General features: G+C 67.8%; 45 protein-coding genes, 2 tRNA genes and 3 pseudogenes. 15 read left to right on the top strand and 35 right to left on the bottom strand.

Annotation, left to right across the window (positions count from 1 at the left end; translation table 11 throughout):
* Positions 1-208 (bottom strand): annotated as a pseudogene (locus D1604_RS11620) (very short patch repair endonuclease); the annotation flags it as partial.
* 54 nt (positions 209-262) lie between these two features.
* A complete protein-coding gene (locus D1604_RS11615) occupies positions 263-751 on the bottom strand; it encodes a peroxiredoxin (protein ID WP_119413407.1) in 489 nt (162 codons plus the stop codon).
* 133 nt (positions 752-884) lie between these two features.
* On the opposite strand from D1604_RS11615, the gene D1604_RS11610 reads away from it, so the two are divergent.
* Complete coding sequence (locus D1604_RS11610; protein ID WP_024354617.1) at positions 885-1,466, top strand: YqgE/AlgH family protein; 582 nt, start codon at positions 885-887, stop codon at positions 1,464-1,466.
* A 31-nt stretch (positions 1,467-1,497) separates the two neighbouring features.
* Here the strand turns inward: D1604_RS11610 and D1604_RS11605 are convergent, their stop codons facing one another.
* From D1604_RS11605 to coxB, 11 genes are all read right to left on the bottom strand, one after another.
* On the bottom strand, positions 1,498-3,165 hold the full coding sequence (locus D1604_RS11605; protein WP_024354616.1) for a putative bifunctional diguanylate cyclase/phosphodiesterase: 1,668 nt from the start codon (positions 3,163-3,165) through the stop codon (positions 1,498-1,500).
* A 10-nt stretch (positions 3,166-3,175) separates the two neighbouring features.
* A complete protein-coding gene (locus D1604_RS11600) occupies positions 3,176-3,778 on the bottom strand; it encodes a GNAT family N-acetyltransferase (protein WP_024354615.1) in 603 nt (200 codons plus the stop codon).
* 56 nt (positions 3,779-3,834) lie between these two features.
* On the bottom strand, positions 3,835-5,055 hold the full coding sequence (locus D1604_RS11595) for a M16 family metallopeptidase (RefSeq protein WP_119413406.1): 1,221 nt from the start codon (positions 5,053-5,055) through the stop codon (positions 3,835-3,837).
* A gap of 65 nt (positions 5,056-5,120) precedes the next feature.
* Complete coding sequence (locus tag D1604_RS11590) at positions 5,121-5,831, bottom strand: SURF1 family protein (RefSeq protein WP_119413405.1); 711 nt, start codon at positions 5,829-5,831, stop codon at positions 5,121-5,123.
* The gene (locus D1604_RS11585; protein ID WP_035302999.1) at positions 5,828-6,160 is read right to left on the bottom strand and encodes a DUF983 domain-containing protein; all 333 of its coding nucleotides are present in this window, start codon (positions 6,158-6,160) and stop codon (positions 5,828-5,830) included. Before D1604_RS11585 ends, D1604_RS11590 begins: the two co-directional genes overlap by 4 nt.
* Before the next feature lie 92 nt (positions 6,161-6,252).
* Positions 6,253-7,131: a cytochrome c oxidase subunit 3 gene (locus tag D1604_RS11580; protein ID WP_024354611.1), complete on the bottom strand. Its 879-nt coding sequence runs from the start codon at positions 7,129-7,131 to the stop codon at positions 6,253-6,255.
* Between the two features lie 54 nt (positions 7,132-7,185).
* Positions 7,186-7,749 (bottom strand): cytochrome c oxidase assembly protein, encoded by a 564-nt coding sequence (locus tag D1604_RS11575; protein ID WP_119413403.1) that lies wholly within the window; start codon positions 7,747-7,749, stop codon positions 7,186-7,188.
* Positions 7,746-8,012, bottom strand: coding sequence for a hypothetical protein (locus tag D1604_RS11570; protein WP_119413402.1), 267 nt, complete (start codon positions 8,010-8,012; stop codon positions 7,746-7,748). Before D1604_RS11570 ends, D1604_RS11575 begins: the two co-directional genes overlap by 4 nt.
* Before the next feature lie 6 nt (positions 8,013-8,018).
* On the bottom strand, positions 8,019-8,996 hold the full coding sequence (gene cyoE, locus D1604_RS11565; protein WP_119413401.1) for a heme o synthase: 978 nt from the start codon (positions 8,994-8,996) through the stop codon (positions 8,019-8,021).
* Positions 8,997-9,059: 63 nt separating this feature from the next.
* Positions 9,060-10,706 carry a cytochrome c oxidase subunit I gene (ctaD, locus tag D1604_RS11560; protein WP_024354607.1) on the bottom strand — a complete coding sequence of 549 codons (1,647 nt, stop codon included), beginning with the start codon at positions 10,704-10,706 and terminating at the stop codon, positions 9,060-9,062.
* 23 nt (positions 10,707-10,729) lie between these two features.
* On the bottom strand, positions 10,730-11,689 hold the full coding sequence (gene coxB, locus D1604_RS11555; RefSeq protein ID WP_119413400.1) for a cytochrome c oxidase subunit II: 960 nt from the start codon (positions 11,687-11,689) through the stop codon (positions 10,730-10,732).
* A gap of 275 nt (positions 11,690-11,964) precedes the next feature.
* Here coxB and D1604_RS11550 point away from each other — a divergent pair.
* From D1604_RS11550 to tldD, 4 genes and pseudogenes are all read left to right on the top strand, one after another.
* Positions 11,965-12,288: pseudogene (locus tag D1604_RS11550) on the top strand (PadR family transcriptional regulator); the annotation flags it as partial.
* A gap of 104 nt (positions 12,289-12,392) precedes the next feature.
* The gene (locus D1604_RS11545) at positions 12,393-12,959 is read left to right on the top strand and encodes a DUF1700 domain-containing protein (RefSeq protein WP_024354604.1); all 567 of its coding nucleotides are present in this window, start codon (positions 12,393-12,395) and stop codon (positions 12,957-12,959) included.
* A 26-nt stretch (positions 12,960-12,985) separates the two neighbouring features.
* A complete protein-coding gene (locus D1604_RS11540; RefSeq protein ID WP_119413398.1) occupies positions 12,986-13,765 on the top strand; it encodes a GIN domain-containing protein in 780 nt (259 codons plus the stop codon).
* Positions 13,766-13,871: 106 nt separating this feature from the next.
* Positions 13,872-15,302 carry a metalloprotease TldD gene (tldD, locus tag D1604_RS11535; protein ID WP_119413397.1) on the top strand — a complete coding sequence of 477 codons (1,431 nt, stop codon included), beginning with the start codon at positions 13,872-13,874 and terminating at the stop codon, positions 15,300-15,302.
* Between the two features lie 13 nt (positions 15,303-15,315).
* Here the strand turns inward: tldD and D1604_RS11530 are convergent, their stop codons facing one another.
* Positions 15,316-16,287: a TraB/GumN family protein gene (locus D1604_RS11530; RefSeq protein ID WP_119413396.1), complete on the bottom strand. Its 972-nt coding sequence runs from the start codon at positions 16,285-16,287 to the stop codon at positions 15,316-15,318.
* A 142-nt stretch (positions 16,288-16,429) separates the two neighbouring features.
* Between D1604_RS11530 and D1604_RS11525 the strand changes: the two genes are divergently transcribed.
* Complete coding sequence (locus tag D1604_RS11525) at positions 16,430-18,481, top strand: TonB-dependent receptor plug domain-containing protein (protein WP_119413395.1); 2,052 nt, start codon at positions 16,430-16,432, stop codon at positions 18,479-18,481.
* A gap of 148 nt (positions 18,482-18,629) precedes the next feature.
* On the opposite strand, the gene D1604_RS11520 is transcribed toward D1604_RS11525, so the two are convergent.
* Positions 18,630-20,480, bottom strand: coding sequence for a peptide MFS transporter (locus D1604_RS11520; protein ID WP_024354599.1), 1,851 nt, complete (start codon positions 20,478-20,480; stop codon positions 18,630-18,632).
* 350 nt (positions 20,481-20,830) lie between these two features.
* Between D1604_RS11520 and D1604_RS11515 the strand changes: the two genes are divergently transcribed.
* Complete coding sequence (locus D1604_RS11515) at positions 20,831-21,997, top strand: hypothetical protein (protein WP_024354598.1); 1,167 nt, start codon at positions 20,831-20,833, stop codon at positions 21,995-21,997.
* 43 nt (positions 21,998-22,040) lie between these two features.
* Here the strand turns inward: D1604_RS11515 and mscL are convergent, their stop codons facing one another.
* From mscL to aroA, 5 genes are all read right to left on the bottom strand, one after another.
* Complete coding sequence (gene mscL / locus D1604_RS11510; RefSeq protein ID WP_024354597.1) at positions 22,041-22,454, bottom strand: large-conductance mechanosensitive channel protein MscL; 414 nt, start codon at positions 22,452-22,454, stop codon at positions 22,041-22,043.
* 25 nt (positions 22,455-22,479) lie between these two features.
* Positions 22,480-22,770 (bottom strand): integration host factor subunit beta, encoded by a 291-nt coding sequence (locus D1604_RS11505; RefSeq protein WP_003169157.1) that lies wholly within the window; start codon positions 22,768-22,770, stop codon positions 22,480-22,482.
* Positions 22,771-23,003: 233 nt separating this feature from the next.
* Positions 23,004-24,701, bottom strand: a complete 1,698-nt coding sequence (rpsA, locus tag D1604_RS11500; protein ID WP_024354596.1) for a 30S ribosomal protein S1 — start codon at positions 24,699-24,701, stop codon at positions 23,004-23,006.
* 186 nt (positions 24,702-24,887) lie between these two features.
* A complete protein-coding gene (cmk, locus tag D1604_RS11495) occupies positions 24,888-25,532 on the bottom strand; it encodes a (d)CMP kinase (RefSeq protein WP_119413394.1) in 645 nt (214 codons plus the stop codon).
* Complete coding sequence (gene aroA, locus D1604_RS11490; RefSeq protein ID WP_255413961.1) at positions 25,529-26,869, bottom strand: 3-phosphoshikimate 1-carboxyvinyltransferase; 1,341 nt, start codon at positions 26,867-26,869, stop codon at positions 25,529-25,531. Before aroA ends, cmk begins: the two co-directional genes overlap by 4 nt.
* Positions 26,870-27,004: 135 nt before the next feature.
* Here aroA and D1604_RS11485 point away from each other — a divergent pair, with 135 nt between their 5' ends.
* The 3 genes from D1604_RS11485 (at position 27,005) to D1604_RS11475 (ending at position 27,842) form a co-directional block, all read left to right on the top strand.
* The gene (locus D1604_RS11485) at positions 27,005-27,469 is read left to right on the top strand and encodes a TIGR02300 family protein (RefSeq protein ID WP_119413392.1); all 465 of its coding nucleotides are present in this window, start codon (positions 27,005-27,007) and stop codon (positions 27,467-27,469) included.
* A 130-nt stretch (positions 27,470-27,599) separates the two neighbouring features.
* Positions 27,600-27,675, top strand: a tRNA-Ala gene (locus tag D1604_RS11480).
* 91 nt (positions 27,676-27,766) lie between these two features.
* Positions 27,767-27,842: transfer RNA gene (locus D1604_RS11475), tRNA-Ala, on the top strand.
* A 63-nt stretch (positions 27,843-27,905) separates the two neighbouring features.
* On the opposite strand, the gene D1604_RS11470 is transcribed toward D1604_RS11475, so the two are convergent.
* A complete protein-coding gene (locus tag D1604_RS11470; protein ID WP_119413391.1) occupies positions 27,906-29,522 on the bottom strand; it encodes an acyl-CoA dehydrogenase family protein in 1,617 nt (538 codons plus the stop codon).
* Positions 29,523-29,809: 287 nt separating this feature from the next.
* Positions 29,810-30,763 (bottom strand): annotated as a pseudogene (trhO, locus tag D1604_RS11465) (oxygen-dependent tRNA uridine(34) hydroxylase TrhO); the annotation flags it as partial.
* A gap of 179 nt (positions 30,764-30,942) precedes the next feature.
* Here trhO and D1604_RS11460 point away from each other — a divergent pair.
* Positions 30,943-32,646, top strand: a complete 1,704-nt coding sequence (locus D1604_RS11460) for an MFS transporter (RefSeq protein WP_199683766.1) — start codon at positions 30,943-30,945, stop codon at positions 32,644-32,646.
* A 154-nt stretch (positions 32,647-32,800) separates the two neighbouring features.
* A complete protein-coding gene (locus D1604_RS11455; protein WP_373561213.1) occupies positions 32,801-34,084 on the top strand; it encodes a D-amino acid dehydrogenase in 1,284 nt (427 codons plus the stop codon).
* Between the two features lie 27 nt (positions 34,085-34,111).
* Here the strand turns inward: D1604_RS11455 and D1604_RS11450 are convergent, their stop codons facing one another.
* Genes D1604_RS11450 through D1604_RS11390 form a run of 13 tightly spaced genes read right to left on the bottom strand, consistent with a single transcriptional unit; the run spans position 34,112 to position 44,613 of the window.
* Entirely contained in the window at positions 34,112-34,564 is a 453-nt protein-coding gene (locus D1604_RS11450) for a chemotaxis protein CheE (protein ID WP_119413389.1), read from the bottom strand.
* Positions 34,561-35,148, bottom strand: a complete 588-nt coding sequence (locus D1604_RS11445) for a response regulator (protein ID WP_119413388.1) — start codon at positions 35,146-35,148, stop codon at positions 34,561-34,563. The genes D1604_RS11450 and D1604_RS11445 overlap by 4 nt, the downstream gene beginning before the upstream one ends.
* Before the next feature lie 3 nt (positions 35,149-35,151).
* Entirely contained in the window at positions 35,152-35,526 is a 375-nt protein-coding gene (locus D1604_RS11440; RefSeq protein WP_119413387.1) for a hypothetical protein, read from the bottom strand.
* A complete protein-coding gene (locus D1604_RS11435) occupies positions 35,526-36,071 on the bottom strand; it encodes a chemotaxis protein CheD (RefSeq protein ID WP_119413386.1) in 546 nt (181 codons plus the stop codon). Before D1604_RS11435 ends, D1604_RS11440 begins: the two co-directional genes overlap by 1 nt.
* On the bottom strand, positions 36,068-36,457 hold the full coding sequence (locus D1604_RS11430) for a response regulator (RefSeq protein ID WP_003169183.1): 390 nt from the start codon (positions 36,455-36,457) through the stop codon (positions 36,068-36,070). Before D1604_RS11430 ends, D1604_RS11435 begins: the two co-directional genes overlap by 4 nt.
* A gap of 8 nt (positions 36,458-36,465) precedes the next feature.
* The gene (locus tag D1604_RS11425; protein ID WP_119413385.1) at positions 36,466-37,503 is read right to left on the bottom strand and encodes a protein-glutamate methylesterase/protein-glutamine glutaminase; all 1,038 of its coding nucleotides are present in this window, start codon (positions 37,501-37,503) and stop codon (positions 36,466-36,468) included.
* Positions 37,500-38,366, bottom strand: coding sequence for a CheR family methyltransferase (locus D1604_RS11420; RefSeq protein WP_119413384.1), 867 nt, complete (start codon positions 38,364-38,366; stop codon positions 37,500-37,502). The genes D1604_RS11425 and D1604_RS11420 overlap by 4 nt, the downstream gene beginning before the upstream one ends.
* Positions 38,363-38,845 carry a chemotaxis protein CheW gene (locus D1604_RS11415; protein ID WP_119413383.1) on the bottom strand — a complete coding sequence of 161 codons (483 nt, stop codon included), beginning with the start codon at positions 38,843-38,845 and terminating at the stop codon, positions 38,363-38,365. Before D1604_RS11415 ends, D1604_RS11420 begins: the two co-directional genes overlap by 4 nt.
* 3 nt (positions 38,846-38,848) lie before the next feature.
* Positions 38,849-41,194 (bottom strand): chemotaxis protein CheA, encoded by a 2,346-nt coding sequence (locus tag D1604_RS11410; RefSeq protein ID WP_119413382.1) that lies wholly within the window; start codon positions 41,192-41,194, stop codon positions 38,849-38,851.
* Positions 41,195-41,214: 20 nt separating this feature from the next.
* Positions 41,215-41,580: a response regulator gene (locus D1604_RS11405; protein WP_003169188.1), complete on the bottom strand. Its 366-nt coding sequence runs from the start codon at positions 41,578-41,580 to the stop codon at positions 41,215-41,217.
* The gene (locus D1604_RS11400; protein WP_119413381.1) at positions 41,577-41,858 is read right to left on the bottom strand and encodes an STAS domain-containing protein; all 282 of its coding nucleotides are present in this window, start codon (positions 41,856-41,858) and stop codon (positions 41,577-41,579) included. Before D1604_RS11400 ends, D1604_RS11405 begins: the two co-directional genes overlap by 4 nt.
* Complete coding sequence (locus tag D1604_RS11395) at positions 41,858-43,843, bottom strand: methyl-accepting chemotaxis protein (protein ID WP_119413380.1); 1,986 nt, start codon at positions 43,841-43,843, stop codon at positions 41,858-41,860. The genes D1604_RS11400 and D1604_RS11395 overlap by 1 nt, the downstream gene beginning before the upstream one ends.
* Before the next feature lie 50 nt (positions 43,844-43,893).
* Positions 43,894-44,613, bottom strand: a complete 720-nt coding sequence (locus tag D1604_RS11390) for a TorF family putative porin (RefSeq protein WP_119413379.1) — start codon at positions 44,611-44,613, stop codon at positions 43,894-43,896.
* 296 nt (positions 44,614-44,909) lie between these two features.
* On the opposite strand from D1604_RS11390, the gene D1604_RS11385 reads away from it, so the two are divergent.
* From D1604_RS11385 to D1604_RS11375, 3 genes are all read left to right on the top strand, one after another.
* Positions 44,910-46,301, top strand: coding sequence for a two-component system sensor histidine kinase NtrB (locus tag D1604_RS11385; RefSeq protein WP_233552061.1), 1,392 nt, complete (start codon positions 44,910-44,912; stop codon positions 46,299-46,301).
* Positions 46,298-46,900: a response regulator transcription factor gene (locus D1604_RS11380; RefSeq protein ID WP_119413378.1), complete on the top strand. Its 603-nt coding sequence runs from the start codon at positions 46,298-46,300 to the stop codon at positions 46,898-46,900. Before D1604_RS11385 ends, D1604_RS11380 begins: the two co-directional genes overlap by 4 nt.
* 93 nt (positions 46,901-46,993) lie before the next feature.
* Positions 46,994-48,439 carry an NAD-dependent succinate-semialdehyde dehydrogenase gene (locus D1604_RS11375; protein ID WP_119413377.1) on the top strand — a complete coding sequence of 482 codons (1,446 nt, stop codon included), beginning with the start codon at positions 46,994-46,996 and terminating at the stop codon, positions 48,437-48,439.
* Positions 48,440-48,461: the final 22 nt, after the last annotated feature.

The raw sequence follows: 48,461 nt of genomic DNA, 5'->3' as shown, positions 1-48,461 counted from the left end.
GCCAGAAGCAGCCGTGGACGAAGACGACGGCCCTGCGCCCCTTCAGCACCACATCCGGCCGTCCCGTCAGGCCGCAACCGCCGAGACGATAGCCGATCCCGGCGGCCCGCAAGGCGCGCCTGACCTTGATCTCGGGGCCGGTGTCGCGGCCCTTCACGCGCCGCATGACGGCGCTGCGTTGTTCGGGCGTGAAGACGTCGCCCGCCACGGCCTCAACCCCGCGCGCGGCGGGCGAGATGGAGGGGGCGGGCGACGCCGGGGATCACAGCTGGGCCAGAAGGTGCTCGGCCGAGGACACCTTGAACTCGCCGCCCTGCTCGATGTTCAACTGATCGATCACGCCGTCCTTGACCAGCATGGAGTAACGCTGCGAACGCTCGCCCATGCCGAAGCCCTTGGCGTCCAGCGTCAGGCCGACTGCGCGGGTGAAGTCGCCGTTGCCGTCGGCCAGCATGACGATGTCGTCGGCGCCGTTCAGATCATTGGCCTGGGCCCAGGCGCCCATGACGAAGGCGTCGTTGACCGAGACGCAGGCGACGGTGTCCACGCCCTTGGCCGCCAGGTCGGCGCGGTGGTCGACATAACCCGGCAGGTGGCGCGCCGAGCAGGTCGGGGTGAAGGCGCCCGGCACGGCGAACAGGGCGACGGTCTTGCCGCCGAACAGCTCGGCCGTCGTGACCGGCTTGGGGCCCTCGGCGGTCATGGTGGTCAGGGTCGCCTCGGGAATGCGGTCGCCGATCGAAAGGGTCATGTCGGGGTCTCCGGATGTCGGCCCGGACGATCCGGAGCGCGATGAGGTTCAGATAGAGAGCCCCGGCCCGAACGCCAAGCGTCGAGGCGGCGACCGTCTTGCGCACTGCGGCCCGCACACCGATGATAGGGGCATGAAGACCTCCTCCTCCCCGGCGGCCTCCTCCCTGACCGGTCGTCTGCTGGTCGCCATGCCCGGCATCGACGACGACCGCTTCCGGCACGCCGTCATCCTGATCTGCGCCCACGACGACGACCACGCCCTTGGCGTGCGGCTGGACCAGCCCGCGCCCGGCGTTTCCCTGGCCGATGTGCTCGAAACGCTGGATACGCCGACCGACGACCGCGTGCGCGGGCGCCATGTCCTGATCGGCGGCCCGGTCGAGCGCGAGCGCGGCTTCGTCCTGCACACCGACGACTGGATCAGCGACGACACCAGCCTCAGCTTCGGCGAGGGGCTGGCCCTGACCGGCACCCGCGACGCCCTCACCGCCATGGCCGACGCCGAAGGCCCGCGCCAGTCAATCCTGCTGCTGGGCTATGCGGGCTGGGGCGAGGGTCAGTTGGAGGAAGAGCTGAACGAAAACGTCTGGCTGACCGCAGAAGCCGACGACGCCCTGATCTTCGACACCGACTACGACACCAAATGGAGCCGCGCCCTGGCGGGCCTCGGCGTCGACGCCGCCCGCCTGTCCAGCCAGAGCGGCCGGGCCTGAAAAGACCCTCTCCCGCCGGGAGAGGGTTTTCTTACGCCGAGCGTCCCTTGATCGGAGCGACGCCGTCGGCGAGGGACTCGTTCAGATAGACCTCGGCCTCCTGCGCCGGCAGGGCGGGCGCATAGCCGAATCCCTGGCCGTAGTGACAGCCGTCGGCCAGCAGCAGCTGCGCCAGCCCGGCGTTCTCGACCCCCTCGGCCACGACTTCCAGCGCCAGATCGCGGCCCAGGTTGACGACCGATTTGACGATCTTGGCCGAGCCTTCGTCCTTGTCCATCGTCAGCACGAAGTAACGGTCGATCTTCAGGGTGTCGAACGGCAGCTTGGCCAGGTAGGACAGCGACGAGAAGCCCGTGCCGAAATCGTCCAGCGCCAGGCTGGCCCCGGCTTCGCGCAGGGCCTTCAGCACCTCGGCGGCCCGGGCGGTGTCGCGCATGATGTCGCCCTCGGTGACCTCCAGCTTCAGGGCGCCGCGCGGCAGGCCCGTCTCCTTGATGATGCGGGCCACGTCCTCGACCAGATGGGGACGCTCGATCTCGCCGACCGACAGGTTGACGCTGCAGAACAGCCGCCCCGCGTTCGGATGGCGGGTCAGCCACTCGTCCAGTTGACGCGCCGCCTGAGTCATCATCAGCAGGCCCAGTTCGTTCATCAGGCCCATTTCATCGGCCAGGGTCAGGAACTCGTCCGGCGGCACCAGACCGCGCCGGGGGTGGCGCCAGCGCGCCAGCGCCTCGAACCCGGCCACGGCGCCGGTGTTCAGGTTCACGATCGGCTGGAAGAAGGGTTCGATTTCGCCCCGTACGAGGGCGTTGCGCAGGTCCGCCTCCAGCGCCAGACGCGACAGGCTGTCGCTTTCCAGCGCCCGACCATAGGCCGCAGCCCCGCCGCGCCCGGCCGTCTTGGCCTGTTCGACCGCCAGTTCGGCGCGGCGCAGGAGTTCGGCAGGGTCCGGGGCGTCCGGACCGCCCTCGGCCGTCACCGCGCCGATGGAGACGGTGGGGTAGATGTCGAAACCGGCCATACGCAGCGGCTGCTCCAGCGCCTCGCGCATCCGTTCGCCCCCGCCGGTTCCCCCGCGCTTCACCAGAACGGCGAACTCGTCCTCGCCGATCCGGGCGGGGGAGCAGTCTTCGGAAAAAGCCGCCGACAACCGCGACCCAAGGGCCGACAACACCAGATCGGCCCGCTCGTGCCCCAGGGCCTCGTTCAGGCGGCGCAGGCGGTCCAGATCGCCGACCACCACCTCATAGTCCCCCGGCTGCGCCAGGGTTTCCGCCACGCGGACCAGAAAGGTGCGCCGATCCAGCAATCCGGTCAGCGTATCCCGGTCGGCGCCTGCGAACTTGGTTTCCAGGGCGACGATGCCCGCCGCGCGCAGACCGTCCTCCAGCCAGACGCCGCGCCACAGACAGGTCTCGCACCCGCGCATCCGCAGGCGCACGGCGATCTCGGTCCCTTCGGCCTGCGGCTTCAGCAGGCGGTCGGCCAGGGCGCGGTCCTGCGGCATGGTCAGGGCGGTGAAGGCCGCGCCCGAACACTGCGGCGCCAGCGGCCCCAGCCCCAGCGGCCGGGTGGCCCCGGTGAAACGGATCTGATCCTCGGCGGGCGTCCATATCCACAGAGCGGCGTCCGCCGCAGCCAAGGCTTCGATGGCCGTGGTGGGATCCCACGTCAACGCTCTGGATCTTGCACTCAAAGCGTACCCGCTAAACTGGCTGAGGAAGGGTCGGCGCGAACTCGGTGTTCAAAACGCCGAACAGAAGATGATCTGCCCAGCGGCCGTTAATTTTCAAATAAGCCCGCGCCAGTCCCTCGTGACGAAAGCCCGCCTTTTCCAGCACCCGGCGCGAGGGATAGTTGGTCGGCAAACAGGCCGCCTCGACCCGGTGCAGCTTCAGAGGCCCGAAGGCGTAGGTCAGCATGGCGCGCACGGCCCGCGTGCCGACCCCGCGCCCGGCATGCGGCTGGCCGACCCAATAGCCCAGCGTCCCTGTCTCGGCGACGCCGCGCCGGATGTTGGACAGGGTGACCGCGCCCAACAGGGCCTCGTCCTCGCCATCAAAGATGAACAGGGGCCAGGCCGTGCCCAGCTCCATTTCGCGCGCATAGACGCCCAGCCGGCGACGAAAGGCGGCCCGGGTCAGGTCGTCCTCGGGCCAGGCAGGCTCCCACGCCTGAAGATAGGCGCGCGACTCCTCGCGCAGGGAGGCCCACGCCATATAGTCAGAGGGGCGCGGCGGACGCAGCACGACACCCTGCCCGTTCAGGACCGGTCCGGTCGCCTCGGCCATCCAGTCGAACAGGGCCATGAAATCAGGATAGCGCGTCGCGGCCCCGGCGTCAGCCGCCGGTAACAAAGATGACGTCAGCCTCCGGTTGCGGACATGGCGGCGCGGAAGGCGGCGCCCGCCCCACCCGCTGCACGCGGCCCCAGTACGGCGCTGGCCGAACGTCCCGCCGCCGCCATTTCCCGCCCCACAGCGCGCAGATCCTCGGCGCCTTGAGCCTCGATGCGGGCCGCCGTCGTCTCGGACGAGACCGGCGCCCCGAACACCAGGGTCTGTCCTGCGTTCCGCCCCGCGCGGCTGGCCGGGCTTTCATCGGCCATCCACAGGCTGGCGTTCAGCACCGCCTTGGCGCGCGCCAGTTCCTGCGGCGTCGGCCCCCGCTCGGCCAGGTCCAGGATTTCGGCGGCGCAGACTTCGGCCAGTTCCGTCGACCGCTCGGCCGCCGCCCCGGCGTAGACGCCCAGCAGCCCCAGATCGTCATAGGTCTCGTGATAGGCGTCGATGGCGTAGGCCAGACCCCGATCCTCGCGTGCGCTCTGGAACAGGCGCGAGGCCATGCCCCCGCCGAGGATTTCGGTGAACAGGCGCAGGGCGGGCAGCCGCTCGTCGCGCGCGCCGATGGTCGGCAGTTGGAACACCAGATTGGCCTGTTCGATCTTGCGTGCCAGCCGCGCCTCGCCGCCGACGAAGACGGCCGGCGGCAGCGCTTCCGTCGGCGTCGCCGTCTGATGGCCGAACCAGGTCTCGGCTAGCGGCAGAAGCTCGTCTTCGTCCACCTCGCCCGAGACAGCCACCACCATGCGGTCGGGCGAATAGAGACGTCGGCGCCAGTCGCCGATCGTCTCACGCGTGACCGGCGCCAGGCTGGCGATCGAGCCCAGGATCGGCCGCCCCAGCGACTGCCCCACGAAGGCGCGCGTCTGGGCCATCTCGAACACATGGTCGTCGGGGGTGTCGAAGGCCTCGGCGATCTCCTGCGCCACCACGTCCTTCTCGCGCTCGATCTCTTCGGGCGCCAGGGTCGGGCGGAACACCAGGTCGGACAGCACCTGCATGGCCAGCGGCAGGCTGCCCTTCAGGGCGCGGATGTCGAAACTGGTGCGTTCATAGCCGGTGGCGGCGTTGATCGAGCCGCCCTCGGCCTCGATGCGCTCGACGATCTCGCGCGCCCCCATGTCGCCCGCGCCCTTGAAGACCAGATGCTCCAGCAGGTGCGACCAACCGGACTGGGCCTCGTCCTCCATACGGGCGCCGCCGTTGACGGCCACGGTCACGGCGATGGTGCGCAGGCCGGGCATGGGGTCGCACACGACGCGCACGCCGTTGGACAGGGTGTGAAGGCGAGCAGTCAGATCGATTGTCCTCAGGAAGAACGGTAACGGCGGACCATCACGGCCGCATAGAAGCCGACCAGCACCGCCGCCAGGCCGAACCAGGTCAAGGCGTAGCCCAGGTGATTGTTGCTGAAGGCGGCGGGCGGCGCCACGGGCCGCAGCGCCGTCAGCTCGGGATTGGCCGAGGTCGTCGCATAGACGGTGTAGGGCGACACCGGTCCGGTCACGCCCAGAGCCTGCGCCATGGCCGTCCGATCACGGCCGTAGAAGAGCTTACCCGATGGCGGCGGCGTCAGGGCGTTGGGCTCCGGCGCCCGGCGCACCACGCCCGCGATCACGACCGGCATGGCCGCATCGGCGCGAACCGCGGGTCGGTCAGAGACTTCGTCGGGCACGAAGCCGCGATCGATCAGCACTATGCCGCGCCCCTCGACCGGACAGGCCGAGATCAATCTTACGCCGGCGTCGCCGTCGTCGATGCTCTGAAGCTCGACGAAAGGCGCCGTGTTCAGACCGCGACAGGTCACGATCGCCTGACGGAACTCGGGGTCCTCCAGCGCCAGCACGCTCTCAAGCGGAACCGGCGCCTGGCGGGCGGCGGCCTCGGAGCGGGCGATCAGGTCCAGCTTCCATTGCAACCGCTGCGCCTGCCACACGCCCAGGGTCAGCAGCAGGGCCAGCGCCAGAACCGCCACGACGGTCAGCACAATGGGGAAACGAGGCCGGGCGGCGTCGGTCATCGGGTCTCTCGGGGTGAATCATCGCTGCGCTGACGCAGCATCTGAAGCGCCGTCATCAACCCCTTTCCCGGCCGCATCAAGGCCAGGGCCAGACCCGCCGTCAGCGGCAGCCAGATGATCAGGTGCAGCCAGATCGGCGGGCTGAAGGCGATCTCGACCGCCAGGGCCGAAAACCCGACCAGAAAGCCGGCGATCTGCATGATGAAGGTGGCCGCGCCGTCGCCCGTCTCGACCGCGCCCAGATCAAAGCCGCAGGCCTCGCAGGACGCGCGGCGCTTCAGAAAGCCCTCGAACAGCGGCCCGCGCCCACAGGCGGGACAGCGCCCCATCAGCCCTGCGCGCACAGCGGGCCAGACAAGCAAATCGGCGCGGGACCTGAGGCCCCGCGCCGACGAAAGCTCGACTTGTCCGTCGCGTTCGATCAACCGAAGACGACGTACATGAAGACGAACAGGAACAGCCACACCACGTCGACGAAGTGCCAGTACCAGGCGGCGGCTTCGAGGCCGAAGTGCTTCTGCGGCGACATCTGACCGGCTTGCAGGCGCAGCAGGCAGACGGCCAGGAAGATGGTGCCGACCGCGACGTGGAAGCCGTGGAAGCCCGTCGTCATGAAGAAGATCGAACCGTACAGCTTGGCCTGGGCCGCGTCTTCGCTGAAGAACAGGTGGCCGTGCAGGATGTGGTAATACTCATAGGCCTGAACGCCGGTGAACAGCAGGCCCAGCAGGACGGTGATCAGCAGGCCCATCTTGGCGGCCTTGCGGTCGCCGACGATGATGGCGTGGTGCGCCCAGGTCAGGGTCGTGCCCGACAGCAGCAGGATGACCGTGTTCATGAGCGGCAGGCTCCACGGATCCAGCAGTTCTACGCCCGTCGGGGGCCAGGTCTTCCAGGCGGCGGCGGTGTCCATCCAGTTGCCGACCTCCGGGATGATCGCACGCGATTCATTGAAGATCGCCATGTCGAAGAACATCCAGAAGAAGGAGACGAAGAACATCACTTCCGAAGCGATGAACAGCACCATGCCGTAACGCAGGCCGATGCCCACGACGGGGGTGTGGTCGCCCTTGCGGCTTTCCTTCACCACATCCGACCACCACGAGAACATGGTGAACAGGACGCCGGCCAGGCCGACGAAGAACATCCACTTGGTGCCAGCTTCGAGGCCGAACAGCCCCTTCATCCACACGACGGCGCCGACGAACATGACGCAGGCGGAGAAGGAGCCGACCAGCGGCCACGGGCTGGGGTCGACCAGGTGGTAGTCGTGTTGCGGTTTCGCGTGCGCGTCGGCCATTCCTGGAGTCTCTGTAATCAAGGCGAGAATGTTTGAAGAGGGCTATAGCCCCCGCTATCCGGCTTTGCCAACAGCAGAGTCGTTCGCAGCCGCCTGCTGGAAGCCCTTCGTCGGGAAGAAGGTGTAGCTGAGGGTGATCTGGCGCACGCCCTTGACCTCGGGGTCGGTCGCCAATTCAGGCGCCACGAAGTACTGGATCGGGAAGGAAACCGTCGCGCCCGGCGCGATTTCCTGACCTTCGAAGCAGAAACACTGCAGTTTCTGGAAATAAGGCCCCGCCCGCTCGGGCACGACATTATAGGCGGCCGTGGCGTGCAGCGTCTGGTTCGAGGTGTTTACGACCTCGAAATAGGCCATGCCGGTCTCGCCGATCCGCACCTTCTGGCTCAGCGTTTCGGCGCGGAAGGTCATCGGCAGATCGCGCACATTGGTGTCGAACCGAATCAGCACCTCCTGATCCAGGATCTGCGTCGGGGCCGCCTCGGCCCTTTTCACCGTGCCGTCGAAGCCCGTCACCTGACAGAAGATGCGATAGAGAGGCACCGCCGCGAAGGCCGCGCCGGTCATCGCCAGCACCAGAGCCGCGCACAGAATCGCGACCTTGTTCTGCTTGGTCACGGCTGGGCTGCCTCCGAAGCGACAGCAGCGACAGGGGCGTCCGGCTGGACCGGGGGCGGCAGGGCCGGATCGGCCCGCTCCAGCGTCGCCAGGGCCTCGGCCTCGGCCGCCTTGCGCGCCTCGTTGTTGGCGCTCATCCGCGACAGGGTGACCAGATAAACCAGGGCGATGAAGCCCAGCAGGCCCAGGGCGATCGCCACATTGCGGCGCTTGCGCGCGCGGACCTGCTCATCGGTCAGTTTGACGTATTTGAGTTGGGACATAGGGGTTTAGCCTCCAACGCCAGGCAGGTGCTCGACCAGCAGGGCTGAGAACAGCGCCATAAGATATAGAATGGAAAAGGCGAACAGGTTGCGGGCCGGTTTGGCCTCGGCCCTGACGTCATACAATGCGGCCTCTCGTCCCACGGCCTCGGCCTTGTCGGGCTGATCGCCGGCGCGCGAGCGATAAAGCCGCAGCGCCAGGCCCAGGAAGGCCACGCCGCCGACGATCGACACCACCAGATAGATCGGCCCGCCCAGTCCCGTCAGCGCCGGGGCGATCGCCACCGGCACGAAGACCAGGGTGTAGAGCAGGATCTGCAGGCGGGTGGACTTGGCGCCGCGCGCCACCGGCATCATCGGAATGCCCGCCTTGGCGTAATCCCCGGCCGAATAGAGGGCCAGGGCCCAGGTGTGCGGCGGCGTCCAGGTGAAGATGATCAGGAACAGCAGCCAGGCCTGCCACGGGGCGTCGCCCGTCACGGCCGCCCAGCCGATCACCGGGGGAAAGGCGCCCGCCGCTCCGCCGATGACGATATTCTGCGGCGTCCGCCGCTTCAGCACCAGGGTGTAGAGCCAGGCGTAATAGACGATGGTCAGGGCCAGCAGCCCCCCCGCCAGCCAGTTGGTCGTCATGCCCAACAGCATGACCGAGAAGACCGACAGCACCATGCCGAAGGCGATGGCGTCGTTCTTGCGCACGCGTCCGGCGGCGACCGGCCGGCCGCGCGTGCGGCGCATCAGGGCGTCGGTCTCGCCCTCGACGGCCATGTTGAGCGCGCCGGCCGCGCCTGCGCCCACGGCGATGCACAGGATGGCGACAATGGCGTTGATCCAGTCCAGCCGCCCCGGAGCCACGATCAGGCCGGTGACGGCGGTGAACACCACCAGCGACATGACGCGCGGCTTCAGCAGCTGGAAGAAATCTTCCGGCTGGGCGCTGGTGACGAGCGGGGTCTCGCGGGCGGGGTGATCGGTCATGGTCATAAAGAGCAAAGGCCGCCCTTCCGGTTGCGGAAGGGCGGCCTCTCCGGGTCTATCCGATAAGGATCAGTGGTTGTCCGCCTTGACCACCGGCAGTTCGTTGAACTGGTGGTGGGGCGGCGGCGAGGACAGGGTCCACTCCAGCGTGGTGGCGCCTTCGCCCCACGGGTTGGCCTCGGCCTTGCGGCGACGGATGGCCGACTCCAGCAGCATCACCATGAAGACGCCGACGCCGACGATGGTGATGACATAGCCCACCGAGGAAACGTGGTTCCAGTAGGTGAAGGCTTCCGGATAGTCGACGTAACGACGCGGCATGCCCTGCAGGCCCAGGAAGTGCTGCGGGAAGAAGATCAGGTTCACGCCGATGAACATGATCCAGAAGTGCGCCTGGCCCAGGAACTCGTTGTACTTCACCCCGAACATCTTCTCGTACCAGTAGTAGAAGGCGGCGAAGATCGAGAAGATGGCGCCCAGCGACAGCACATAGTGGAAGTGCGCCACGACGTAGTAGGTGTCGTGCAGGCTGTAGTCGATGCCGGCGTTCGACAGGACCACGCCGGTCACGCCGCCGACGGTGAACAGGAAGATGAAGCCCATCGCCCACAGCATGGGCGTCTTGAAGGTGATCGAGCCGCCCCACATGGTGGCGATCCAGCTGAAGATCTTCACGCCCGTGGGCACGGCGATGATCATGGTCGCCGCCACGAAATAGGCGCGCAGGTTCACGCTCATGCCGACCGTATACATGTGGTGCGCCCACACGATGAAGCCGATGAAGCCGATGGCGACCATGGCGTAGGCCATCGCGAGGTAGCCGAAGATCGGCTTCTTCGAGAAGGTCGAGACGATGTGCGAGATCATGCCGAAGCCCGGCAGGATCATGATGTACACTTCGGGGTGGCCGAAGAACCAGAACAGGTGCTGGTACATCACCGGGTCGCCGCCGCCGGCAGGGTCGAAGAACGACGTGCCGAAGTTACGGTCCGACAGCAGCATGGTGATGGCGCCCGCCAGAACCGGCAGCGAGATCAGCAGCAGGAAGGCGGTGATCAGCACGCCCCAGGCGAACAGCGGCATGCGGTGCAGGGTCATGCCCGGCGCGCGCATGTTGAAGATGGTGGTGATGAAGTTGATCGCGCCCAGGATCGACGAGGCGCCCGCGACGTGCAGCGAGAAGATCGCCAGGTCGAACGACGGCCCTGCGTGACCCATGGTCGACAGCGGCGGATAGGACGTCCAGCCCCCGCCGAACCCGCGCCCCGGCCCGCCGTCGACGAACATCGACAGGATCAGCAGGCAGAAGGCGAAGAAGATCAGCCAGAAGGAGATGTTGTTCAGACGCGGGAAGGCCATGTCCGGCGCCCCGATCATGATCGGGATGAAGTAGTTGCCGAAGCCGCCCATCGTCGCCGGCATGACGACGAAGAACACCATGATCAGGGCGTGCGCCGTGACGGTGGCGTTGTAGCCGTGCTTGGAAGCCTCAACCAGGCCCAGATACTGGACGAAGGTGCCTTCCTTGAAGAGCTGGATGCCCGGCTCCGCCAGTTCCCAGCGGATCAGGCCCGACAGGGCGCCGCCGATGAGGCCGGTGAAGATGGCGAACATCAGGTACAGAAGCCCGATGTCCTTGTGGTTGGTCGACAGGAACCAGCGGGTGAAGAAACCCGGCTTGTGGTCGTGCGGATCGTGAACAGCTGCGGTGGCCATCGGTCTGGGCTCTCGCGTCTCTCTTACTGAGCAGCCGGCGCGGCGGGCGCGGCGGCGGTTGCGGGGGCCGCAGGCGCGGCGTCGGTCGGGGCGGCGGCGTCAGCAGCCGGAGCGGCAGGCGCTTCGGCGACGGCGGGCGCGGCCGCAGCAGCGGCTTCATCAGCCGCCTTGGTCATGGAGCCGCCCTTGGAAGCGACCCATTCGGCGAAGGCCTGCTTGCTGACCACCTTGACGTGGATCGGCATGAAGGCGTGGTCGACGCCGCACAGCTCGGAGCACTGGCCGTAGTAGTCGCCTTCCTTCTCGGCGCGGAACCAGGTCTCGTTCATACGGCCCGGAACAGCGTCGACCTTGATGGCGAAGGCCGGGACGGCGACGGCGTGGATCACGTCCGAAGCGGTGATCAGCAGGCGGACGTTCTCGCCCACCGGCACCACCATCGGCTCATCGGCGGCCAGGCGGTACAGATGCTTGGGCGCCTTGTCCTCCGGCAGCATGTTCGAGATGTACTCGGCCACGCCCTGGTCCGGATATTCATAGCCCCAGTTCCACTGGTTGCCCGTGATCTTCACCGTGACGTCCGCATCCGGATAGTCGTGATAGGCGAACAGCAGACGGAACGAGAACAGGGAGATGCCGACCAGGATCAGCACCGGCACCACGGTCCAGATGATCTCGATAACGGTGTTGTGGCTCCACTTGGCCGGGGTCGGATTGGCGCGCTTGTTGTAGCGGATCGCGATCCACACCAGCAGCACCAGCACCAGCACGCAGATGGCGGTGATGATCGGCATCAGCACGACGTTGTGGAAGAAGTGAGCCTCATGCGCCAGCGGCGCGGCGGCCGTCTGCAGGCCCAGGCCCGCCGGAGTCGGCTGACCCAACACATCCTGCGCCATCGCCGGCGCGGCGAAAATGGCGGCAAGGGCGGTCGCGGCGATACCGCCTCCCAACCGCGCCATGGCTCGCATGCCCATCCCCATTCGAGAAGTCCTCATTAACCGTTCAGCAGCAGACGTTTGCGAGCAATTCGCAAGCGTCGCCGGGCCCAGAGGACCTCGGCGTGTCATGGGCCGGTCCTTATCGGCTCGGATCGCCCTTGCCAAGCGATCAAGCGCACCTAGGGCGCCGTCTCGACAAAATGCGGTCGATTAATTCGCTGTCATGTTTGAACAGCTACCTTGCACCACAAGATACCTTGCGATACCTCTTCGTCATCCAGACAGGGATGCCCAAGAGGGAGGCCCGCAGGGAGGCCATGCGCGACACCATCGACGTTCAACTGAAGAAAGGCGTGCTGGGGCTATGCGTCCTGGCGCTGCTCGCCCGGCGCGACAGCTACGCCTATGAGATCGCCAGCCGCCTGTCCGACGCCATCGGCATGGGCGAAGGCACCATCTATCCGCTGATGCGGCGGATGCAGACCGACGGCCTGGTCGAGACCTATCTGGTCGAATCATCCAGCGGCCCGTCGCGGAAATATTACCGCCTGACCGATGCGGGGCGTCGCGCCCTGGACGGCCAGACCGGCGAGTGGCGGGCCTTCGCCCGCGCTGTCGAGGCCCTGATCGCGGGCGATGAAGACGAAGCCGTCATCGTCGCCGAGGCCCCGGCCGAGACGCCCGCCCTGCTCGACCAGAGCGCCCAAACCGAATCGATCGCCCAAGCTGACAGGGGAGAGGACCAATGAACCGCGCGGAATTCCTGGCGCGCCTGCGTCGCGGCCTGGTGGGTCTGCCCGCCGCCGCCGCCAATGAGATCGTCGCCGACTATGAAGCCCACTTCGCCGACGGCGCCGCCGCCGGGCGCAGCGAGGCCGAGGTGGCCGAGGCCCTGGGCGATCCCGATCGCCTGGCCCGCGAACTGAAGGCCGAGGCCGGCGCCCAGCGCTGGCGTCAGGAGCCGTCGGCCTCGTCCGCCGCCGGGGCCGTGTTCGGCATCCTGGGCCTGGGCGCGATCGACATCCTGATCCTGCTGCCCATCGCCCTGCCGGTCTTCGGCACGGTGCTGTCCCTGCTGCTGGGCGGGGTCGGCGTCTTCATCGCCGGCGGCTTCGTCATGGTGGCGGGCGCCTTCACCGGCCTGCCGGGCGGGGCGCTGGCCGCCGCGCTGCTGGGCGTGGGCCTGATGGGTCTGGGCATCTTCATGGTCGGAACCATGGCCCTGCTGACCAAATGGCTGATCGACGCCACCGTCTGGTACGCCCGCCTGCACTACCGCGTCGTCAAACCCGCCCTGGAACCCCAGGCCTGAAGCCAGAGAGTGAGGAGAACACAGTCATGATCCGCAATCTGCTCATCATCTCCGGCGCAGGCCTGATCCTGGCCATCGTCGGCATCGGCGGCGCCTTCGCCGTGGGCGGCCGCGACCTGGCCCGCCACGACTGGACCTGGGTCATTACCGACGACGACGGTCCCGACAGCGGCTTCACCGTCGAGCGCGGCCAGGTGTCGCCCGACGCCACGCGCACCATCGAATGGACCGGCGACGAGCGTCTGGCCATCAACGTCCCCGCCGACGTCGTCTACGACCAGCAGGCCGACGCGCCCGGCATCACCGTCACGGGCGCCGAGACGGTCGTGAACCGCGTCCGCTTCTCCAACGGACGCCTGACGCTGGAGGAAGCCCCGCGCGGCGACCGCAGCTATGTCCGCTGGACCCGCACCGGCATTCGCGGCTGGAGCGAGACCGACGCCCTGAAGATCATCATCAAGGCGCCCTCGGTGAAGGCCTTCGACCTGTCCGGCCCGACCGAACTGAAGATCCGCGGTTATGACCAGCCGACGCTGGACCTGACCCTCACCGGCGCGTCCGACGTGCGCGTTCAGGGCCGCACCGGCGCCGTTACGGTCGACGCCTCCGGCGCCAGCGACGCCCGCCTCGACGAACTGATCGTCGAGGACGCCAAGGTCCAGGTCAGCGGCTCGGGCGACGTCCGCGTCGGCCCCAGCGGCAAGGCCGAGGTCGATGTTTCGGGCAGCGGCGAGGTCCGCCTGACCCGCCGCCCCGCCGAACTGCGCCAGTCGGTCAGCGGCACGGGCGACGTGAGACAGGACTGATCGACACCGACAGACTGAACGCTTGATCGGCCCCTTTCGCACGTCGAGAGGGGCCGATTGTTTTGCGGGCCGTGACGCGAGGCCCCGCACCCCCTATCTAACCTCCATGAGCACCGTCGCCTCCCCCTCCCCCATCCTCGACGCCGCCGGCGTAGCCCCGGACGAGGCCCTGTCGATCCTGCAGACCGCGCTGTCGGGCGCCGACGACGGGGAGCTGTTCCTCGAAAAGACCGAGAGCGAATCCCTGGTCTTCGACGACGGGCGGCTGAAGGGCGCCTCCTATGACGCCGTGGAAGGCTTCGGCCTGCGCGTCGTGGCGGGCGAGACGGCCGGTTACGCCCACGCCAATGAGATTTCCCCCGCCGCCATCCGCCGCGCTGCCGACAGCGCTGCGCTCGCCAAGCGCGGCTATGACGGAACCGCCGCCGAAGCGCCGCGCGACACCAACCAGCGCCTCTATGATCCGGTCGACCCGCTGCTGGCCCCGGCCTTCTCGGACAAAATCGCCCTGCTGGCCGAGATCGACGCCTGGGCCCGCGCCCGCGATCCGCGGGTGGTGCAGGTCTCGGCCTCTCTGGTCGGCGAGCGCCGCGCCATCGATATCCTGCGCGGCGACGGACGACTGCTCAGCGACCTGCGTCCGCTGGTCCGGTTGAACGTCTCCGTCACCGTCGAGAAGGACGGCAAGCGCGAGAGCGCCTCGTCCGGCGCGGGCGGCCGCGCGGGCTTTGAAGAATGGGTCGCGCCCGAACGCTGGCAGGCCCAGGTGGATGAAGCCCTGCGTCAGGCCCTGGTCAATCTGGAGGCCGTCGACTGCCCGGCGGGCGAGATGGACGTGGTGCTGGGCGCGGGCTGGCCCGGCGTCCTGCTGCACGAAGCCGTGGGGCACGGCTTCGAGGGCGACTTCCACCGCAAGGGTTCGTCGGTCTTTACCGGCATGATGGGCAAGCGGGTCGCCGCGCCGGGCGTGACGGTCGTGGACGACGGCTCAATCGCCGGGCGTCGCGGCTCCCTGTCGTTCGACGACGAAGGCACCCCGACCTCGCGCACCGTGCTGATCGAGGACGGGATCATGGTCGGCCTGATGCACGACCGTCTGTCGGCGCGTCAGCTGGGCGCGAACGCCACCGGCAACGGCCGCCGCCAGTCCTTCGCCCACACGCCCATGCCGCGCATGACCAACACCTTCATGGAAGGCGGCAAGGACAGCCAGGCGGACATGATCGCCAGCACCAAGCGCGGCCTCTACGCCGCCAACTTCGGCGGCGGTCAGGTGGACATCACCAACGGCAAGTTCGTCTTCCAGTGCACCGAGGCCTATCTGATCGAGGACGGCAGGATCACCGCCCCGGTGCGCGGCGCCACCCTGATCGGCGACGGCGCCACGGCCCTGACCCAGATCCATATGATCGGCGACGACTTCGCCTTCGACCCCGGCGTCGGCACCTGCGGCAAGGCCGGTCAGGGCGTCCCCGTCGGCATCGGCCAGCCAAGCCTCAAGATCGGCGGCCTGACAGTCGGCGGCACGGCGGTCTAGGGGGCGCTCCTGTCTAAGGTGCAGCGGGCTTCCATTCGGGACCGTCGACCTCAAAGCCCTGCGCCTCCAGCAGGTCCAGCACCCCGCCTGGCTCGGCCAGACGGCGCAGCGGCGCGACCGCCAGCGTCAGGCCCGGCTGGCTGACCGCCTGGGTGACCGCCTCGGTCCATTCCGTGCGCAGTTGCGACCCGATCTGCGGGTCGCCCCACGGCCAGCACCGATCCACCGCCTGATCCACCGGCGAGGCCAGCACCTCGGCCACCCTCAGCGCGCGCCAGGCCTCGGCGCGCAGACGCAGGGCGTCCGGCCCCAGCTCGGCGGCCGACAGGGCGGCGCGCAGGCATTCGCGGTGCGTCTCAGGCGGGGCGGAAATCAGACCCTCGATCAGATCGGCGCCGCGCACCACGCCGATCGAACGGATCGGCACACGCGCCTTGCGCGCGGCGCGACGCACGGCGTCGTCGGCGCCGACGGATCGGGCGTCCGTCTCGCCCGCCTTGTTCTTGAACAGATCAATGGCCAGCAGCAGCAGGCTGTACCGCCGCCACTGGTCGGTCTTTTCCCCCGTCATCAGGGCCTCGAGCCGCTCCTGATCCTCGGGCGTCAGGTAATCGGCCGTCGTCGTCCCTTCCGGCAGCCAGCCGATAGTACGGATGCGCCACATCAACCGCAGCACGTCGGCAGGCGAAGCTCGGCCCCGTTGAGGGAACAGGATGCGGTCGGCGCGGGCCGCCGCCTCCTCCAGCGCCTGCGGCCGCCATTCGAACCCGCGCGGCGCCTCCTCGATCGCGCCGACCAGAACCATCACCCCTTCGCCGTCGCGCCGGATCGTCCACATCGGCGCGCCCGCCCGCCGCGCAGTGACCACCACCTCGTCCAGACGGGTCGGCGCCTCGTTCTGGTTCTGGGCGGCCAGAACCGAACCCGGCGCGACGGACAGCGCCAGAAAAGTCGACAGGACAATGGGAGCAAGACGAGCTTTCATCCGGTCATTCTAAAGTCTTCAAAAGCCGCCGCACGTGACTATTCCGTAATGATGTCCACGATTTAATCCACCTGTCCCGCTTGTAACTGGAGATCGTAACACGCGCCGTCCACACCTCTGCCGACACCGAGGGAGAGGAAAAATGAACACCAAAAGCGCCCTGCTGGCCACCACCGCCCTGCTGCTGAGCGCCGCCGCGCCGGCCGTCGTCCTGGCCGCCGAGAAGGCCGACGCCCCCGCCCGCCAGACGGCCGTCGCCGGCGATCAGGCCGTGCTGATCTTCACCCCTGACTTCTTCGTCGACGCCCGCCCCAACACGGCGCTGGACATGGTCAACCGGGTGCCCGGTTTCTCGGTCAACGACGGCGACGGAGCGCGCGGCTTTGAGGGCGCGGTCGGCAACGTTCTGATCAACGGCGCGCGCCCGGCTTCCAAGAACGACACCGGCTCCAACGTCCTGGCGCGCACCGTGGCCAGCCAGGTCGAGCGTATCGAACTGATCCGGGGCGGGGCGCCGGGCATCGAGATGCAGGGCTATTCCGTCGTCGCCAACGTCATTCTGAAGAACACGGTCAGCCGCGAGCACATCGCCACCTTCAACGCCAATCTGTTCGAGGGCGGCCAGGACCTGTTCGGCGGCTCCTATCAGTTCACCGAGCGCAAGGGCGACCGCACCTGGGGCGTGACCCTGAGCGACGGCATCTCCATGAGCGACTCCAACGGCGCCGGTCCGCTGCGCCGGGTCGGCCCGAACGGAGAGACCCTGCGCGCCGAGGATTACTACAACGACGGCTACGGCGGCGGGAACTCGATCCGCGGCAACTTCTCCAGTCCTTTCCTGGGCGGCAAGGTCGACCTGACGGCGCGTTATGGGATCAACGACTGGCACAACATCAACCGCCAGACCGCGCCCGGCGTGCTGCGCGAAAGCCTGTATGACGAAGACAGCCACAGCGGCGAGTTCGGCGTCGTCTACACCCGCCCCCTGTCCGAGAAGCTGAAGCTGGAAACCCGCTTCATCCATGAATTCGGCGACTATGACTCGGCCTCGGTCTCACGCGGCCGGGTGGTTGACGTCCAGAGCCCGGAACAACTGTTCAGTTCTGACGGCAAGTCATCCGAAACCATCCTGCGCGGCCTGGTGCGCTATGAGCGGACCCCGTCGATGGATTTCGAGGCGGGCGGCGAAATCGCCTACAACATGATGCAGCGCGACCAGGCCTATTCCATCGACGGCGTCGAGGAGCCCCTGCCCTCCGCCTCGGTCAAGGTCGAGGAGACGCGCGGCGAACTGTTCGGCAAGGCGACCTGGCGCATCAACCCGAAATGGACGCTGGAAAGCGGCCTGCGGCTGGAATCCTCGACGATCAGCCAGTCCGGCGACGCTGATCAGGAAAAGAGCTTCTTCTTCGCCAAGCCGCGCCTGCTGGCCACCTGGACCCCGGCGGCCAACAACCAGCTGCGCCTGCGGCTGGAGCGCACCGTCGGTCAGCTGGACTTCAGCGACTTCGCCGCCTCGGCCGAGTTCGCCGACGGCAATGTCTTCGGCGGCAATGTGAACCTGCACCCCGAATCGCGCTGGGTCGCCGAACTGACCTATGAGAAGCGTTTCTGGGGCGAAGGCGTCGTCAGCATCGGCCTGCGCCATGACGAGATCACCGACGCCATCGACGTCATCCCCTTGGAAGGCGGTTACGCCGCCGTGGGCAATATCGGCGACGGGACGCTGGACCAGCTGGTGCTGAACGTCACCATTCCAACCGACAAACTGGGGGTCTCGGGCGGCAAGTTCGGCTTCCGCAACACCTGGAACCACACCGAAGTCACCGACCCGACCACCGGCGAGATCCGCCCCATCTCCGGCGTCCGCGCCAGTCAGGCGACCATCACCTTCCAGCAGGACATCACGCGGTGGAAGGTGCAGTGGGGCGGCGCCTGGATTCCCCTGCTGGGCCAGAACAACTATCGGCCGGACCAGATCTCGGGCTGGCGCGGTCACGACTACTATGAGCTGTGGGGCGAGTATAAGCCGACGCCGACCCTGTCGATCCGCGCCCAGATCAACATCTGGGACGACTTCAACGTCCAGCTCACCCAGTTCGCTGATCGCGAGACGCGGCCGATCGCCTTTGTCGAGAACCGCTTCATCGACCCGCGCACCTTCTATCAGATCCGCCTGCGCAAGACTTTCTGAGGAACTGAAACCACGCGCCCCGGAGCCAGCCGGGGCCTTTCCCCGGACAACTGAAAAGGGCGGCGCCTCCTGCGAGACGCCGCCCTTTCCTTTGATGGTCAGCCGGTCCGGCGCGCGAACGCAGGACCGGCTTTTTACTCATGGACGCTTAGTGCGGCGCCTTTTCGTGCGACCAGCCCTTGATGAAGAAGCTGAGGACGATGAAGCCGACGCCGATGCCCATGCCCCACACGCCCAGCATGCCGAACACCTCCAGCGAGGTGCGCAGGGCGGCGCCGGGGTCCAGCACCTGGCCGCCGACCGTTTCGGTCCCGGCCAGACCGGCGATCCAGCCGCCGACGTACTGGGCGATGGACGAGGCCAGGAACCACACGGCCATCATGAAGCTGACCACCTTGGCCAGCGACAGCTTGGTGATCTCCGACAGGCCCACCGGCGACAGGAACAGCTCGCCCAGGGTGTGGAACATGTAGAGCAGGCCCAGCAGCAGGATCGGCATCTGGAAGGCCGAGTCGGCCATCCCGGCGCCCCACACCACGATCATGAAGCCCAGGCCGACCTGCAGCAGGCCGAGACCGAACTTCAGCACCGGGTTCGGATCCATGTTGCGCTTGCCCAGGAAGGCCCACAGGGCCGCCATGATCGGCGCGAAGATCAGGATGAAGCCGGCGTTGAACGACTGGGTCTGCGCCGCCGTCACCGTGGCGTCGATCCAGAAGCCGGTGGGCGTGATGCCCGCCGCCGCCAGTTGGGCCGGGGTGCCGATGGTGACGCCCAGGAACTGCACCGCCGTCGGCGTCAGGCTGAGGTCGACGTTACGGTCAGCGAACAGGTTCAGCGAGGTGCCGGCCTGTTCGAACAGGGTGAAGAAGACCACCGAGCCGAAGATCAGCACCACCGCCAGCATCATGCGCTCGCGCTGGATGCGGTTCTCGCAGACCTTGACGATGATGTAGGCGATGAAGGCCAGCGACGCGATGGTCGCGGCGCCCAGCACCCAGCCCACCAGGGCGTTGCGCTGAACCATGAACCACACCACGCCGACGCCCAGAATGCTGAGCAGATAGATCGACCATTCGCGGTTCAACGGGCCCAGGAAGGGCTTCTTGAGCTCGCCCTCGACCGGCGGCTCGCCCTTGCCCTGCAGCAGCGGCTTGCCCAAGACGAAGACGACCCAGCCCAGCGCCATGCCGACGCCGGCCAGGCCGAAGCCCGCCCACCAGCCGACCGTCTGGCCCAGATAGCCGCACAGCACCGCGGCCCAGAAGGCCCCCAGGTTGATGCCGTAGTAGTAGAGGGTGAAGCCCGAATCCCGGCGCGGGTCGCCGTCAGGATACAGTTGCCCCACGATGGTGGAGATGTTCGGCTTCAGATAGCCCACGCCCATGATGATCAGGGCGATCGCCAGATAGAAGACGTTGATGCCCGCCAGGTCGCGGGTCACGTCGATCTTGTAGTCGCCGGTCGGCAGCACGGCCGGAATCGGCGCGTCCTGCGGCAGGTCCCTGATCGCCAGGCCATTCTCGACCGGAGCGAAGGCGTATTTCTGTCCGTTGACCATCAGGCCGACGTCGCGGGCGGCGCCGCGGCCCTCGGCCGAGATTTCATAGGTCGCGCCCTGATAGGTCAGGGTTTCGGTGGCGGGACGACCTTCGAAGGCCATCATGCCGTGACCGGCGACCAGCAGCAGCGCGCCGAAGGCCACGGCCTTGCGCGTGCCGATGAAGCGGTCGGCCATCATCCCGCCCAGCAGCGGCAGCAGGTAGACCAGCGAGGTGTACGAGCCATAGGCCGACCCAGCCTGGGCGTCGTTGAACAGGAAGTGCTGTGTCAGGAAGAAGATCAGGATGCCGCGCATCCCATAGTAGGAGAAGCGTTCCCACATTTCCGCGAAGAACAGGATGATCAGTCCGCGCGGGTGATTTTTCAGGATCTGCATCAGCACGGGCACGCCCGTGACCAGGGTGATGATCAGACCGATGGCGATGACGATGTTCATGCCTGGGCCCCCGCGCAGATCATGATCGACGTCGCTTCATTCACAGTCACCGTCTGGGCCATCGCCAGGGCGTCGCCCCCTCGAGTGCCGGGCCGGCGCGCAAGTCGCGCGCCCCCTCCGTCCGTCGTGCTCAACGGCAAGCTCCATTGTCTGACGCCCCCGACGGGCGTGGAAGCGACCAGAAACAGCACGGTCACGGATTGCAAACAAGCGTTAACGGCCAAATCCAGGCCGCCAAGGGGCGCCTGATCGTCGCAAGGTTCGCGTTATGGGGGTAGTTAGATCATTCTACACATATTTCGCGAATGCTCTCCGAACGCCGAGATGCGGCTGAGGAGACTCGAACAGACATGTCGTTGCGCCCGTTTAACGAGAGCGATCTCGAGGCCGTCAATCGACTGCACCGCAGCGTGTGGTGGCCGGAGCGGTCGGCGGCGGGCTGGCGCTGGTTGATGGCGAATCCTGCCTCGGCCGAGATCGAGGCTCCGCACGGCTGGGTGATCGACCATGGCGCCGGGCCTCAGGCCTTCGTCGGCAACTTCATCCAGCGCTTCTGGCGGAACGATCAACGCCTGCACGCCGCGACGGGCTATTCCATCGTCGTTCCTCCGGCGCAGCGAGGCCGCAGCCGGTCCCTGATCAACGCCTTCGTCGACCAGCCCGCCTGTTTCGCCCGCTACACGCTGAACGCGAACGCCCGCTCCAGCCCTCTGTACAAGCGGCACGGCATGGTTCCCTGGCCGCCGAACACCCACACGCTGAAGCTGTCCTGGCTGATCGACCCGGTCGCCTGCCTGTACGGACGGGGCCTGCGAGAGGTCGTGGACCGCGCCCCGGCCCTGGCCCGCCTGCTGGGCGAACAACTGTCGCCCCTGCCCCGGCTGAGCGGCGAGCGCCGTCTGCGTCAGGCTGAGAGCCGCCTGCCTGGCGGGGTAAGCCTCAGCCCCGACCTCTCGGAACGCTCGGACTACGCCCGTTTCTGGACGGCCCTGCGCGCCGAGGGGCGGCTGACGGCGGACCGCAGTCCGGACATCATGCGCTGGCGGCTGTCAGATCCCGATCTGACAGTGCCGCCGCTGTGTCTGGCCTATCGCGACGGAGGGCGACTGACAGGCTTCGCCGTCGCCATGCTGAACAAGCAGACGCCGCTGGAGCCGCCGGTCCTGGAGATCATCGACCTGGTCGCGCTGGACAATGATTCAACGGCGATCCAGGCGCTGGTCGAGGGCCTGCGTCGCATGGCGCCTGCGCTGGGAGCCGCCAAGGTGCGGCTGCAGGTGGTGTCGCCTGACCTGCTCGCCGCCTTGGGCAGACTGGGCCAAAAAGCCTGGCGCGAGGGCGGCTGGGGCCATTGTCACATCGCCTTCGACGACGAGATGCAGGATGCGGGCTGGCGGCCCACCCCCTATGACGGCGACTATTCCTTCTGCCTGCGCCCCCTGCCCGCGCGGGCCAGCGCCGCCCTGCGGCTGGCGTCGGCGCCCATGCGCGCTCAAACGATGGAAGCGCGGGCATGAATGGAAACGAGGGCCTCTTCAGGCCCTCGTCAGGCGCCGCCGTTTAGGAGCGCGCCTTCAGTTCGTCGCGGATTTCGGCCAGCAGGGCCTCGGTCGGCGTCGGCGCAGCGGGCGCCTCAGGCTCGGCGGGCTGCTCGCGGCGCAGCTTGTTGACCATCTTGACCATCAGGAAGACCACGAAGGCCACGATCACGAACTGGATCAGGGTGTTGATGAAGGCGCCGTACTGAATAGCCACCTTCTCGACCGCCTCGGTCGCCGGGTCTTCCGGCACCAGGACCCACTCCAGCTTGGAGAAGTCCACCCGGCCCAGCAGCAGGCCGATCGGCGGCATCACCACCTGATCCACCAGACTGGTGACGATCTTGCCGAACGAGGCGCCGATGATGACCCCGACCGCCAGGTCGACGACGTTGCCGCGCGCGGCGAATTCCCGAAACTCGGACAGCAGGCTCATTTGATCTTCAGTCTTTCAGATTGTGTCAGGCGTCGCCGGACGCGTTCAGCCGCTCTCGCAGTTCCTTGCCGCTCTTGAAGAAGGGCACGGACTTGGCCGGGACCTCGACCGTTTCGCCGGTGCGGGGATTGCGCCCCGTCCGCGCCGGTCGGCTGCGCACCGAAAAGGCGCCAAAGCCGCGAAGCTCGACACGCCCGCCTTCCGAGAGGGTCTCGGTCATGCGGCCCAGGATCACATTCACGACCCGCTCCACCTCGGCATGAGTGAGGTGCAGGTTCTCCGCCGCCAACTTCTCGATCAGTTCAGACTTGATCATTCAGGCCCCCGCCATGGTTTCACCGTCCGGGACGACACCCTAACCGCCTGTCGCCACAGGAAGAAAGGGCAAAACGCATCGTCGTGAAGGTTTCTTGCATTCCACGGCGACAGGTTTCGCCGCCGAAGGGCCGTGCCGGGAAGAAAAAACGTCGCCGGAAGCCAGAGTGGAGCCCAAAGAAAAAGGGCGGCCGGATCGCTCCGGCCGCCCCGTTTCCCAAAGGGTGAGGAAACTTATTCCTTGCCCGCGTTCTTGAGCGCGGCGCCCAGGATGTCGCCCAGCGAGGCGCCCGAGTCCGACGACCCGAACTGTTCGATGGCTTCCTGTTCGTCCTTCATCTCCAGCGCCTTGATCGAGACGGAGACGCGGCGCGTGGCCTTGTCGACGCCGGTGATCATGGCGTCGACGCGGTCGCCGACGGCGAAGCGCTCGGTGCGCTGCTCGTTGCGGTCGCGCGACAGGTCCGACTTGCGGACGAAGGCCGTGACCGGCGCGTCGTCTTCACCGAACTTCACCTCGATGCCGCCGGTCTCGATCGCCGTCACGGTGACGGTGATCTGCTGGCCGCGCTTGTAGGTGTCGCCTTCCATCGGGTCGCCGCCGAGTTGCTTGACGCCCAGGGAGACGCGCTCCTTGTCGATGTCGACGTCCAGCACCTTGGCCTTGATGACCTCGCCCTTGCGGTAGCGCTGGATGGCTTCTTCGCCCGACACGTTCCAGTCCAGGTCCGACAGGTGGACCATGCCGTCGATGTCGTTGTCCAGGCCGACGAACAGGCCGAACTCGGTGGCGTTCTTGACTTCGCCTTCGACGGTCGAACCGACCGGGTGAGCCTCCAGGAAGGCCTCCCACGGGTTGTTCTGAGCCTGCTTCAGGCCCAGCGAGATACGGCGCTTGGCGCTGTCGACGTCCAGGACGATGACGTCCACTTCCTGCGAGGTGGAGACGATCTTGCCCGGGTGGACGTTCTTCTTGGTCCAGGACATTTCCGACACGTGGACCAGACCCTCAACGCCCGGCTCCAACTCCACGAAGGCGCCGTAGTCGGTGATGTTGGTGACGCGGCCGGTGTATTTGGCGTTGACCGGGTATTTGGCTTCGACGCCGTCCCACGGATCCGACTGCAGCTGCTTCATGCCGAGCGAGATGCGCTGGGTGTCCGGGTTGATCTTGACGATCTGGACCTTGACGGTGTCGCCGACGGCCAGAACCTGCGACGGGTGCGACACGCGCTTCCACGACATGTCGGTGACGTGCAGCAGGCCGTCGATGCCGCCCAGGTCGACGAACGCGCCGTAGTCGGTGATGTTCTTGACGACGCCTTCGCGGACTTCGCCCTCTTGCAGCTGGCCGACCAGCTCCGTGCGCTGTTCAGCGCGGGCTTCTTCCAGGATGGCGCGACGCGAGACGACGATGTTGCCGCGCGGACGGTCCATCTTCAGGATGGCGAAGGGCTGTTCCTTGCCCATCAGCGGGCCGACGTCGCGGACCGGACGGATGTCGACCTGCGAGCCCGGCAGGAAGGCCGAGGCGCCGCCCAGGTCGACGGTGAAGCCGCCCTTGACGCGGCCGACGATGGCGCCGTTGACCGGCTGGCCTTCGGCGAACACGGCTTCCAGACGGGTCCAGGCTTCTTCGCGGCGAGCCTTGTCGCGGCTGATGACGGCCTCGCCCATCGCGTTCTCGACGCGCTCCAGGTAGACCTCGACGTTGTCGCCGACCTTGGGCAGGACGGCGCCGTCGCCCTGGCCAAACTCGCGCATGGCGATGCGGCCTTCGGTCTTCAGACCGACGTCGATGATGACGATGTCTTTTTCAATGCCGACGACGCGGCCGTGAACGACCTGGCCTTCGCCAAGGTCGCGGCCTTGCAGTTGTTCGTCGAGGAGCGCGGCGAAATCGTCGCGAGTGGGGTTGAGGGTTTCAGTCATGGAAACTCTTGAGGTTGATGAAAGGCGAAACGCGCACGACCGAGCGGACCTGCGCGAATGGGGTTTGAAAAGGAGAAGTCAGGTCGTCACGAGGCGAGGCCACACACGCTCTGAAAAGCGCGAAAACGAAAGCCAGAACGCCCGCGGCCGTCGAGGAGATCGGTGCGTTGGATTTGCCCGGCAGGATCAGATCCCGGCCCTGGCTCGCGCCGCCTCGACGATACGGCGGGCCGCATCGAAGGCGGCCTCTATACCCATATCGGTCGTGTCCAGCAAGACGGCGTCGTCCGCCTGAACCATCGGGGCGTCGTCACGGCCCGCGTCGCGCGCGTCGCGACGGCGGATATCCTCCAGCATGTCTTCAAAGACGATGACCTCGCCGCGCGCCGTCAACTGCTTCCAGCGACGCTCGGCCCGCACCTGCGGACTGGCGGCGATATAGAGCTTGGCCGGAGCGTCCGGCGCGATCACCGTGCCGATGTCGCGCCCGTCCAGCACCGCCCCGCCCGCCTGGGCGGCGAAGTCCTGCTGCAGCTTCAACAGGGCTGCGCGCACGCCCGGATGGCTGGCCACGCGGCTGGCCGCCTCGCCCGCCCCGCGATCGGTCAGGCGCGCATTGTCGCTCAGGCTCGCCAGATCCAGCGCCTGCGCCGCCTGCGTCGCCGCCTCGGCGTCGTCCAGATCGCCGCCCGCATCCAGCACAGCCAGCCCCACGGCGCGATACAGCAGGCCCGTGTCCAGATACGGCAGGCCGTAATGGGCGGCCAGACGCGCGGCGATGGTGCCCTTGCCGGATGCGGCGGGGCCGTCGACGGCGATGACGAGGCTCATGCTGCGTCTCCCTGGACAATGGTGCCGCCCAGCCCGTTCATCATCTCGACAAAGCCGGGGAAACTGGTGGCGATCATCTCGGGATCGCGGACCGAGACGGGCTGTTCAGCGGCCAGGCCCAGCACCAGATGGCTCATGGCGATGCGGTGGTCGTGGGCGGTGTCGACGGTCGCGCCGCCCTTCACGGGGCCTCCGGTTACGATGAAGCCCTCCGGCTCCTCCTGCACCTGAACGCCGCAGGCCGACAGGCCCGCCGCCATCAGGGCGATGCGGTCGCTTTCCTTGACGCGCATCTCGCCGATGCCGCGCATGACGGTCTCGCCTTCAGCGAAGGCGGCGGTCACCGCCAGGATCGGGTATTCGTCGATCATGGAGGCGGCGCGGTCTTCAGGAACCACGATCCCCTTCAGCGCCGAGTGGCGGGCGGTGATGTCGCCGACCTCTTCGCCCCCGGCCATGCGGCGATTGGCGATGGTCAGGTCCGCGCCCATGTCGATCCAGGTCTGGAACAGGCCGGTGCGTAAGGGATTCAGCATCACCGCCTCGACCGTCACCTCCGACCCCGGCGTGATCAGGGCCGCCGCCAGGGGGAAGGCCGCCGAGGACGGGTCGCCCGGCACGGCGACATGGGTTCCCTTGAGTTGCTGCCCGCCCGGCAGGCGGATGCGCCAGCCCTCGCCCTCTTCGATCACCTCGACCTCGGCGCCGAAGGCGCGCAGCATCCGTTCGGTATGGTCGCGGCTCTTCTCCGGCTCGACCACGACCGTCTCGCCGTCCGCATTCAACCCGGCCAGAAGAATGGCCGACTTCACCTGCGCCGAGGCGACGCTCTGAACGAAGGTCACGCCCTTCAGCCCGCCGCCGTGCAGGGTCAGCGGCAACCGGTCCTCGGCCGCGTTCCACTCGAAGCGCGCGCCCATGTCAGCCAGCGGCCCGGTGACGCGCTTCATCGGCCGTTTGCGCAGCGAAGAGTCGCCGTCGAACGTCGCCGTCAACTCATAGCCCGCGACCGCCCCCATCAGCAGGCGCACGCCCGTCCCGGCGTTGCCGCAGTCGATGACGCCTTCAAGCGAGCGCAGCGGGCCGCGCCCCTCGACCCGCCAGCGCCCCTCGCCGACCCGTTCGACCGAGGCGCCGAAAGCCTGCATGGCGCGGCCGGTGGCCAGGATGTCGTCGCCCTCCAGCAGCCCCTCGATTTCGGTCACGCCCTCGGCCATGCCGCCGAAGATCAGGGCGCGGTGCGACATCGACTTGTCGCCGGGCGCGCGCACCACGCCTTTGAGGCCTGAATTGACGCCGGAAACGGGGGACGCGGTGAAGGTCTGGGGAGTGCTCACCCTGATGCAGGCTCCGGTTGTCAGGAGGGCCGCGAAACGCGCGGAAAAGAAGGCTTTTGACAGCGGCCCCCGCCAGTGGCAAGGGAGCCGCCCTATTTCCGATTTTCCCCTTAAACCCGCCGAAGGTCTAATCACGTGGCCAATCCCGAACTGGGCCAAAAGCAGGTCTGCCCGAACTGCCAGGCCAAATTCTACGATCTGAACCGTCGCCCGGCTCGTTGCCCCAAGTGCGACACCGAGTTCGACCCGATGGAAGAAGCCGTCCGCAGCCGTCGCGCGCGTCGCGGCGCCGGCTTCGCGGCTGACGACGAGGAGGCCGAAGATCAGGTCGCCGACAAGTCCGCTGACGCCGACGAAGAAGAAGAGGACGCCGAAGGCTCCACCCCCGAGATCGACCAGGAAGGCCATGAGCCGATCCTGACGCCGGACGACGACGACGGCGAGCCGGGCGGCGACGACGCCGGCATGGGTTCGGCCGACGGCGACGATGACGACGACGTCCTGGATGATGACGACGACGATTCCGTGCCCTTCATCGAGGACGAAGACGACGACGATCTCGACGAAGAGCTGACCAAGCCGTCGCGCGACGACGACTAAAGGGTCAAGGTTCGGAAAAATAAGCGGAAAAAAATGTGTCAGACCCGCTTGATCTTCAAAACGGCCTGACCTAGTTTCCGCGCCTCGCTGGGAGGGAGCTTCTCTCCCGGCGGGACCGACCGAAAGGTTCGGGGCTTTAGCTCAGTTGGTAGAGCGCTTGCATGGCATGCAAGAGGTCAGCGGTTCGACTCCGCTAAGCTCCACCACCGAAGGCCTCGCGGAACGCCCGCGGGGCCTTCGTCCTTTCCAGACTTTCCGTCTGGGGCGGTCGATTACATAACCCAGCCGATCCGGCACGGGGCTTTAGCTCAGTTGGTAGAGCGCTTGCATGGCATGCAAGAGGTCAGCGGTTCGACTCCGCTAAGCTCCACCATCGAAGGCCTCGCGGAGCCCCCGCGAGGCCTTCGTCCTATCTGGCCCGATTTTTTTCCGACATTCAGGCGGGCATCGCCCGCTCCAGCACCGCCCGCTGATCCACCTGCGCCTCATAGGCGCCATAGGCCATGCCGCGCGGGCGCAGGCGAAGCGCGATGAAAGCCTCGGCCGAGGGACTGTCCATCTCCAGCAAAGCCGCCGCCTGGGCCGCCAGCGCCAGCCGCTCGACCGCCAGCCGCGCCCCCGCCTCGGTCGTCGTCAGATCCAGCCCGGCGATGAAGCGGTCGTAGTCGGCGGACTCCCCCGCCTGCGACGCCAGCCAGCCACGCAGGGCCTCGACCGCCTCCGGCTCCCGCCCCGCCGCGCGCAGCACGTCCAGGGCGATGACATTGCCCGAGCCTTCCCAGATGGCGTTCAACGGCGACTGGCGGAACAGACGCGGCATCGGCCCGGTCTCGACGTATCCGACGCCGCCCAGCGCCTCCATCGCCTCATAGATCATGTTCGGCGCGCGCTTGCAGACCTGGTACTTGGCCACCGGCGTCAGCAGGCGCCCCACGGCGTCGTCCGTATCGAAGGTGGCCGCCAGCCGCATCGACAGGGCCGTCGCCGCCTCGCTCTCGACCGCCAGATCGGTCAGGACGGCGGCCATCATCGGCTGGTCGATCAGCCGCTTCTGGAAGGCGGTGCGGTGGGCGGCGTGCCACACCGCCTGCGCCAGAGCCCCGCGCATCTGGAGGGCCGAGCCGACCACGCAGTCCAGTCGCGTGTGCTGGACCATGCGGATGATGGTGGCGACGCCCCGCCCCTCCTCGCCCAGCCGCTGGGCCAGGGCGCCGTGATACTCGACCTCGGAGGAGGCGTTGGAGCGGTCGCCCATCTTGTCCTTCAGCCGCATGACGCGGAAGCCCGCATTGCGCGTCCCGTCCGGCAGCCAGCGCGGCAGGACGAAGCAGGTCAGCCCGCCCGGCGCATAGGCCAGCGTCAGAAAGGCGTCGCACATCGGCGCCGAGCAAAACCACTTGTGCCCGGTCAGGGAATACCAGCCGTCCTCGCCCACTGGCTCCGCGCGGGTGGTGTTGGCGCGCACGTCAGAGCCGCCCTGCTTCTCGGTCATGGCCATGCCGAGGGTCACGCCCGCCTTCTCGACCGCCGGGCGCACCGCCGGGTCATAGCGGCCGGACAGCACGCCTTTGATCCACGGCTCGCCCACGGCCGGATCGGCCTGAAGCGCCGCGACCGAGGCGTAGGTCATGGTCATGGGGCAACTGGTCCCCGAATCCGCCTGCCCGGTCAGGAACAGGATGGCCGCGTGCAGCAGATGCCCGTTCGGAGTCCCGTCCCAGGCGCTGGCGGCCAACCCCGACCCCAGCCCCAGATCCATCAGTTGATGATAGGCCGGGTGGAACGTCACCTCGTCGATCCGGCGGCCATAGCGGTCGTGGGTGTCCAGCACCGGCGGGACGCGATTGGCCTGCAGGCCCCAGTCGATCACCTCGGCCGAGCCGCAGCGGCGGCCCAGATCGGTGAGTCGCTCGACATGCCCCGCCCCGCCCCAATGGCGCACGGCGTCGTGCAGAGCCCTGTCGCCAGTGAACAGGTCGACGTCCTCCAGCGGCGGAACCTGATTGGACACCTCATGGGTGTCGAGTCGCTCGATGGGACGAAAGGCGGACATGGCGAGCCTCCTGACTTGGGCGAGGAGGATGGCACGGTCGGGCGACAGCGGCGACCCTCTCCCGATGGGAGAGGGCTTGAGCCTCCAAGAGCCGGAGGCGATTGGCTAAGGCAAAAGGGTGAGGGTTCGCGATCGAAGTCGGCCGAAGGCCGTTGTGCGACGGCTTACGCCGACGGTCAGGATAAACCCCTCACCCTTTGGCTGCTACGCGCCGCCCTTCGGGTCGCGCCAGAACGATCGCTGCGCTCTCGTGCGCTCAAGCCCTCTCCCACCGGGAGAGGGTTGGCTAAGGTCGCCCCCACGTGCGCCACGCCCCGGGCGCGGGCGATCTCCACCTGCTTGTGCCGCTCGGCGTAGCCTTCGCGCTGGGTCGCGTCGCGGCTGTCCCAGCAGCGGTCGCAGGACACGCCCTCGACATAGCGCGTCGAGAGCCGCCCCTCGGGCCTGACCGGCATGCGGCAGGCGCGGCACAGGCTGTGTTCGCCCTCGACCAGACCATGGCCCACGGCCACCCGCTCGTCGAAGACGAAGCATTCGCCGCGCCACAGGCTTTCCGGCTCCGGCACCGTCTCCAGATATTTCAGGATGCCGCCCTCCAGATGGTGCACGTCGCGCACCCCTTCAGCCTTCAGGAAGGCGGTGGCCTTTTCGCAGCGGATGCCGCCGGTGCAGTACATGGCCACCTTCGGCGGCGTCGGGCGGTCCAGCAGGGCGCGGCCCTCGGTGCGGAACCAGTCGGCGAACTCGCGGAAGGTGCGGGTGTTGGGCTGGACCGCGCCCTCGAAGGCGCCGATCTCGCCTTCGTAGTCGTTGCGGGTGTCGATGACGACGGTGTCGGGATCGGCGATCAGGGCGTTCCAGTCCTGGGCCGAGACATAGGTCCCCACGCCCTCGACCGGGTCGATGTCGGGCTGGCCCATGGTGACGATCTCGGCCTTCACCCGCACCTTCATGCGGTGGAAGGGCATGGCCGAGGCGATCGAATACTTCAGCTCCAGCCGGTCGAAGCCCGGCAGGGCCCGCACCCCGTCGATGACGCGAGCGATGTCGGCCTGCGGCCCCGCAATGGTGCCGTTAATCCCTTCATGCGCCACCAGAAGCGTGCCGCGCACGGCATCCCCGCACAGATCGAGCAGATGCAGGCGCAACGCCGCGGGATCGGCCACGGCTGAGAAACGATACAGGGCCGCCACGGTGAAGGGGGCCGAAGGCGACGGGGAGGGAACGGCTGGGACGGTCACGGCCTTCCTATAGCGTCCCGTCGCCGCCCTCGCGACGCCAATAATCCGGAACCCAGAGTGACCGTTTCCCGGCTTGCTTCCCCCGCCGAAGCCGTGTGCATTGATCGCATGGTCGTCGTCGGTTCCCGCCTGTCCCATGTGGTTCATCCGCGTATCGCCCATGCGAGGAGCCGCCCCGCATGAGTTCAACCGCCGACGCTCCGACTTCCGCCGCCCCCTCTGGCCCTGCGCCCGTCCCGCCCGGGCGCCCCTCGGCGCTGGCGCCGCTGCGGCACCCGATTTTCCGGGCGGTGTGGATCACCAGCCTGGTCACCAATTTCGGCGGGCTGATCCAGTCGGTCGGCGCCGCATGGATGATGACCTCCATCGCCTCGGCCCAGATGGTCGCCCTGGTGCAGGCCTCGGTCACCCTGCCGATCATGCTGCTGTCGCTGGCGGCCGGGGCGCTGGCCGACACGGTGGACCGGCGCCGGATCATGCTGGCGGCGCAGACCTTCATGCTTCTGGTCTCAGCGGGGCTGGCGGCGATGACCTGGATGGGCTGGATCACGCCCTGGGTGCTGCTGACCTTCACCTTCCTGATCGGCTGCGGCGTCGCCTTCAACGGCCCGGCGTGGCAGGCGTCGGTCGGCGACATGGTCCCGCGTGAGGACCTGGCCGGGGCCGTAACCATCAACTCCATGGGCTTCAACATGGCGCGCAGCGTCGGCCCGGCGCTGGGCGGCCTGATCGTGGCGGCGGCGGGGGCGGCGGCCGCCTTCGCCGTCAACGCCGTCAGCTATCTGGGCCTGCTGTTCGTGCTGTTCCGCTGGAAGCCCGAACGGCCCAAGCAGACCCTGCCGCGCGAGGGCCTGCTGGCGGCGATGGCGGGGGGCGTGCGCTACGCCTTCCTGTCGCCGCGCGTGACGGCGGTGCTGCTGCGCGCCGTGGTGTTCGGCGTCGGCGCCAGCGCGGTTCAGGCTCTGATGCCCGTGGTCGCGCGCGAAAGCGGCGGCGGCCCGCTGGTCTTCGGCCTGTTGCTGGGTTCGTTCGGCGTGGGCGCGGTGGGCGGCGCCCTGTTCGTCGGCCGGCTGCGAGCGAAATATGAGACGGAAACCATCGTCCGCGTCGCCGCCCTGGCCTTCGCGGCCGCGGCCCTGGGCCTGGCCTATGCGCCCTGGCTGGCCGTCACCCTGCCGGCGTTGATGATCGCCGGGGCGGGCTGGGTGCTGGTGCTGTCCAGTTTCAACGTCACGGTGCAGATGTCGGTGCCGCGCTGGGTCGTGGCGCGGGCGCTGGCGCTCTATCAGATGGCGGCCTTCGGCGGCATGGCGGGCGGCAGCTGGTTATGGGGCGCCCTGGCCCAAACCTATGGGGTCGAAACGGCCCTGTCGGTCTCCGCGGGCGTGCTGGCCCTGTGCATCCTGATCGGATTCAGGGTGCCCCTGCCCTCGACCGCCAATCTGAACATGGACCTGTTGCGCCGCTGGACCGAGCCGCAGACCACCCTGGCCATCGAGCCGCGCAGCGGACCGGTCATCGTCTCCATCGCCTATCGCATCCGCGAAGAGGACATCGACGCCTTCCTGGCCCTGATGGACGAACGACGCCGCATCCGCCGCCGCGACGGCGCGCGCCAATGGCGCCTGATGCGCGACCTGGCCGAACCCCAGGTCTGGGTCGAGAAGTATCAGACGCCGACCTGGCTGGACTATATCCGTCACAACCAACGCATCACTCACGCCGACGCCTCGATCAACGAGGGCATCCGCGCCCTGCATCAGGGACCTGACAAGCCGGTCGTGCACCGCATGATCGAGCGCACCACCGCCCCCCTGGCCGCCAATCTGCACGGCGACCGACACTATGGAGAACCGCTGACCGACCCGACCCGATCCTCTTGAGGCCAGACCCGCCGCGCCTGCCCGATATGTTGAGCAAATAATCAGCCGCGATCGGCCCAACACAGGTCGTCCTTATCAAGCCTGTCGATATTGCGGCGCACACAAACTGCGACTTGCGTGAAGGGCGCAAAATCTGGTCTAGGGAGCCACGCGTCTGGTTCGCGCAAGGTCAAGACCCATGAAGATCGCAATCCTCGGCGCCGGCGTGATCGGCGTAACCACCGCCCACTACCTGGCCCGCCAGGGGCATGAGGTGACCGTCATCGACCGCCAGAACGGTCCGGCGCTGGAGACCAGCTTCGCCAATGCAGGCGAGATTTCGCCCGGCTATTCCTCGCCCTGGGCCGCGCCCGGCATCCCGGCCAAGGCGGTGAAGTGGCTGTTCATGCGCCACGCCCCGCTGATCCTGCATCCCCAGATCAACGCCCCGACCGTGCGCTGGCTGCTGTCGCTGCTGCGCAACTGCACCTCGGCTCGCTATGCGCTGAACAAGGCGCGCATGGTGCGTCTGGCCGACTACAGCCAGGTGGTGCAGACGGCGCTGAACGAAGAACTGGGTCTTGAATACGACCACCGCACCCAGGGCACGCTGCAACTGTTCCGCACGCAGAAGCAGCTGGACGGCATCTACAAGGACACCGAGGTCCTGCGCGAAGGCGGCGTGCCGTTCGAGGTGCTGGACCAGGACGGCTGCATCGCCGCCGAGCCGGGCCTGAAGGCCACGCGCGACCTGTTCGTCGGCGGTCTGCGCCTGCCGCGTGACGAGACGGGCGACTGCTTCAAATTCACCACTGCCCTCGCCGACCACGCTGCGTCGACGCAGGGCGTGACCTTCCAGTACGGCACGACCATTCAGGGCCTTGTCGCCGAAGGCGGCCGGATCACCGGGGTCAAGACCGACAAGGGACTGGTCACGGCCGACGCCTATGTGCTGGCGCTGGGGTCCTACTCGCCGATGATGGTCAAGCCGCTGGGCATGACCCTGCCGGTCTATCCGGTGAAGGGCTATTCGATCACCGCCCCGATCATCAATGAACCCGCCGCCCCGGTCTCGACCATTATGGACGAGAGCTACAAGGTGGCGATCACCCGTCTGGGCGACCGCATCCGCGTCGGCGGCATGGCCGAGATCGCCGGCTTCTCGGACGCCCTGCCCGAGCGCCGCCGCAATACGCTGGAACACTCGGTCGGCTCGCTCTTCCCCGGCGCGGGCGACCTGAAGGCGGCCAGCTACTGGTCGGGCCTGCGCCCCATGACGCCGGACGGCACCCCGGTCATCGGCAAGACCAAACTCGACAACCTGTTCCTGAACACCGGTCACGGCACGCTGGGCTGGACGATGGCCTGCGGTTCGGCCCGCGTCATCGCCGACCTGATCAGCGGCCAGACCCCGGACATCGAGACGGCCGACCTGGGCATCGCGCGATACGGCCGCTGAACCCTTCTCTCCCTGTGGGAGAAGGGCCTAGCTTCTTGCCTTCGCCGCCACGGCCTTCAGGCCGCTCAGAAGTTGCTCCGTCGCGGCATTGCGTTCGCAGCCGGCGTTGAGGATCAGCCGCAGCGCCTGGACATGCACCTGCACCGGCGGCCAGTCCCAGGCGTCCGCAGACGTCATGCGGTCGGCTGTATCGGCCAGGCTGTAGCCCACGTCGAACAGCGGCCCGGTATCGAAGAAGCCCGCCAGGTCCACGATGCGCGACGCGAGACGATAGACTTCGGCGCCGGGCGCCTGCGGCCGTGCTGCGCACAGGCTTTCCAGCCCCGCAACGGCGGCTTCGATCTCGGCCATGACCTCGGCCTTGTGGCGGCCCAGGCGCTCATCAGCGCGGCGCTGAACATCGGTCAGGGTCCGGCCGCCCGGCTGGGCCATCTGCTGCGCCAGAGAGGTCTTGATCCGGGTGATCACAGGCTCGGTCACAGGGACACCCTCTGCGGTTTCAGCAGCATGTCGATATCGGCCTGATCCATATTCTCTTCGACGGCGTGGCCGATATGGGCCGACAGGTCGCCCTTGCGGCGCCCGGTCATGCCGACGGGCGGGCCGAAATTACGGACGCGCCGGTCGGGGCCGACATAGGTCTCGCACTCGACGAACTCGCGCTCATCGCCCGCCAGCCACAGGATGCGCTTCAACAGCACGGCGGGCGTCAGGGGCTTGGTGATGACGAAGCTGACGCCGCAGTCGCGGCCTTCCTGCACCTTGGACTGGGAGGCGTGGCCCGTGACCAGGATGACGGGCGTATAGCGCATCGGCGCAGGCGTCTCGCGCCGCAGCCAGCGGGTGAAGGCGTAGCCGTCCATCTCAGGATCGCCGCAGTCGATGACGATCAGATCGACCGGACGCTGTTGCAGGACCTTCACCGCCTCGACGGCCGAGGGGCGTTTGATCTGCTCCTTGACGCCGAAGCCCTGAAAGATCGAGCCGAGCATGTCCAGCGCCTGCGGCGTGTCGTCGACCAGCAGCACCGTCGACTGCTCCAGATTGATGCGGTCTTCGGCCATCGCTCAGAACAGTTGCAGCACGCCCGGCGCCGAAGCGCCGGACGCCTCGTCCGGATCGTCGGCGGGCGCCGCCGAGGGGCGGGCGCGATGCGCCGTTTCCTGCATCCGCTCGGCCATCTCGGCCAGAGGCAGGGCCGCCAGGGCGGTGTCCATCGGCTGCTCCTCGGCCACGGCCTGCGCCAGTCCGGCCAGGGCCTCGATCCGCTGGGACAGGACGTCGAAGCTCTGGCTGCGCGTCAGATAGCCCAGCCGCGTCTCGGCCGGCAGTTGGCGCAGCACCTCGGACACCAGCCCGCCCGCCGCCTCGATCTCGGCGCGGATGTCCGACAGCTCCGCCGCCATGGCGGCCAGCAGGTCGCGATTGTCTGTTTCAGCCATCAGAACAGCTCCAGATCCCCGGCAGCGACAGGCGTCGGCGGCGGCGTCGCGGGCGGCAGGCTGGCGCCGTCCGTCACCACGCGCTGACGCGCCCGACCGCTGACCGGCCAATAGTGAATACGACGCCCGCCGGCGCCCCTTAGACTGCGGCTGACGACGGGAATGCCCTCGTCCGCCAGAAACTTCTCGGCGAAGTCGGCGTTGGCCGACCCGATGTCGGTCAGGGCGTCGAACATCCGGCCGCCGCCGAACAGCTTGGCCTCCAGCCGCTCGCGCCGCCCGCCCGCCTTCAGCACGTCGTTGATCAGGACTTCCATCAGATAGGCGCCGTAACGGCGGCTGGCCCCGCTCTCGGCCCCGGCGCCTTCGGGCAGCAGGAAGTGGTTCATCCCCCCGACCCTCGCCTCCGGATCGCGCAGGCACAGGGCCACGCAGCTGCCCAGAACCGTCGTCAGCACGACGTCGGGATCGGACGACACATAGTGATCGCCCTGCCCCACGTGCACGCGCCGCTCGACCGGCTCCTGAACAGCCGCGCCGATCACGTCAGCGGGCCGAACACCGCTTCCAGCTTCTCTTTCAGCTGGGCGGTGGTGAAGGGTTTGACCAGGTAGTTGTTCACGCCGAACTGCACGGCGCGCTGGACCAGCTCGCGGTCGGCCCGGCCGGTCAGCATGATGAAGGCCGTCTTGGAGATCGGCGGATGCGCCCGAATGGCGCGCAGCAGGCTGAGGCCGTCCAGATTCGGCATGTTGAAGTCCGAGATCACCAGATGGACAGGCTGCACCAGCAGCGAGCGCAGGGCCGCCTCGCCGTCGGGCGCTTCCTCGATGTCGCGCACGCCGATCTGCTGCAGACTGGCGCGGACTAAGGAGCGCATCGTCAGCTGATCATCGACGACTAGGGTGCGGATGGCGGAGGCGGCGGGCATGAACGTCCTTACGCGACAGTCTGGGGCGCGGCCGTACGGGCGGCGCAGGATTCGAGGATGGCCGGGGCCATGCGGGACAGGGGCAGCTGGCGCTCGACGGCGCCCAGTTCGAAGGCCGCGCGCGGCATCCCATAGACGACGCAGGACGCCTCGTCCTGGCCCAGGGCGCGGGCGCCCGCCTGGCGCATGGCCAGCAGGCCCTTGGCTCCGTCCTTGCCCATGCCGGTCAGGATGACGCCCGTCATCGGGCGGCCCAGCTGGGCGACCGAACCGAACAGTACGTCGACCGAAGGGCGGTGGCCGTTGACCGGATCGGCGGCGATCAGGCGGCAGCGCCCGCCCGAGGCGACCAGGTGCGCGTCCCCGCCCGGCGCGATGTAGACATGACCCGGCTTCAGCGGCGCGCCATCCTCGGCCTCGCTGACCGTGGCGGCCGAGACCTTGTTCAGACGCGCGGCGAAGCTCCTGGTGAAGCTGGCGGGCATGTGCTGGGTGACGACCGTCGCCGGGCAGTCGGCGGGGAAGGCCGACAGAATGGTCAGCAGGGCCTCGACCCCGCCCGTGGACGAACCAATCGCCAGCACATGGTTGGGGTCGGCGTGATAGGCGCCCTCGTGGCCCTGAACCGCGCGGGTCTCCAGCGGACGGACGCGCGAGCGGGCGGCGACCTTCACCTTTTCGGCCAGATCGCCGAAGGCTTCCTGAACCGGCACGCCGGGCGCGGGCTTGGCCACGGCGTCCACCGCCCCGACCTCCAGAGCGGCCAGGGTCACGTCGGTCCCCGCCTGCGTCAGGGTCGAGACCATGACCACCGGCATGGGCCGCAGCCGCATGATCTTCTCCAGGAACTCCAGCCCGTTCATATTGGGCATCTCGACGTCCAGGGTGATGACGTCGGGGTTCAGCTCCTTGATCTTCGTGCGCGCCTCCAGCGGATCGGCCGCCGTGCCGACCACGTTGATCTCTGGATCGCGGCGCAGGACGGCGCTGATCAGGCTGCGCATGGTGGCGCTGTCGTCCACCACCAGGACCGAGACCGCGCTCATGCCCCCGCTCCCTTGACGTAGGTGGTCAGGCCCGCCGGTTGCAGCTGTTGCGCCGCCGGACCCGTCACCCGCTCGGAATGGCCGATGTAGAGGACGCCGCCGGGGTTCAGGATCGGCGTGAACCGGCCCCAGACGCGCTCCTGGGTCGCGTCGTCGAAATAGATGACCACGTTTCGGCAGAAGATGACGTCGAAACGGCCGCGCATCGGCCAGTCGCCGATCAGATTCAGTTCCTTGAATGTCACCAGCCGCCGCAGTGTCGCATCGGCGCTGAAGCGGCCGGGCGCGCCCGCGACAGGCTCGAAATGCCTGCGCGACGCGGCCGGGACCGGGGCCAGCAGGTCGTCGGAATAGACGCCCTCTGCGCCTTCGGCGACCATGTTGGGGTCGATGTCGGTGGCCAGGATGCGCACGTCCAGATCGGCCGCCTCGGGCAGAACGTCCAGCACCGTCATCGCCATCGAATAGGGCTCCTGTCCGTTCGAACAGGCGGCCGACCACAGGCGCACCCGCCCGCCCGACCGCGCCTTGGCGGCCAGTTCCGGCATCACTCGATCGCGCAGGTGATCGAAGTGGTGCGGCTCGCGATAGAAGCGGGTGACGTTGGTGGTCAGGGCCGCCATCATCGCCTGGCGCTCGTCCACGCCCTGCGCGCCGTCGATCAGGGCGCAGTAGTCGCGGAAGCTGCGGAGCCCCAGCAGGCGCAGTCGCTTGGCCAGGCGCGAATAGACCAGCGCCGCCTTGCCTTCGCTGAGGGCGATGCCTGCGTGGGCGTGCAGGGTCTGGGCGATGTGGCGGAAATCCTCGGCCGTGAAGACGAACTCGCCTTCGACCAGGGCTCCCCGCCCGGCGACGGTCGTCATGCCGCTTCGGCCTCGCTTTCCGGCAGAACGTGATCCAGATCGATCAGGCTGATCATGCGGCCGCCTTCGACAGCGAAGATGCCCTTGACGAAGGACTTCACATGATCGCTGGCCACGTCCGGGGTCGGCTGGATGGCCGCGTCCGACAGTTGCACGATGTCCGACACCGCATCGACCAGCAGGCCGACCAGGCGCGAGCCCACATGGGCCACCATGATGACGTGACGCTCGGTCGGCTCGCCGGTCTGGAGGCCGAAGCGCGCGCCCAGATCGATGATCGGCAGCACCACCCCGCGCAGGTTGATGACGCCCTTCATATAGGCGGGCGAGCGCGGCAGGGGCGTGGCCGGGGCCCAGCCGCGGATCTCGCGCACGCTCATGATGTCGACGCAGAATTCCTGTTCGCCGATGCGGAAGGCGATCAGTTCGCGGTCGGTCCCGGCGACGTTGGGGGTGAGGATTTGGTCAATGTGGGTCATGGTTCAGCTCGCCATTTGCAGGTCGGAACGCGACGGGGTTCGGGAACGCTTGGCGGTCACTAGGGCGTCGATATCGAGGATCAGGGCCACGCGGCCGTCGCCCAAGATGGTGGCGGCGGCCACGCCCTCGACGTGGCGGTAGTTGGATTCCAGGCTCTTGATGACGACCTGGCGCTGGCCGTGGATGGCGTCGACCAGCAGGGCGGCGCGCTGGCCGCTCTCGGTCTCGACGATCATCACCACCCCGCCCTTCAGGACCGTGGGGTCGTCGCGGAAACCCATGACCTGCGCCACGTCCACCAGCGGCACGAAGGCCTCGCGGAAGCGCAGCACCGGATCGACGCCGCCGACGTAATGGACGTCGGCCTCGTTCGGCGTCAGGCTCTCGACGATGGCGGCCAGGGGCGCGACCAGGGTCTGATCGGCCGCGCCGACCACCATGCCGTCCAGCACGGCCAGCGTCAGCGGCAGGCTGAGAGTGAAGGTCGAGCCCTTGCCCGGCACGGAGCTGATCGAGATACGCCCGCCCAGCGACTGGATCGAGCGGCGCACCACGTCCATGCCGACCCCCCGGCCCGACAGGTCCGACACCTCGGTCGCGGTCGAGAAACCGGGCAGGAAGATCAGGTTGTCGATCTCGTCGTCCGACAGGATGGCGTCCTCGGCGATCAGGCCGCGCTCGACGGCGATGCCCTTCACGCGCGGGCGGTTGATGCCCTTGCCGTCGTCGGAGATCTCGATGACGATCCGGCCCGAGCGGTGCAGAGCCGCCAGACGCACCGTCCCCTCGGCCGGTTTGCCCGCCGCCAGACGCTCCTCAGGCCCTTCCAGCCCGTGGTCGATGGCGTTGCGCAACATGTGGGTGATGGGATCGGACAGGCGTTCGATCACCGTCTTGTCGACCTCGGTGTCCTCGCCGGACGTGACCAGTTTCACCTTCTTGCCGGTGGCCTCGGCGGCTTCGCGCACCAGGCGCGGCATCCGCTGGAACACCGACTTCACAGGCTGGGCGCGGATGGCCATGACGCTGTCCTGAATTTCGCGCGTCAGCAGCTCCAGATCTTCGAGGCCCAGACCGATGTCGGACGAGCGGGCCAGGCCGCTTTCGGTCACGCGCTGGGCCAGCATGGCCTGCTGGATGACCAGTTCCCCGACCGCATTGATCAGGCGGTCCACCCGCTCCAGATCGACGCGGATGGTCACGGGCGCGGCGGCGGGGGGCGCCGTTTGCACAGGCGCCGCAGCGGTCGGCGCGGGCGCAGGTTTGACCGGCGACGGCGGCGCGACAGGTTCAGGCGCGGGGGCGATCACAGGCGCGGCGACAGGGGCAGGCGCTTCCGTCGACGCGGCGCCGACCGAGGCCAGCAGGGCGGCGATATCCAGTTCCGACGATGCCGCGCGGGCCAAGGCTGAAGCGTCGCTGTCATCCTCGTCAGCCACGGCGGCGAGCGCGGCCTCGACCGGCGCCGCATCGCCCAGCGGCGTGACGCTGAGATCGCAGTCCATCTCCACGAAGTCGAAGACCTCGCGCACCTCGGTCTCGCTGGCGTCGCCGTCCAGTTCGATGGTCCAGATCAGGTGGCTGTCGGTCGGCTCCAGCGCGTCCAGCAGCGGCAGGCCGCTGTCGTCCATCTGCACCCGCGTCGGGCCCAGGCGGGCCAGTTCGCGCAGCAGCAGCCCGGTCTCATTGGCGCTGGCGTAGAGGCGCGGGTGCGGGCGGAAGACGATCTTCCAGCCGCGCGCAGCGGCCGGGGCCGACAGGTCAGGCAGGGACCCAGGATCAGACAGGGGCGCCGGAGCGGACAGGGGCGCCAAGGCCGCCAGATCCGGCAGAGGCGGCAGGTCGGCCAGATCCGGCAGGCCCGCCGGAGCCTCGAACGCCCCCAGATCCATGGCGACGGGGGTGAAGCCGAAGTCGTCCTCGTCCGGGGCGGCGGCCGCGACCGGGGCGGCGCCGCCATAGGTCAGGGCCTCAAGCTCGGCGACCAGTCCGGCCGAACGAACCGGATCGACGGCTGCGCCCGCGCCGCGCGCCGCGGCGACGTGATCGGCCAGCACGTCGGAGGCGCGCAGCAGGGTCTTCACCGTCGGATCGTCGCACGGCTTCCGGCCCGAGCGCAGCTCGTCCATCAAGGTCTCGAAGACGTGGGCGAAACGGACCAGATCCTCCAGACCGAAGGCCCCGGCCCCGCCCTTCACCGAATGGACGGCGCGGAAGACAGCGTTGATGACCTCGATGTCCGTCGAACCGGACTCCAGCGTCAGCAGATTGCCTTCCAGGTCGGCGAGCAGTTCCTCGCACTCCTGAAAGAAGGTCGCCTTGATCGCCTCGAACGGATCGTCGCTCATCGCCCCACGCCCCTCTTTTCTTACGCCGCCACGCGGCGCACGGCGTCGACCAGACGCACCGGATCGAACGGCTTGACGATCCAGCCGGTGGCCCCGGCCTCGCGGGCGCGCTGCTTCTTGGCGGCGTCGCTCTCGGTCGTCAGGACCAGCACGGGAACGGCGCTGAAGGCCGGGTCGGCCCGCATCCCCTCGATGAAGCCGAAACCGTCCATGCGCGGCATGTTGATGTCGGTGATGACGATGTCGGGGCTCTCGGCCTGAAGCACCTCCAGCCCGTGGACGCCGTCCTCGGCCTGGACCACGCGATAGCCCGCATCCTTGAGCGCCAGCATCAGCATGTCGCGCATGGTGCGCGAATCGTCGACGGTCAGAACGGTCTTGGTCATTGCAGGGCGTCCTGTGTGGAAAGGTCAGCGAGCGAAGCGCCAAAGGCGCTCCATTGGGTCGTCAGCGCCTCGGAAGCATTGACGAAGGTCAAAGCCTGGCCGTCGGCGCGCCAGGTGCGGATCGCCGACAACAGCAGTTGAAGGCACAGCCCGCCCAGCCGCTCGACGGCCGAACCGTCCAGCATCAGGGCCTGACCGCGCGCCGCCAGCAGTTCGCCCTTCAGCGGCTCGGCCGCGCGCAGGTCCAGAACCGGGGCCAGAACGACCGTGGCCGTCATCAGAACTCCTCCCACCCGTCTTCGATGATTTCAGCTTTCAGGGCAGCGCCGCCGCGTCCCATCGTCTTCAGGGCGGCGACCGTCTCGGCCACCGGCTGGGGCGTGCGCGGGGCGGGCGCAACCGGCTCGACGGCGACCGACTCAGGCGCAACCGGCTTGAACGCAGGCGCGCGCAGGGTCGCCGCCTGGGCGCCCTTGGATTGGTCCACCTTGAAGTGCGCCACCGACGCGGCCAGGACATCGGCCTCCTGAGCCAGCGAATGGCTGGCGGCGGTCGATTCCTCGACCATTGCGGCGTTCTGCTGCGTGACCTGATCCATCTGGTTCACGGCGGTATTGACCTGTTGCAGGCCCGTCGCCTGTTCCTGAGCCGAGGCCGAGATTTCCGACATCAGCCCGTCGATTTCCGCCACCCCGGCGACGATGCGGCCCAGGGCCTGGCCGGTCTGGCCGACCAGATTCACGCCCTGCTCCACCTGACGGCCCGAGGCGGTGATCAGGGTCTTGATCTCCTTGGCCGCCTCTGCCGAGCGCTGGGCCAGCGCCCGCACTTCCGAAGCCACCACGGCGAAGCCGCGCCCGGCGTCCCCCGCCCGCGCCGCCTCGACGCCTGCGTTCAGGGCCAGCAGGTTGGTCTGGAAAGCGATTTCGTCGATCACGCCGATGATGGCGCCGATCTGGTTGGACGACTGTTCGATGGCGGTCATGGCGGCGACGGCGTCGCTGACCACCACGCCGGAGGCCTCGGCCTCGTTGCGGGCGGTCTGCACGGCGCGCGAGGCCTGACGCGCGCCGTCGGCGGTCCGGTTCACCGTGGCGGTGATTTCATCCAGAGCGGCGGCGGTCTCTTCCAGGCTGGCGGCCTGCTGCTCGGTACGGCGCGACAGGTCGTCCGAGGCCTGGCTGATCTCGCCCGAGCCCGAGCGGATGGCGGCGACGTTGCCGACCACCACCGCCACCGCCTGCTCCAGCTGGGACACGGCGGCGTTGAAGTCGCTCTTCAGCTGTTCGGCCTTGGGCGCGACATCGGCCGTCATCCGATGCGTCAGGTCGCCATGAGCCATCGCATTCAGGCCCTGGGCCAGGGCGGTGATGGCGATGCGGTCCTCTTCGGCCGCCCTGGCCTTTTCGGCCTCGACGCGGGCCCGCTCTTCCTCAACCGCGCGACGCTGGGCGGCCGTCTCGGCCTCAAGGGCTTCCTTGGCGATGGCGGCGTCCTTGAAGGTCTGGACGGCGGCGGCCATCTGGCCGACCTCGTCCTTGCGGCCGGCGGCCGGAACAGGGACGGAGGTGTCGCCCGAGGCCAGGCGGCGCATGGCCGTCGTCATCGCCGTCAGCGGCTTGGCCAGAACATTGGTCAGCATCACCGCCATGCCGCCCGCCAGCGCCAGGGCCAACAGCAGGCCGCCGATCAGCACAATGCGGGCCGTCTTGGCGGCCGACACCTGCTTGTCGCCATAGACGCGGCTTTCCTGAACCTTCTTCTCGATCAGTCCGTCCAGCGCGCTTTCAGCCGGATCGATGAATTTGTCCGCCTGGCCTTCGCGGCCGACCATGGCGATGGCCTGCATCCAGCCCGCCTGATCGGCGACCATGACCCGGCCGCGCTGAACCACCTGCTTGTTCCACTCGTCCGCAGCCGTGCGGGCCGCCCGCGCCTGAGCGGCGCTGGAGCGGTCCAGCTGGACCAGCCGGTCCAGGCTCTGATTGAAACTCTTGCGATGCTCTTCGACACGCTGAAGGTAATAGGGGTCGCGCGACACCAGGAAGCCGCGATAGCTGGCCTCCTGACGCGCCAGATAGAATTGCGCCGCCTCGGCCTCACGCTGGACCACGCCTGCGCGCGAACGATCCGTCCGCGCCGCGTCAAGCGCATTGATCTGCAAAAACACCGTCAGCCCCATGGCGACGATGGCCAGAATCACGACCGCAAAGGCCGCCATCAGTTTCTTTTCGATCTTCAGGTCGCTCAACATGGCGTCCATCTAACTCTTCCCCCGTGAAGATTCTCTTGAGAGCCGAAAACGGCTTTCGATCAGAAGTTGAAGCTGAGCGCACCGACCAGGCGCCCGTCATAGCTATCGCCCAGCGAACGACTGTCGGTGTCGTACCAGCGGGCGTCGATCGCCCATCGCTCGCTCAGGTTGTATTTTACGCCCAGGTTCCAGGCGTTGTAGTCGGCCCCGCCGTCCGCCGAACGAACGGCGAAGGCGGCCGAGGCCCGGGCGCGCGGGCCCAGCGGCGCGGCCGCCTGAGCCTCGATCCACCAGGCCTGCCGCGTCGCGGCGAAGCCGTCCGGCGTGTAGTTGACGCGCAGCCGTCCGGACACGCGCCCGAACCTGCGCGAGACGTCCGCCTGATATTCCCAATAGTTGGCGTCGACGCCGGCCCGCGTCCCAGGCAGGTCGCGGTTCATCACCGACAGATCAAAGGCGAAGCCCGCCGCCCTGGGCCGCCAGCCCAGAGCCGTGATGATCTCGGCGTCCGAACCCTGAGACAGGTTGGCGGTCGAGGCGAAGACGCTGCCGTAGAGATCGCCGTACGACGCCTCCAGCGTTCCGTTCAGGCTGGGATCGCCCGCGCTCTTGCCCAGCCCCTTGCCGACGTATTCGCTGGCGAGGCCCAGTTGGCCGCTCCAGCGGCCATCTACGGACTGCGCCGTCGCCGGGTTAGCAGCACAGGCGACTGCGACCAGAGCCGCCGTACAAAGCCCGCGCGCGCCATTCTGGCGGGGGGCTGAAACATGAAAGGGCATTCGGACCTCTTTTGAGTGAGGCCTTCTTGCCGGGCATATCCGTATGGAATCGTAAACTGCCGCCTACGTATAAATCCGCATGTCCCGACGAGGGACGTCGCAACCACAAGATCGACATCTGCTGACGACATGAATCTCCAGCGTCGAAACGGTAGAGTTAAGCAACAGCGTTAACAAGGTAACGAATATCGTCGTTATCTTTAGAAATGTCGCTTTCTGTGATCTCTCTGATCACTGGCGATGATTGCAACCTTCACTGCGAATATTTAGAACCCCGCAACGTCTTGATTCTGACGATGCTGTTACGAAAGATCTCGGCCCTGGTCGGGCAGGCGCGAGGAGGACTTTCGATTTATTCCGCATTGGATCGTCACCACCCCGTCGCCTCGCATCGCAAGCCCCACGCCTGGGCTGCGGCTCTGGCGTTCTCGACGCTGACGGGCGCCGTCCTGGCGTTCGCCCTGGCGTTTCCGTGGGCAGCGACCCGCCCGGCGCTCCTGATCGCCCTGGTCTTCATCCTGCTGTCGATCCTGAGCCTGATCGCAGCCTGGCGTCAGGACCGCGACATGGCGCGCCAACTGACGGCGCGCGACGCCATGCTGCACGCCGCCTTCCTGTCGACCCCCGCCCTCACCCTCAGCCGGGAAGGTCTGATCCAGCGGATGAACGGCTCCGCCGTGGCCCTGTTCGGCCTGCCGCGCGAGGCGGCGCTGGGACGCGCCTTTTCCGATCTGACGGCCGAGTTCGACATAGACGCCGTCCTCCGGTCCGACGCCCAGGCGGGCCACTTGGAAAACCGCCGCGGCTATTGGACCGGCCGCCGCGCCGACGGCTCGACCTTTCCGCTCAGCCTGCGCTTCGGTCTGATCCCCTCGACGCCTGGCCCCGGCGGATCGGGCGTGGAGCACGTGGCCGTGGCCCTGACCGACCTGACGCACTCACATGCCGCCGAGGCGCAGGCGCGTGAACTGCACGCCCAGCTCAACAAGGTCTGGCGACTGAATTCCCTGGGCGAGATGGCCGCCACCCTGGCCCATGAGCTGAACCAGCCGCTCAGCGCCGCGACCGCCTATATTCACGCCAGCCAGGCGGAAATGCTAAAGGCCGGCCCCGCCGCCGACGCCGCCCGCCCGCCGCTTGATCTGGCCAAGGGCCAGTTGCTTCGCGCCGGCAAGCTGATCCACCGAATGCGCGAGCTTCTGACCATTGAAACCAGCGTGTTGGGGCGCGAGCGCGTCTCCTCCATGATCGAAGATCTGGCGCCCATTCTGCAGATGATCGGCCAGGACAAGAAGGTCGAGGTCCGCCTCGACGCCGAGGCCGAGGACGACGACGTCCGCGCCGACCGCATCCAGTTCCAGCAGGCTCTGGTCAATCTGGTGCGCAATGCGGTCGAAGCGGCGGCGGACCGTCCGGGCGGCGGCGCCGTCCACGTGACCGGCCGCGTGGAAGGTCCCGTCTATCGCATCAGCGTCGAGGACAACGGCGGCGGCATCGCCGAGGCGGACGTCGAACATATCTTCCAGCCCCTGACCACCACCAAGTCGGGCGGGATGGGTCTGGGCCTGTCGGTCACGCGCACCATCGTGGAACGTCACGGCGGCGCCCTGTCGGCGCAACGCAGCCCCTCGCTGGGCGGCGCCGCCTTCGCCTTCGCCCTGCGCCGTCACGAGGGAGGTTCGCGATGAGCCGTTCCGTCTTCGTCATCGACGATGATCACGCCGTCCGGGACTCCCTGCTGGCCCTGTTGCGCGCTGACGGCGTGCGGGCGCGCGGCTTCGCCGGAGGCGCCGACTTCTTCGCCGCCCTGCCGCAGGACGCCGCCGCCTGCGTCATCACCGACGTGCGGATGCCCGGCATGGACGGCGGCGAACTGGTGCGCCGCCTGATCGATCTGCGCGGAAACGCCTGGCCCATCATCGTCATCACCGGCCACGCCGATGTGACGATGGCGGTGCAGATGATGAAGTCCGGCATCGTCGATTTCATCGAAAAGCCGTTCGACCCTGAGCGCCTGATCGAGGCCGTCCGCGCCTGTCTGAACCGGATGGACGATCTGGACCAACGCCAGCAAGCCCGTCAGGCGGCGCAGATGCGGCTGGGGCGGCTGACCCCGCGCGAGCGCCAGGTCTTCGACGCCCTGATCGCGGGCTTGTCCAACAAGGAGATCGCGCTGCAGCTGAAGATCAGCCCGCGCACGGTCGAGGTCTTCCGCGCCAAGGTCATGGCCAAGATGGAGGCCGACAGCCTGTCGGCCCTGGTCCGCATGGGGCTGATGCTCGGCTAGACTTTCGCGCGGCCGTGCAGCCTCGTCCGCGCCGAGGCGTTATGACGGCTACCCGCCCTCGTTCCTGCGTCTTGCGTCCAAGGAGTTCGCCCCATGTCTGATCCCGCCCGTCTGCTGCGTCATCAGGCCTATGTCGACGGCCGCTGGATCGACGCCGACGGCGGCGGAACCCTCGAAGTGACCAACCCGGCTACAGGCGAGGTTCTGGCGACGGTCCCCGACATGGGCGCCCCTGAGACCCGCCGCGCCATCGCCGCCGCCGAGGCCGCCATGAAGCCGTGGGCCGCGAAAACGGCGGGCGAGCGCGCCCGCATTCTTCGCCGCTGGTTCGACCTGATGATGAGCGAGCAGGACGCCCTTGGCCGCCTGTTGACCCGAGAACAGGGCAAGAGCCTGACCGAGGCCAAGGGCGAGATCGCCTATGCCGCCAGCTTCATCGAATGGTTCGCCGAAGAGGGCAAACGCACCTATGGCGAGGTCATCCCCAGCCATGACGCCTCCAAGCGGCTGGTGACTCTGCGCCAGCCGGTCGGGGTGGTCGGGGCCATCACGCCGTGGAACTTCCCCGCCGCCATGATCACCCGCAAGGTCGGCCCAGCGCTGGCCGCCGGTTGCGCCGTGGTGCTGAAACCCGCCAGCCAGACGCCGCTGTCGGCCTTGGCGCTGGCCGTGCTGGCGGAAGAAGCGGGCCTGCCGCCCGGTCTGTTCAACGTCGTCACCGGCTCGGCCTCAGCCATCGGCGGCGAACTGACGTCAAATGAGACGGTGCGCAAGATCAGCTTCACCGGCTCGACCGAGATCGGCCGCCTGCTGATGAAACAGTCGTCGGACACCATCAAGAAGATGAGCCTCGAACTGGGCGGCAACGCCCCCTTCCTGGTCTTCGACGACGCCGATGTGGACGCCGCCGTGGCGGGCGCCGTGGCATCGAAGTACCGCAACGCGGGCCAGACCTGCGTCTGCACCAACCGCTTCTATGTGCAGGCGGCCGTCTACGATGAGTTCGTCGCCAAGCTGACCAAGGCCACCGAGGCGCTGAAGGTCGGAAACGGCCTCGACGACAGCGTCCAGATCGGCCCCCTGATCGACGACAAGGCGGTGAAGAAGGTCGAGGAACACGTCGCCGACGCCCTGGCCAAGGGGGCGACCCTTTTGACCGGCGGCGAACGCCACGACCTGGGCCGCACCTTCTTCCAGCCGACCGTCCTGTCGGGCGTGACCCAGGACATGAAGATGTGCCGCGAGGAGACCTTCGGCCCCGTCTCCGGCGTCGTCCGCTTCGAGACGGAAAAGGAAGGGATCGCCCTGGCCAACGACACCATCTTCGGGCTGGCGGGCTATTTCTATGCCCGCGACCTGAGCCGCGTCTGGCGGGTGGCCGAGGCGATGCAGACCGGCATGATCGGCATCAACACCGGCCTGATCTCCACCGAGGTCGCCCCCTTCGGCGGCATCAAGCAGTCCGGCCTCGGCCGCGAAGGCTCCAGCCACGGCATCGAGGACTACCTGGAGATCAAATACCTCTGCATGGGTCTTTGATCCCTCTCCCGATGGGAGAGGG

It is taken from the genome of Brevundimonas sp. LPMIX5, from assembly GCF_003576505.1.
In the GTDB taxonomy this organism is placed as follows: Bacteria; Pseudomonadota; Alphaproteobacteria; order Caulobacterales; family Caulobacteraceae; genus Brevundimonas; species Brevundimonas naejangsanensis.
Note: the sequence above shows the minus strand (reverse complement) of the source record. Positions and strands in the feature narration are given on the sequence as shown.

Excerpts from the sequence above, each read along its gene's own strand:
- D1604_RS11390 (WP_119413379.1), bottom strand. The coding sequence starts at position 44,613 with ATGCCCTTTCATGTTTCAGCCCCCCGCCAGAATGGCGCGCGCGGGCTT.
- D1604_RS11395 (WP_119413380.1), bottom strand. The coding sequence starts at position 43,843 with ATGGACGCCATGTTGAGCGACCTGAAGATCGAAAAGAAACTGATGGCG.
- D1604_RS11430 (WP_003169183.1), bottom strand. The coding sequence starts at position 36,457 with ATGCCCGCCGCCTCCGCCATCCGCACCCTAGTCGTCGATGATCAGCTG.
- D1604_RS11505 (WP_003169157.1), bottom strand. The coding sequence starts at position 22,770 with ATGATCAAGTCTGAACTGATCGAGAAGTTGGCGGCGGAGAACCTGCAC.
- D1604_RS11545 (WP_024354604.1), top strand. The coding sequence starts at position 12,393 with ATGAACCGCGCGGAATTCCTGGCGCGCCTGCGTCGCGGCCTGGTGGGT.
- D1604_RS11515 (WP_024354598.1), top strand. The coding sequence starts at position 20,831 with ATGTCGTTGCGCCCGTTTAACGAGAGCGATCTCGAGGCCGTCAATCGA.
- D1604_RS11410 (WP_119413382.1), bottom strand. The coding sequence starts at position 41,194 with ATGAGCGACGATCCGTTCGAGGCGATCAAGGCGACCTTCTTTCAGGAG.
- D1604_RS11460 (WP_199683766.1), top strand. The coding sequence starts at position 30,943 with ATGAGTTCAACCGCCGACGCTCCGACTTCCGCCGCCCCCTCTGGCCCT.
- D1604_RS11525 (WP_119413395.1), top strand. The coding sequence starts at position 16,430 with ATGAACACCAAAAGCGCCCTGCTGGCCACCACCGCCCTGCTGCTGAGC.
- D1604_RS11380 (WP_119413378.1), top strand. The coding sequence starts at position 46,298 with ATGAGCCGTTCCGTCTTCGTCATCGACGATGATCACGCCGTCCGGGAC.
- ctaD (WP_024354607.1), bottom strand. The coding sequence starts at position 10,706 with ATGGCCACCGCAGCTGTTCACGATCCGCACGACCACAAGCCGGGTTTC.
- cmk (WP_119413394.1), bottom strand. The coding sequence starts at position 25,532 with ATGAGCCTCGTCATCGCCGTCGACGGCCCCGCCGCATCCGGCAAGGGC.
- D1604_RS11600 (WP_024354615.1), bottom strand. The coding sequence starts at position 3,778 with ATGGCCCTGTTCGACTGGATGGCCGAGGCGACCGGACCGGTCCTGAAC.
- D1604_RS11610 (WP_024354617.1), top strand. The coding sequence starts at position 885 with ATGAAGACCTCCTCCTCCCCGGCGGCCTCCTCCCTGACCGGTCGTCTG.
- D1604_RS11400 (WP_119413381.1), bottom strand. The coding sequence starts at position 41,858 with ATGACGGCCACGGTCGTTCTGGCCCCGGTTCTGGACCTGCGCGCGGCC.
- D1604_RS11615 (WP_119413407.1), bottom strand. The coding sequence starts at position 751 with ATGACCCTTTCGATCGGCGACCGCATTCCCGAGGCGACCCTGACCACC.
- D1604_RS11445 (WP_119413388.1), bottom strand. The coding sequence starts at position 35,148 with ATGGCCGAAGACCGCATCAATCTGGAGCAGTCGACGGTGCTGCTGGTC.
- D1604_RS11595 (WP_119413406.1), bottom strand. The coding sequence starts at position 5,055 with ATGCCCGGCCTGCGCACCATCGCCGTGACCGTGGCCGTCAACGGCGGC.
- D1604_RS11470 (WP_119413391.1), bottom strand. The coding sequence starts at position 29,522 with ATGTCCGCCTTTCGTCCCATCGAGCGACTCGACACCCATGAGGTGTCC.
- tldD (WP_119413397.1), top strand. The coding sequence starts at position 13,872 with ATGAGCACCGTCGCCTCCCCCTCCCCCATCCTCGACGCCGCCGGCGTA.
- cyoE (WP_119413401.1), bottom strand. The coding sequence starts at position 8,996 with ATGACCATGACCGATCACCCCGCCCGCGAGACCCCGCTCGTCACCAGC.
- D1604_RS11585 (WP_035302999.1), bottom strand. The coding sequence starts at position 6,160 with ATGGGGCGCTGTCCCGCCTGTGGGCGCGGGCCGCTGTTCGAGGGCTTT.
- D1604_RS11590 (WP_119413405.1), bottom strand. The coding sequence starts at position 5,831 with ATGACCGACGCCGCCCGGCCTCGTTTCCCCATTGTGCTGACCGTCGTG.
- D1604_RS11415 (WP_119413383.1), bottom strand. The coding sequence starts at position 38,845 with ATGACCCACATTGACCAAATCCTCACCCCCAACGTCGCCGGGACCGAC.
- D1604_RS11425 (WP_119413385.1), bottom strand. The coding sequence starts at position 37,503 with ATGAGCGCGGTCTCGGTCCTGGTGGTGGACGACAGCGCCACCATGCGC.
- D1604_RS11405 (WP_003169188.1), bottom strand. The coding sequence starts at position 41,580 with ATGACCAAGACCGTTCTGACCGTCGACGATTCGCGCACCATGCGCGAC.
- D1604_RS11540 (WP_119413398.1), top strand. The coding sequence starts at position 12,986 with ATGATCCGCAATCTGCTCATCATCTCCGGCGCAGGCCTGATCCTGGCC.
- D1604_RS11520 (WP_024354599.1), bottom strand. The coding sequence starts at position 20,480 with ATGAACATCGTCATCGCCATCGGTCTGATCATCACCCTGGTCACGGGC.
- rpsA (WP_024354596.1), bottom strand. The coding sequence starts at position 24,701 with ATGACTGAAACCCTCAACCCCACTCGCGACGATTTCGCCGCGCTCCTC.
- coxB (WP_119413400.1), bottom strand. The coding sequence starts at position 11,689 with ATGGGGATGGGCATGCGAGCCATGGCGCGGTTGGGAGGCGGTATCGCC.
- D1604_RS11440 (WP_119413387.1), bottom strand. The coding sequence starts at position 35,526 with ATGGCTGAAACAGACAATCGCGACCTGCTGGCCGCCATGGCGGCGGAG.
- D1604_RS11570 (WP_119413402.1), bottom strand. The coding sequence starts at position 8,012 with ATGTCCCAACTCAAATACGTCAAACTGACCGATGAGCAGGTCCGCGCG.
- D1604_RS11385 (WP_233552061.1), top strand. The coding sequence starts at position 44,910 with ATGCTGTTACGAAAGATCTCGGCCCTGGTCGGGCAGGCGCGAGGAGGA.
- D1604_RS11580 (WP_024354611.1), bottom strand. The coding sequence starts at position 7,131 with ATGGCCGACGCGCACGCGAAACCGCAACACGACTACCACCTGGTCGAC.
- D1604_RS11375 (WP_119413377.1), top strand. The coding sequence starts at position 46,994 with ATGTCTGATCCCGCCCGTCTGCTGCGTCATCAGGCCTATGTCGACGGC.
- mscL (WP_024354597.1), bottom strand. The coding sequence starts at position 22,454 with ATGAGCCTGCTGTCCGAGTTTCGGGAATTCGCCGCGCGCGGCAACGTC.
- D1604_RS11530 (WP_119413396.1), bottom strand. The coding sequence starts at position 16,287 with ATGAAAGCTCGTCTTGCTCCCATTGTCCTGTCGACTTTTCTGGCGCTG.
- D1604_RS11420 (WP_119413384.1), bottom strand. The coding sequence starts at position 38,366 with ATGACGACCGTCGCCGGGCGGGGAGCCCTGGTCGAAGGCGAGTTCGTC.